This window comes from Streptomyces sp. NPDC046203 (genome assembly GCF_040646255.1).
GTDB lineage: Bacteria > Actinomycetota > Actinomycetes > Streptomycetales > Streptomycetaceae > Streptomyces.
In genome coordinates this window covers 1-57671 of sequence record NZ_JBEYZX010000039.1, presented here as the reverse complement: position 1 = coordinate 57671, position 57671 = coordinate 1, and the positions used below count along the sequence as shown (strand labels likewise).

The window sequence follows — 57671 nt, the reverse complement described above, 5'->3', positions numbered from 1 at the left end:
TCCCCCTTTCCCTCCCACCCCTCATCCCCACCCCACCCAGTGGCCGCACCCGCCCCACTCCCCATCCCTTCAAGCGGGAGGGGTGCGGGGTGGTGCGCGGAGACAGCGACGGGAGCGGGGGCCGGGAAGGGGGTCGTGTTCGAAACGTAAAGCGTGATTTGTGGCGCGGAAGCGGCAACGCTTCACGCACAACTCAGGGTCCCGCGCCGTAAATCATGCAGTGCAGAACGCGACCCCCGGACCGGCCCACGCGCACCCACCACGAACCCCCAGCGCACCACCCCGCAACCCCGAACACGCCCCCACGCCCCGCCACCACCACGCCACGCCCACCCGCGCAGCGCCCCCCCCACGTACCTCGTTCGGGTCACACTTCCCCCGTCCCCGGACACACCACCCAAAACCCCGGCACCCTGTCGTCCATGTGTGCCGTATCCCTCGCCGGTGGCGCCTCCGGCGCAGACGCCCTCCGCGAGCTCCTCCCCCCTCTCCTCGACGCCCTCCACGAAGGCGCCACCACCCGCGGCGGCCCCCTCCCCGCCGGCGGCCCCACCGCCGTCACCCGCCATGTCACCGCGACACTCGGCCCCGCCCTCCCCGAACACGGCACCGGCGCCGAAGAAGCCCTCCGCACCCTCGTCCACACGCTCGCCGCCGGCGCCGCCGACCCCGCCCACCCCCTGTGCGCAGCCCACCTGCACACCCCGCCGCTCGCGCTCGCCGCGGTCGCCGACCTCGCCGCCTCCGCGCTCAACCCCTCCCTGGACTCCTGGGACCAGGCCCCCGCCGCCTCCACCCTCGAAGCCCTCGTCACCCACGCCCTCGCCGCCGAGGCGTACCCCGACGCCCCCCGCCCCGACGCCCTCGTCACCACGGGCGGCACGGAGTCCAACCAGCTCGCGCTCCTCCTGGCCCGCGAGCGCCACCCCGGCCGGCCCCTCCGTACCGTCGTCGGCGCCAACGCCCACCACTCCTTCCTCCGCGCCACCTGGCTGCTCGGCCTGCCCGCGCCGGTCGTGCTCCCCACGCCCCGCGGCACCGTCGACCCGGCGGTCCTCGACCACGCGCTCGACGACCTCGCCGGCCAGCCCGTTCTCGTCGCCGCCACCGCCGGAACGACCGACGCCGGTCTCGTCGACCCGCTCCCCGCGATCGCCGACCGCTGCGCCGCCCACCACACCCGCACCGCCCGCACCACCCACAACACCCCCACCCCCGGCGCCACGCCCGCCGACCTCCACATCGACGCCGCCTACGCGGGCCCCCTCCTCTTCAGCGCCACCCACCGCACCCTCCTCGCCGGCCTCGACCGCGCCCGCACGGTCACCCTCGACCTGCACAAACTCGGCTGGCAGCCCGCCGCCGCCGGACTGCTCGCCGTCCGCGACAGCACCGACCTCGCCGTCCTCGGCCACACCGCCGACTACCTGAACGCCGACGACGACACCGACGCCGGACTCCCCGACCTCCTCGGCCGCTCGCTGCGCACCACCCGCCGGCCCGACGTCCTCAAGACCGCCGTCACCCTGCGCGCCCTCGGCCGCAGCGGCCTCGGCGCGCTCGTCGACGCCTGCATGACGCTCGCCCAGGACCTCGCCGACCAGGTCGAGAAGTCGCCCCGCCTGGAGCTGCACGCCCGACCGACACTCACCACGGTCCTGTTCCGGCCTTACGACGCCGACGACCCCACCGTCGCGTCGATCCGCCGCACCCTCCTCGCCGAGGGCCGCGCGGTGCTCGGCCGGGCCACCGCCGACGGGCGGCTCTGGCTCAAGGCGACACTCCTCAACCCCCACACCACCCTCGACGACCTCGTCCAGCTCATCACCCTCGTGGAAGGCAGCACCCCCCGATGACCGGCACCACCGGCGGCACGACCAGCACCACCGGCACCACCCGCGCGACCAGCCCCACCAGCAACACCCCCCGCACCCCCCGCACCACCCGCCACCCCCACACCCCCGGCGAGGGATACGGCCCGGACCACGCCCAAGGCCACGGACCCGACTACGGACCCGACCGCCCCTACGACCTCGTCGGCGTCGGCATCGGCCCGTTCAACCTCTCCCTCGCCGCCCTCGCCCACGGCACCCCCGGCCCCCTCGCCACCGCCTTCTACGACCAACGGCCCGCCTTCCACTGGCACCCCGGCCAGCTCATCGACGGCGCCACCCTCCAAGTCCCCTTCCTCGCCGACCTCGTCACCCTCGCCGACCCCGCCAGCCCCTGGACCTTCCTCAACTACCTCCGCGCCCGCGACCGCCTCTTCCCCTTCTACTTCGCGGAGAAGTTCCACATCCACCGCGCCGAATACGACGCCTACTGCCGCTGGGTCAGCGAACACCTCCCCGGACTGCACTTCGGCCACCAGGTCGACACCGTCCGCTGGAACCCCGAACGCCGCCTCTTCGAAGTCGACTTCACCCAGCTCGACACCGATGGCGAAGCCACTGCCCTCGGCCGCGCCCACACCCGCAACGTCGTCCTCGGCGTCGGCACCGCCCCCCACGTCCCCGAACCCCTGCGCCCCCTCGCCGACGCGCCCGACGTCCCCGTCATCCACTCCGCCGACTACCTCGCCCACCGCGACACCCTGCTCGCCGCCGGACACGTCACCGTCATCGGCTCCGGCCAGTCCGGCGCCGAGATCTTCCTCGACCTGCTCCGCGCCCGCCCCGCCGGCGCCGAACGCCTCCACTGGCTCGCCCGCACCGAGGCATTCGCACCCATGGAGTACTCCAAGCTCGGCCTGGAACACTTCACCCCCGACTACACCCAGTACTTCCACGCCCTGCCCGAACAGGCCCGCGCCGAACTCCTGCCCCTGCAATGGCAGTTGCACAAGGGCATCGACGCCGAGACCCTCGCCGCCGTACACGACGAGCTCTACCGCCGCACCCTCCACGGCGGCTGGCCCGACGCCGTCCTCACCCCCGGCGTCCAGGTCCGCACCGCCGGCCGCGTCGCCGGCACCCACCTCGAACTCCACCTGGAACACGTCCGGCAGGGCACCCGCTCCCGCCTCACCACCGAAGCCGTCGTCCTCGCCACCGGCTACCGCGAACGCCCCCTCGACCACCTGCTCGCCGGCCTCGAACCCCACCTGCGCCGCGACTCCGCCGGGAGGCCCCGCGTCGACGCCGGCTACCGGCTGGTCCTCGACGGCATCGGCTCCGACACCGACACCGGCACCGCCGCCGGCTCGGGCGCCGTCTACGTACAGAACGCCGAACGCCACACCCACGGCGTCGGCACCCCCGACCTCGGCCTCGCCGCCTGGCGCAGCGCCGCCATCCTCAACTCCGTCACCGGCAAGGAGCCCTACCCGCTGCCCCGCCGCACCGCCTTCACCACCTTCGGCCTGGACGCACGAGAGGCGCCGAGCCTGCCGGCCCAGAGCCGGAAGCTGACGCCTCTCGCGGAAAACGTGTGACGGGTGAGGGCCCGGGAGCCCCAGGATCCCCAGGAGCCCCCAAGCCCCTGGATCCCTGAGGGCCCCTACACCCCCCGAAGCCCCTCACCCCACCGAAAATCAGAACACCGGAACGCCGTTCCGCGTCAGCTTCCAGTCCACCGAGGCGAACACCGCCGGGTCGATCGACCCCTTGGCCTGCACCCACTGGATGATGGTGTTACGGATCTCCTCCGAGTTCGCCCACAGCTGCTGGGCGCCGGCCACGTGCGGGAACGCACCGCCGCCGCTCGCCCGGTAGTTGTTCACCGCGAACACGAACCGCGCCGCCGGGTCCAGCGGCTTGCCCTCGAACGACAGGTTCACGATCCGCTGGCCGACCGGCTTCGCGATGTCGATGTCGTACGTCAGACCCGACACGGCGTCGTAGTTGTAGTCCGGGATGTCGCCCGCGTTCGTCAGCTTCGAGGTGTCGACCGGAGCACCCGCCGCCGTCTGGACGTAGTACCTCGCCGAGTACTCCAGGTAGTCCTTCAGCTGGGCACCCGTCAGCAGGCGGGCCTCCAGGGTGTTCTCGAACGGGTACAGCCCCGCCGCGTCCTTGATGGTGATCTCGCCCGCCGGGATCCGCGCGGTCCGCGAGAAGCACGACGCCTGCGACAGCACCGGCAGATCGGCGTACGCGCCGCCCGCGAGGGCCTCCCGCACCGTCTCCGCCTGGACGACGTTGATCAGGTCGATGATCGGCTCGTCCTTCCACGGCGCGTCGGCCGTGGACATCGCCGCGGCCGAGAGGCCGATCACCTGGTTGACGTACGCGACGACCTTCCGGTGCTCGTCCACCAGCAGCCCGGTGACCGCCGGGTCCTCCGGCACCGTGTTGGAGTTCAGGACCCGGGCGCCGGACTTCTCGACGATCCAGCTGCCCTTCTCCCACACCACCTCGAAGTCGAACAGCGTCAGCCGCTGACCCCACTTCGCCGGCTCGGACAGCACCACGTCCTTGCCGGTCTGCTTGTTCTTCACCCGGTACTCCGGGATCTCCGCGTGCGCGTGACCCACCAGGATCGCGTCGATGCCCGGCACCTGCTCGGCCACCAGCGCGGCCGCGTTCTCCACGTACGGCAGCTGGTCACCCCACGACGACGTGCCGTTCGAGCCCGAGTGCGCCGACACGATCACCACGTCCGCACCCATGGAACGCAGCTTCGGCACCCACACCGCCGCCTGCTCCTCCAGGCCCGGGAAGACCATCTTGCCGGAGACGTTGGCCTTGTCCCACAGGGCGATGCCCGGGTTGGTCAGACCGAGGACGGCGATCTTCACGTCCCGGCCCTGCGGGGTGGGCAGCGTGTGCATGCTGTACGGCGGGAAGGCCGGGCGCAGCGTCTTCGCGTCCAGCGCGTTGGCGCCGAGCAGCGGGAAGTCGCACTGCTCCTGGAACGCGCGCAGCACCGGAATGCCGTAGTTGAACTCGTGGTTGCCGAGGGCGACGGCGTCGTACCCGATCTTGTTCATGGCGACGGCCATCGGGTGGACCGGGCCGCCCTTCTTGGTGATCGGGTCGATCTTCGCGTAGTAGTACGCCAGCTGGGTGCCCTGGATGGTGTCACCCGCGTCGATGAGCAGCGTGTTCTTCCGGCCCTTCTCGGCGCGGACCTGGTTCACCAGGGTGGAGATCTTGGCGAGACCGACGTCGTTGTGGGCCTTGTCGTCGAACTCCTGGTCGGTGAAATAGTCCCAGTTGAACACGTTTCCGTGCAGGTCGGTGGTGCCCATCACCGTGAACGCGTACCGCTTCTGCGGGTGCGGACTGTTGCTGGCGGCGGCACCCGTGGCGGACTGGGCGGCCTCGGCCGGGGCGACGACCGCGCCCGTGAGGGCCACGCCGGCCCCGGCGGCGGCCGAGCGCTCCAGGAACGTCCTGCGGTTCAGCGGCATGTTGTTCTTCTCCTTGGGTGGTTCATTGGCGTCATATCACGCACAACGCGCGTAGATTCTGGCCCACGATTCACGGTCGCAACAGGCCTATCGGGTTACGGACTGGGAAAGTGTTCGGCACGAAACGGACGCCCCTCCCCGCCCCCGCGAAGCCCGCCACCCGCCCCCGACCAGCGGAACCACCCCCGTCCACCCGCTGAGACGAACCCACGAAAGCCCCCGCGACCGCTCATCGGAGCAACCACCCGCACACATTCAAGACTTGTCAACAACCTTTCACGCACAGCTTGTTGAGTCGTCATCCCGGACCCCTTCGCTACCCGTAAGTAAGCCCTAGGGTCGTGCCCATGCGCCGAGCGAAAATCGTCTGCACCCTTGGGCCCGCCACCGCGGCATACGACCAGATCAAGGCACTGCTCGAAGCCGGAATGAACGTGGCCCGCCTCAACCTCAGCCACGGCACCCACGCCGAACACGAGGAGCGCTACCGCAGCGTCCGTAAAGCCGCCGAGGAAACCGGCCGGGGCGTCGCCGTCCTCGCCGACCTTCAAGGCCCGAAGATCCGCCTCGGACGCTTCCGCGAAGGCCCCGTACTCCTTGAACGCGGCGACCACTTCACCATCACCGTCGAATCCGTCGAAGGCGACCGCCACCGCTGCGGCACCACCCACACCGGCCTCCCCGACGACGTCACACCCGGCGAACGCATCCTCGTCGACGACGGCCGCGTCACCCTCGAAGTCACCGCCGTCGACGGACCCCGCGTCCACACCCGCGTCCTCGAAGGCGGCATCGTCTCCGACCACAAGGGCCTCAACCTCCCCGGCGTCGCCGTCTCCGTCCCCGCCCTCTCCGACAAGGACATCGACGACCTCCGCTGGGCCCTGCGCACCGGCGCCGACGTCATCGCCCTCTCCTTCGTCCGCACCGCCCACGACATCGACGACGTCCACCGCGTCATGGACGAAGAAGGCCGCCGCGTCCCCGTCATCGCCAAAATCGAAAAACCACAGGCCGTCGACAACCTCGACGCCATCGTCGCCGCCTTCGACGGCCTCATGGTCGCCCGCGGCGACCTCGGCGTCGAAATGCCCCTCGAACAGGTCCCGATCGTCCAGAAGCACGCCGTCACCCTCGCCAAGCGCAACGCCAAACCCGTCATCGTCGCCACCCAGATGCTCGACTCGATGATCGACAACTCCCGCCCCACCCGCGCCGAAGCCAGCGACGTCGCCAACGCCGTCATCGACGGCACCGACGCCGTCATGCTCTCCGGCGAGACCAGCGTCGGCAAATACCCCGTCGAAACCGTCCGCACCATGAGCCGCATCGTCGAAGCCGCCGAACACGACCTCCTCGCCGACGGCCTCCCGCCCCTCACCGAGGACACCAAACCCCGCACCCAGGGCGGCGCCGTCGCCCGCGCCGCCGCCGAGATCGGCGACTTCCTCGGCGCCCGCTACCTCGTCGCCTGCACCCAGTCCGGCGACACCGTCAAACGCCTCGCCCGCTCCCGCACCCCCATCCCCCTCCTCGCCTTCACCCCCGACCCCGGCACCCACGCCCAGCTCAACCTCACCTGGGGCGTCGAAACCTTCCTCGGCCCGCACGCCGACTCCACCGACGCGATGGTCGCCCAGGTCGACGCCGAACTCCTGCGCCGAGGCCACTGCCGCGAGGGCGACCTCGTCGTCATCACCGCCGGCTCCCCGCCCGGAGTCCCCGGCTCCACCAACATGGTCCGGGTGCACCGGGTGGGGGATCCGGTGACGAACTGAGGGGGAGGGGGCGGGGCAACGGTCCGTGTGGCGGTCGGGGCTCAGTACTTGGGGCCGATGTGGGTGTCCATGAGGGCGACGGACGCCTTGCGGGCGACGGACACGTTGAAGGGATCGTTGCCCCGGGCGAGAATCGTCCATTCGACGCCGACCGCCCGGAGGGTGTCGCAGAACAGCTTCCTGATGTCATCGGACTTGTTGGTGAAGAAGTAGCGGGGGTACTCGTACCGCTTGCGCTCACCGCCGACGAGCCGGGTCGTCCAGTTGGTGATCCGGCAGCCGTCGGAGTGGATCAGCCCCCGGAGGAAGGCCCAGGGGTGCGCGTCGACGATGTCCTGCTGCCACGGTTCGAGGGCGATCCGGCGTTCGTGCTTCTTGCCGGGGCCGTGCTGAGGGAACAGGCAGGGAAGGTGCATCGAATACACCTTGATGTTGTGGCAGCCCTTCCTGCGGACACGGCATGTGGCGTTGCCCGGGAACACGGCGCGGAGGGCGGCCTCGGTCTCGTCCTGGATCCCCGGCCAGGCGTCGTCGAGAGCGATCATGAGGCTCGGTGTGCGGTGGGCCGAGTGCCTGCTGACATGGCCGTCCCCGAGGTAGAGCCCGAGGACGTAGGCGTAGGCCGTCTCGTCCAGGGCCCGGCCGTGGCACCGGGGGCAGAGCGGGGCCTCCCTGCCCGGGCACTCTCCGCGCTTCGCGCGGTCCTCGTGCTTCCAGTAGCTGATGGTGCCGCGCGGGACGTTGAGCTCGCGCGCGACATCGGCGTTCTTCGCACCGCCCCGCAGGAGGGTCAGCGCCCGCTGTCGTACTTCTGTGCCGTGGAAGTGCATACGGCCACGTTCCGTGACGCGATGTGGCCGCATGCAGCAAAAAGCGGAGAATCACGCGAACGTGATTCTCCGCTTTTCTCTCGCTGTGCCGGGTGCGGGATTCGAACCCGCACGCCCTTTCGAGCAGATGCTTTTGAGGCATCAGTGTCTGCCCTTCCACCAACCCGGCGAGAGACATCCGACCGGAGTCTACCCGGTGCCCGGCCTGCTGGGCAGCTAGGTAGGCTTTCCCGTAGTAGTTGCCCCGCAACGAGGAGCCCGCGTGACCGCCCCCGAGTCGCCCCAGCCCGCCGCCGAAGACGACGCCGTCGACGCTTCCCACGTCCCCCCGCTGACGACCCGTGTCGTCATCGCCGAGGACGAGGCCCTCATCCGGCTCGATCTCAAGGAGATGCTGGAGGAAGAGGGCTACATGGTCGTCGGCGAGGCCGGTGACGGGGCCCGGGCCGTCGAGCTGGCGCGCGAGCACCGGCCCGATCTGGTGATCCTGGACGTGAAGATGCCCGTCCTCGACGGCATCTCCGCGGCCGAGAAGATCGCGGGCGAGTCCATCGCCCCGGTCCTCATGCTCACCGCCTTCTCCCAGCGCGAGCTGGTCGAGCGGGCCCGTGACGCCGGGGCCATGGCGTACCTGGTGAAGCCGTTCAACAAGAGCGACGTCGTGCCGGCCATCGAGATGGCCGTGTCCCGGTTCGCCGAGCTGCGGGCCCTGGAGAAGGAGATCGCCGATCTCAGCCAGCGTCTGGAGACCCGCAAGCTGGTCGACCGCGCCAAGTCGGTCCTGCAGACGCAGTACGGGCTGACGGAGCCGGCCGCGTTCCGCTGGATCCAGAAGACGTCGATGGACCGGCGGATGTCGATGCAGCAGGTCGCGGAGGCGGTCATCGAGGACGCCGAGGAGAAGAAGGCCGCGAAGGCCAAGGAGCAGTAGGGGCCGGTACGTACGGGACAGGGCCCGCACCACGCGCTTTCGTGGTGCGGGCCCTGCTGCTTCCCTGGCCGGTGCCGGAGGGGTTACTCCTCGCCGAGGTACGTCTTGCGGACCTCGTCGTCGACGAGGAGGTCCGCGCCGGTGCCGTGCAGTTTGATCGTGCCGACCTCCAGCACGTACCCGTAGTCCGCCAGTGAGAGGGCGGCCTGCGCGTTCTGCTCGATGAGCAGGATCGTCATGCCCTCCGCCTTGAGGGTGGCGATGGTCTCCATGATCTTCTGCATCATGATCGGGGAGAGGCCCATGGAGGGCTCGTCGAGCATGAGCAGCTTGGGCTGCGACATCAGGGCCCGGCCCATGGCGAGCATCTGCTGCTCGCCGCCGGACAGGGTGCCGGCGGCCTGCTTGCGGCGTTCGCCCAGGATGGGGAAGAGGTCGTAGGCGCGCTGGATGTCGCGGGCGATGCCGTCCTTGTCCTTCCGGAGGAAGGCGCCGAGCTGGAGGTTCTCGGCGATGGAGAGCTTGGGGAAGATGTGCCGGCCCTCGGGGGAGTGGGCCATGCCCCGGGCGACCATCTTGTGGGCGGGGATGCCGTTGAGCACCTCGCCGTTGAAGGTCATCTTGCCGCCGGCCGGTTTGATGAGGCCGGAGAGGGTGCGCAGGGTGGTGGTCTTGCCCGCGCCGTTGGTGCCGATGAGGCTGACGACCTGGCCGGCTTCGACGGAGAAGGAGATGCCCTTGACGGCCTCGATCTTGCCGTAGGCGACCCTGAGGTCCTCGACCTCCAGGAGTGCGGTCACTTGGAGTCTCCTTCGGTGGTGCTGTCCGCGTCGGCGGCCGGGGGTGCGGCTTCGGCGGTGTCGGTGCCGGGGGCGGCCGGTTCGGCGGCGTCGGTGGTCCCGGTGGTCTCGGCTTCCGGCCGGGCCTCTGCCTCGGCGGTCTCGGGAGCTTCGGCCGCCGCGGCGGGCTTCGCGGGCTTGGCGTCGGCCTTCGCCGGCGGCTCTACCGCTTCCTCTTCCGCGTTTTCAGCCGCCGTGCCCTCGGCCGCGTGGGCCTCCGCCGCCGCGACCTCCGCCGCCTCCTCGGCGCCGGGGGCGCCCTCGAAGGGGGTGCCGAGGTACGCGGCCACGACGCGCTCGTCGCCCTGGACGACCTCGGCGGTGCCCTCGACCAGCTTCTGGCCCTGGACGAGGACGGCCACCCGGTCGCACAGGTTGAAGATGAACTTCATGTCGTGCTCGATGACCAGGACCGCGATGCCGAGGTCGCGGATCGCGAAGACCAGCTCCTCGGTCGTGCGGGTCTCGTTCTGGTTCATGCCGGCCGTCGGCTCGTCGAGGAGCAGCAGGCCGGGGTCGCTGGCGAGGGCGCGGGCGATCTCCAGCTTGCGCTGTTCGCCGTACGGGAGGTTGCGGGCGAGGTGTTCGGCCTTGGCGGCGAGGCCGACGAACTCCAGGAGTTCCATGGCCCGTTCGCGGGAGGCGGCCTCGGCGCGCTTGAAGCCGGGGCCGCGCAGGAGGGCGGACCAGAGGCCTTCCTTGGTCCGGGTGTGGCGTCCGACGAGGACGTTCTCCAGGACGGTCATGTTGGAGAAGAGCCGGATGTTCTGGAAGGTGCGGGCGATGCCGGCCTGGGTGACGAGGTGCGGCTTGGGCGGCAGGACCGTGCCCTTGTAGCTGACCCGGCCCTCGGTGGGGACGTACAGGCCGGTGAGGCAGTTGAAGAAGGTGGTCTTGCCGGCGCCGTTGGGGCCGATGAGGCCGACGATCTCGCCTTCGCGGACGGTGAGGTCCACGCCCTGGACGGCGGTGAGGCCGCCGAAGCGCATGGTGACGCCGCTCGCGTCGAGGACGGTGGCCCCGGCTTCGGTGGTGGCCGTGCCGGTGGTGGTCGTGGTCGTCGTCATGGCGTTCACGCACCCGCCTTCGCGGTTGTGGCGCCGGACTCGGCGGACTGCCGTTGCTCCGGTACGTCGTGCTGGTCGGCGCTCTCCTGGTGCTCGTGGAACTCCAGCTTGGCGCGCCGGTTGGGGATGAGGCCCTCGGGGCGGAAGCGCATGAGCAGGATGAGCGCGAGGCCGAACGCGAGGAGCTGGTAGTCCGCGAGGAAGGCCAGTTTCGCGGGGATGAGGAAGAGCAGTGCGGCGCCGAGGATCGGGCCGCGGATGGTGCCCATGCCGCCGAGGATGACGGCGGCGAGGAGGAACGCGGAGTTCGGGGCGACCGGGCCGGAGAACATGTACATCTCGGGCAGGACGGTGCCCTGGAAGTGGGCCTGGACGGTGCCGGCGACGCCGGCGAGGGTGGCGCCGAGGGCGAAGGCGATGAGCTTGACGCGGAAGCCGTTGATGCCCATGGCGGTGGCGGCGGTCTCGTCCTCGCGGATGGCGACCCAGGCGCGGCCGATGCGGGAGTCCTGGGCGCGGCTGAAGACCACGACGACGAGGACCATGACGAGCAGCATCAGCAGGTAGTAGTTGGCGTACAGGCTGATTTCCAGGCCCAGGAAGGTGTGGGTCTGGCTGAAGTCGTAGCCGAAGATGTCGAGCGCGGGGATGTTGGGGATGCCGTTGGGGCCGTTGGTGATCTGGGGGCCGTTGTCGCCGTCCATGTTGTTGACGGTGATGCGGAAGATCTCTCCGAAGCCCAGGGTGACGATGGCGAGGTAGTCGCCGTGCAGCCGCAGGGTCGGGGCACCGATGACGACGCCGAAGACGAGGGCGACGACGGCGCCGATGACGACGGCGGCGAAGAAGGGCAGTTGGACGCCGAGGGCGGAGGCGGTGGATCCGGAGACCAGGGCGGCGGTGTAGGCGCCGACGCCGAGGAAGGCGACGTAGCCGAGGTCGAGGAGACCGGCGAGGCCGACGACGATGTTGAGGCCGAGGGCGACGGTCGCGAAGATCAGGATGTTGACCGCGATGACCGTGAAGGTGTCGTTCTCCTGGGTGAAGGGGAAGGCGGCCGCGGCGACGAAGGCGGCGATGACGGCGATCTGCCGGTGCGCGGAGGCGATGGCGGAGACGCGGCTCATCAGGCCGGACTTGTTGAGGGCGGCGGCGACGCAGCCGGCGAGGATCAGGTAGCCGATGAACAGCTCGCCGTACTCGGTGGAGATGCCGTAGGAGACGGCGTACAGGCCGATCGCGAAGGCGGCGACGAGGACGAGGATCTGCGCCCAGGAGGGGAGGTCCTTCGGCTTGGCCGGGGTGCGGGCGTCCTGGGGGAGGGCGAGTGCGGCGAGCGGGATCGCGGAGGCGACGGCGGCGACGAAGCCGCCGGGCTCCAGGTTGACCAGGCCGCCGAGTTCGACCGCGATGGCGAGGACGGCGTACCAGGTGGTGCCGAACGCGCCGAGGGCGAGCAGGCGCAGGGCGTTGGTGGAGCCTGCGGGGGTGAGCCAGCGCAGGCCCTTGATGCCGAGGCCGGAGAGGGCGAAGAGGGTGAGGAGGAGGCCGGCGACGAGGGTGAGGACCTGGAGGCCGCCGGGGTAGCCGGCGACGGTGAGGTCGCCGGGGAATTCGGTGGTGTAGGTCCAGGGGAGGAAGGTGGACGCGAAGGTGGCGAGGCCGCCGGCGGCGACGATCCAGTGGAGGAGGCCGGGGGACTTGGTGCCGGTGGCGCTGGTGGTGCCGGTGGTGGCCTTGGTTGCCGTGGCCGCCGTGGTGTCCTCGGCGGCCTTGGCGGTGTCCGTGGCCTTCGCGGTCCCGGCCTTGTTCTCGGGGGAGTTGTCGTTCTCGTTGTTCTTGTCGGGCTTGGTGGTCATCGCGATCACGCCCTGTCCGCTGTGCGCTGTCCGAGCAGCCCCTGGGGCCGGAACAGGAGCACGAGGATGAGGAGGGAGAAGACCCAGATGTCCTTCCAGGCGCCGCCGCCGAACTGCGCCATGCCGGGTATGTGCTCGACGTAGGCGATGGAGAGCGTTTCGGCGAGGCCGAGGACGAGGCCGCCGATCATGGCACCGTAGATGTTGCCGATGCCGCCGAGGACGGCGGCGGTGAACGCCTTGAGACCGAGCAGGAAGCCCATCTCGAAGCGGATCTGGCCCTTGTCGAGGCCCTCGGCGACCGCGGCGACGGCCGCGAAGGCGGCGCCGATGGCGAAGGCCATCACGATGATGCGGTCGGTGTTGATGCCCATGAGCTTGGCGGTGTCGGGGTCCTGGGAGGTGGCCTGCATGGCGCGGCCGCTGCGGCTCTTCGAGACGAAGAGGCCGAGGGCGATCATGCACACGGGCGCGGCGACGAGGACGAAGAGGTCCGAGCGCGTGATGGCCAGGTTGTCCATGAGCTGGAAGCTCTCGCCCTTGAACTCGGGGAACTTCACCGGCTTGTTGGCGCCGGGGTAGAAGCCCCAGACGAGCTGCTGGAGGACGATCGACAGGCCGATCGCGGTGATCAGGGGCGCGAGGCGGGGTGCGCCGCGCAGGGGGCGGTAGGCGAAGCGCTCGGCTGCGGTGGCGACGGCCACCGAGACCACCATGCCGCCGATCAGCATCACCGGAATGGCGAGGGCGAGGGTGGTGCCGTCGGGGAGGATCGTGTACGCCGTGAGGGCGCCGAAGCCTCCGACCATGAAGATCTCGCCGTGGGCGAAGTTGATGAGCTGGACGATGCCGTAGACCATCGTGTAGCCGATGGCGATGAGACCGTAGAGGGCTCCGAGGGCAAGGCCGTCGGCCAGCTGTTGCGGCAGTTCGTTCACCGCGGGCCTCCGATGAGCTTTGTCGGATATGACACCGCGCGAGGGCGCTGAGTGCGCCCTCGCGCGGTTCGGTTCGGGTGGTTCGGGTGGTGCGGTGGTTCACGTGGTGCGGGTGGTGCATGTGGCGCGGTGTTCCCGGTGGTGCGTGGTGCGTGCGGTTCAAGTGGTGCGGGTGTAGCGGTGGTTCAGGTGGTTCAGGTGGTGCGAGGGGCTGCCGGGTCCGGTCAGTCCTTGAAGGTCTCGGACTTCAGGTCGGTCCAGGCGCCGTTCTTCACCGTGTAGACGGTGAGCTGCTTGTTGGTGGTGTCGCCGAACTCGTCGTACGAGATGGTGCCGGTGACGCCTTCGAAGCTGACCTTGGCCATGGCCTCGGTGACCTTGGCGCGGGCGTCGGCGGGCACCTTGCCGCCGTTCTCGGCGACGACGGCCTTGACGGCCTGGATGATGGACCAGACGGCGTCGTAGGAGTAGCCGCCGTAGGCCGAGTAGGCGTCCTTGTACCCGGCGGCCTTGTAGTCGTCGATGAACTTCTTGGCGTTCGGGAGCTTCTCGATCGGGTAGCCGACCGAGGTGGCGAGGTCGCCGTCGTTGGACTCGCCGGAGGCCTTGATGAACTCGGGGTCGTAGAGCGCGTCGCCGCCCATGGTGGGGATCTTGGCGCCGGCCTTCTTGACCTGGTCGGAGAGCAGGCCGCCCTCGGGGTACTGGCCGCCGAAGTAGACGGAGTCGGCGCCGGAGCCCTTGATCTTGGTGGCGGTGGAGGAGAAGTCGGTCTCCTTCACGGTGACGGAGTCGGTGCCGACGACCTTGCCGCCGAGGCGCTGGAACTCCTGGGAGAAGATCGAGGCGAGGCCCGCGCCGTAGGTCTGCTTGTCGTTGACGACGAAGACCTTCCGCTTGCCGGCGTCCTTGTAGAGGTAGTTCGCGGCGAACTTGCCCTGGATGACGTCGGTGGTGGCGGTGCGGAAGTAGGTGGGGAAGGGGCGCTTCTTCTCGCCCTTGCCCCAGTTGTCGCCCTGGGACAGCGAGGGGCTGGTGTTCGCCGGGGAGACCTGGGTGAGGTTGGCGCGGGCGAAGTCGGCCTGCATCGACTGGGAGACGCCGGAGTTGAGGGGGCCGACGACGCCGAGGACGTCCTTCATGCCGACGAGCTTGGTGGCGTTGGCCTTGCCGGTGGCGGGGACGGCCTGGTCGTCGAGCGCCTCCATCTTGAAGGTGACGCCGGGGACTTCCTTGTTCTTGTTGGCGATGTTGATCGCCAGGTCCGCCGAGTTCTTGATGCCCATGCCGAGGGCGGAGAGCGAACCGGTGGTCGGGGCGTCGACGCCGATGACGACCGTGGTGGTGCCGCCGGCGTCGGTGTCACCGCCGCCGTTCTTGCCCGCGTCGCGCGAGCCGCAGGCGGTGAGGGTGAGCGCTCCCGTGGTGAGAACGCTGGTGAGGAGGATCAATGAACGGTGTCGCACGAAGAATCCTTTCCCTGGCGCGGCCCCTCGAGCCGAGGCGGTGCCGGAGCAGTGGAGCAAGAGAGTGCCGTTTTCCGTTGCCGGGCCGTACGGGGTGGAGCGGCCGTGCAGAGAGGGAGCGCCCGGCGGCGCGGTGACTGGCCGTGACTCTAGGCGCAGGTAGGGAAGGACGGTTAGCGCCGAGGTCAGGATGTGACTGTCTTGTTATGCCGGGGGGTGGAGTCGGTGTGCGGGCCGGGGGCAAAGCCGGGCACAACGGTCGGTCGGCGGATGACCGCATGGTGAGAACGCCCAGGCCCGCTAAGGAGCTTGAGCGGATCATGGTCCTGTCGGCGGGTGCGGGAGGTGCTCCGGATATCGGACGGTCGGCCGTGTGTCAGCGGACGGTCCGGCGGAATTGAGGGGGGTTGTGGGGTGCCCGTTGCGACAACCGGTGTATGTGACACAGAGTTACCTCGGTGGGCTCGGTGATGGCCGGGATCGATCGGTCGGGATCTTCCGCTCGCCGGGCGGATGCCGGTTCTCCGGCCGGTCCGTCGGGCCGTGCGCGGCCGGCCGAGGAGCCGTCCTGTCTCCCGGTCGGTGGCCGTGGCCGTGACCGTGGTCGTGACCGGGGTCGGGCGCCCGGCTTGCCGCTCCTCGGTGCGGGCGATGGCCAGGGCTCTGTCGTGGAAGGCGAGTTCAGCGTTGCTTGCCCCCTCCGTTCCCGGTCGCCTCCGCCCCCGGGGTCGTCCATGAGGGCGTCGCGCACCCCGTACGACACCAGGTTCGCGCGGACATCGCAGAGGCATACCGGCGAACCGACCTGCGACGGTGTCGAGTTGGCGGTCGTGGCGCGGGCAGCGAGTGGGAGGGTCGGTGCGAGGGCGGACAACAGGATGACGGTGAGCGGCCGTTGAGTCGGAAGGTGAGGGTGCGCGGCGGTCATGGCGGTCCCTTGCGCGGTGGGCTGAGCGCCAGTGAAGCGCCTGCCGCGCGGCCCGGACAAGAGGGCGAACAAGGGGTCGGGCAAGTGTGCGGGTGAGGGGTGCGGCGCGGACGGCGGCCGGAACGCGCCGCGGCCCCGGACGGGGGAATCCGTCCGGGGCCGCGGGGGAGAAAGCGTCCGCTGGTGCCCGGGTGACCGTCGTGCTCCTTGTGGCCGGATCGGGTCGGGCCGGGTGCGGAGCGGGTACGGGGCGTGGCGACGGCGCGCGCCCGATGGGCCGGGTGCCGGGTGCCGGGTGCCGGGTGCCGGGCCCCGGGGCGCGGGTCAGGCGTCGGCGCCGCCCGCGCGGCCGGCCTGCGGCAGCAGCGTCGCGTCCTTCTCGCCGACCTCCCTGAGCAGGCAGGTCAGGCGCGCGGAACAGACCCGCTTGCCCTGCTCGTCGGTGATGACGATCTCGTACGTGGCGGTCGACCGGCCCCGGTGCACGGGCGTGGCGACACCGGTCACCTGGCCGTCGCGCACCCCGCGGTGGTGGGTGCAGTTCAGGTCGACGCCCACGGCGATGCGGCTGATCCCGCCATGCAGCATCGCGCCGATCGAGCCCAGGGTCTCGGCCAGGACGGCGGAGGCACCGCCGTGCAGCAGGCCGTACGGCTGGGTGTTGCCCTCCACGGGCAGGGTGCCGACGACCCGGTCCGCCGAGGCTTCCAGGATGCGCACCCCCATCCGGTTGCCGAGGTGCCCGGCCGAGAAGAGCGCCGGCAGGTCCACACCGAGCGAGGCGTACTCGTCGATGACCTCCTGCGGGAACTTCACGTGCTGCTGCTCACCCATGGTCAGGCTCCGTTTCGTCCTCGTACGTACGGCTGAGGCGGCCGGTCCCACCGGACCGGCCGCCTCGGTCACGCTTGTTGATCAGGCGGAAGCGGATTCTTCCAGACGGATGATCACGGACTTGCTCGCGGGGGTGTTGCTGACGTCGGCCGTGGACTCCAGCGGCACCAGCACGTTCGTCTCCGGGTAGTAGGCGGCGGCGCAGCCCCGGGCCGTCGGATAGTGCACGACCCGGAACCCGGGCGCCCGGCGCTCGCTGCCGTCGGTCCACTCGCTCACCAGATCCGCGTACGACCCGTCGGCGAAGCCCAGCGCGGCCGCGTCGTCAGGGTGGACCATGACGACCCGCCGGCCGCCGGTGATGCCGCGGTAGCGGTCGTCGAGGCCGTAGATCGTGGTGTTGTACTGGTCGTGCGAGCGCAGTGTCTGGAGCAGCAGCCGGCCCTCGGGGACGCGCGGGAACTCGACCGGCGCAGCGGTGAAGTTGGCCTTGCCGGTGGCGGTGGGGAAGCGGCGCTCGTCGCGCGGCGCGTGGGGCAGCCGGAACCCGGCCGGGTCGGCGGCCAGTTTGGCGTTGAAGTCCTCGAACCCGGGGACGACGCGCGCGATGCGGTCGCGGATCGTGGCGTAGTCCGCCTCGAATTCCTCCCAGGGTGTGGCCGATCCGGCGCCGAGCACGGCGCGCGCGAGCCGGGCCACGATCGCCGGCTCGGACAGCAGATGGGGACTGGCCGGCGGCAGGTTGCCGCGCGAGGCGTGCACCAGACCCATCGAGTCCTCGACGGTCACCACTTGCCGGCCGGCCTTCTGTACGTCCTTGTCGGTGCGGCCGAGCGTCGGCAGGATCAGCGCGCGCCGGCCCGTCACCGCGTGCGAGCGGTTCAGTTTCGTCGACACGTGCACGGTCAGCCGGGCCTTGCGCATCGCCGCCTCGGTGACCTCGGTGTCCGGGGTCGCGCCGATGAAGTTGCCGCCCATCGCGAAGAACACCTTCGCGTCGCCGTCGCGCAGCGCCTGGATGGAGCGGACCACGTCGTAGCCGTGGTGCCGCGGCGAGACGATCCCGAACTCCTTGTCCAGGGCGTCCAGGAACGCCGTCGAGGGCCGCTCGAAGATGCCCATCGTGCGGTCGCCCTGCACATTGGAGTGCCCGCGCACCGGGCACACCCCGGCGCCCGGCCGGCCGATGTTCCCGCGCAGCAGGAGGAAGTTGACGATCTCGCGGATGGTCGGCACGGAGTGCTTGTGCTGGGTCAGGCCCATCGCCCAGCACACGATCGTCCGCTTCGAGGCGAGGACCATGGCGAGCGCCCGCTCGATCTCCGCCCGGGTGAGCCCGGTCGCGGCGAGCGTCTCGTCCCAGTCGGCGGCGGTCGCGGCCGCCGCGAACGCGTCGTACCCGTGGGTGTGCTCGGCGACGAATTCCTCGTCGACGGCGCCCGGCGTGTTCAGGATCAGCTTGTTCAGCAGCCGGAACAGGGCCTGGTCGCCGCCGATGCGGATCTGCAGGAACAGATCGGTGAGCGCGGTGCCGCGCAGCATGCCCTGCGGCGTCTGCGGGTTCTTGAACCGCTCAAGTCCCGCCTCGGGCAGCGGGTTCACCGAGATGATCCGCGCCCCGGCGGCCTTCGCCTTCTCCAGCGCCGACAGCATCCGGGGGTGGTTCGTGCCGGGGTTCTGACCGGCGATCACGATCAGATCCGCCTGGTACAGGTCCTCCAGGGAGACGCTGCCCTTGCCGACCCCGATGGTCTCGGTGAGCGCGGAACCCGAGGACTCGTGGCACATGTTGGAGCAGTCCGGCAGATTGTTCGTGCCGAACTCGCGGGCGAAGAGCTGGAGAAGGAACGCGGCCTCGTTGCTGGTGCGGCCCGAGGTGTAGAACAGCGCCTCGTCGGGCGAGGCCAGCGCGGTCAGTTCCTCCGCGAGGATCGCGAACGCCCGCTCCCACGACACCGGTTCGTACCGGTCACCTCCCTCGGGGAGGTACATCGGCCGGGCGATCCGGCCCTGCTGGCCCAGCCAGTAGCCGCTGCGCTCGGCCAGGTCCGCCACCGGATGCGCGGCGAAGAACTCGGGGGTCACCCGGCGCAGCGTCGCCTCCTCGGCGACCGCCTTCGCGCCGTTCTCGCAGAACTCCGCGACATGCCGCTTGTCACCCTCGGGCCAGGCGCAGCCGGGACAGTCGAAGCCGTCCTTCTGGTTGACCTTGAGGAGGGTGCGGGCGGTGCGCCGCATGCCCATCTGGGCCTCGGCCATCCGCAGGGTGTGCGCGATCGCAGGCAGACCGGCCGCCGCGTGCTGCGGCGCCGAGACCTCCGGCGCGTCCTGGACCGGGTCGCCGGCGGGCGGCTTGCTGACCATCGCGCTCTCCTTCGAGCCCTTGTGTGGATGTCGCGGCTGTCGCGGATGCCGTGGACGCGCGGGGTTCGCGCGGTGCGGGCGACTCCGGCTCCACCGGCTCCCGCGTCCGCTCGTACGGCCACGACCGCATCCGCTGTATCCGCCGCATCCACATCTGCGTTTGCGTCTACGTCATACGTCTACGCCTCCGATCCTGTCACGGGTCATGGGAAGACGGCCACGCGCGGTCCAGCGGGGTGGCCGGGGACGGTGCGTACCCGGTCCGTACCCGGTCCGTGGCCGGTTTGCCGGGTGGCCCGCGCGTGGGGGCCGCCCCGCCGTCACGGTCCGTACGCCATGGAAGGGGAGACGGCCCGTACGCCGCCGTACGCACCCCGCACGCGGCCGGCCACAGCCGCCCGCCCGCGCCGAGGCCCCCGCGCGCCCACCCCGTACATCGCCCGGCGCCCCCGGCCCGCGTGGACGGGAATGTCCGTGGCGCGTGGCAGGATCGTTCCGTGGCCGAGACAGCAGCGAAGAAGACCGATGTGACCGAAGCGAACCGCCCGCGCCTGCTCCTCATGGACGGGCACTCCCTGGCGTACCGGGCGTTCTTCGCGCTGCCCGCGGAGAATTTCACCACCGCGACGGGGCAGCCGACGAACGCGATCTACGGGTTCGCGTCCATGCTCGCGAACACGCTCCGTGACGAGGCGCCCACGCACTTCGCGGTCGCGTTCGACGTGTCGCGCAAGACCTGGCGTTCCCAGGAGTTCCCCGAGTACAAGGCGAACCGCTCCAGCACCCCCGACGAGTTCCGGGGCCAGGTCGAGCTGATCGGCGAGCTGCTGGACGCCATGCACGCGCCGCGCTTCGCCGTCGACGGGTTCGAGGCGGACGACGTCATCGCCACCCTCGCCACCCAGGCCGAGGCCGCCGGCTTCGAGGTCCTCATCGTCACCGGCGACCGCGACTCCTTCCAGCTGGTCACCGAGCACACCACGGTGCTGTACCCCACGAAGGGCGTCTCCGAGCTGACCCGGTTCACCCCGGAGAAGGTCCAGGAGAAGTACGGGCTCTCGCCCTCGCAGTACCCGGACTTCGCGGCCCTGCGCGGCGACCCGTCCGACAACCTGCCCGGCATCCCGAAGGTCGGCGAGAAGACCGCCGCGAAGTGGATCAACCAGTTCGGCTCCTTCGCCGAGCTGGTCGAGCGCGCCGACGAGGTCAAGGGCGTGGCCGGCCAGAACTTCCGCGACCACCTGGAGTCGGTGAAGCTCAACCGGCGGCTGACCGAGATGGTCCGTGACGTCGAGCTGCCGAAGACGGTCGAGGACCTCGCCCGCGAGCCGTACGACCGCAAGGCGATCGCCCTGCTCCTGGACACCCTGGAGATCCGCAACCCCTCGCTGCGCGACCGGCTCTTCGCCGTCGACCCCGGCGCGGCCGAGGAGGCCGCCGCCGCGCCGGAGCCCGGTGTCGAGCTGGACTTCTCGGTCCTCGGCTCCGGCGAGCTCGCGCCGTGGCTGGAGACGCACGGCGCCGCGCCGCTCGGCGTGGCCACCGTCGACAGCTGGGCGCTCGGCACCGGCAACGTGGCGGAGGTCGCCCTCGCCGCAGCCGACGGCGCCGCCGCCTGGTTCGACCCGGCCGAGCTGGACGAGGCCGACGAGCGGGCCTGGGCCGGCTGGCTCTCGGACGCCGAGCGCCCCAAGGTCCTGCACAACGCCAAGGGCGCCATGCGGGTCTTCCCCGAGCACGGCTGGAGCGTCGACGGCGTCACCATGGACACGGCGCTCGCCGCGTACCTGGTCAAGCCGGGCCGCCGCACCTTCGCCCTGGACGCGCTCTCGCTGGAGTACCTGGGCCGTGAACTCGCCCCGGCGGCCGCCGCCGACGGCCAGCTCGCCTTCGGCGCCGAGGACACCGCCGAGGCCGAGGCCCTGATGACCCAGGCCCGGGCGATCCTCGACCTGGCCGACGCCTTCGACGACAAGCTCGCCGAGGTCGGCGCGAAGGAACTGCTCCACGACGTCGAGCTGCCCACGTCCGTCCTGCTCGCCCGGCTGGAGCGGCACGGCATCGCCGCCGACCGCGACCACCTGGAGGCCCTGGAGCAGCAGTTCGCGGGCGCCGTGCAGCAGGCCGTGAAGGAGGCGCACGCCTCCGTCGGGCACGAGTTCAACCTGGGCTCGCCCAAGCAGCTCCAGGAAGTCTTCTTCGGCGAGCTGAACCTGCCCAAGACGAAGAAGACCAAGACCGGCTACACCACGGACGCCGACGCGCTCGCCTGGCTCGCCGGCCAGACCGAGCACGAGCTGCCGGTCATCATGCTGCGGCACCGTGAGCAGGCCCGGCTGCGGTCCACCGTCGAGGGCCTGATCAAGACGGTCGCCGCCGACGGCCGGATCCACACCACCTTCAGCCAGACCGTCGCCGCGACCGGCCGGCTGTCGTCCACCGACCCCAATCTGCAGAACGTGCCGGTGCGCACGGACGAGGGCCGCGCCATCCGGCACGGCTTCGTCGTCGGCGAGGGCTTCGAGACCCTCATGACCGCCGACTACAGCCAGATCGAACTGCGGGTCATGGCCCACCTGTCCGAGGACGAGGGCCTGATCGAGGCGTTCACCTCCGGCGAGGACCTGCACAACACGGTCGCCTCGCAGGTCTTCGGCGTCGACCGGTCCGCCGTCGACCCGGAGATGCGCCGCAAGATCAAGGCCATGTCGTACGGGCTGGCGTACGGCCTGTCCGCCTTCGGCCTGTCCCAGCAGCTGGCCATCGACCCCGGCGAGGCCCGCGGTCTGATGGACACCTACTTCGAGCGCTTCGGCGGGGTACGGGACTATCTGCGCCGGGTCGTCGACGAGGCCCGCGCCACCGGCTACACCGAGACGATGCTCGGCCGCCGCCGCTACCTCCCGGACCTCAACAGCGACAACCGGCAGCGCCGCGAGGCCGCCGAGCGCATGGCGCTCAACGCCCCGATCCAGGGCACCGCGGCCGACATCGTCAAGATCGCCATGCTGAACGTCGACCGGGCCCTGACGGAAGCGGGTCTCACGTCCCGCATGCTCCTCCAGGTCCACGACGAAATCGTCCTGGAGATCGCCCCCGGCGAGCGCGAGCGCGTCGAGGAGCTGGTCCGCACCACGATGAGCGAGGCGGTGGACCTCCGGGCCCCGCTGGACGTGTCGGTGGGCGTGGGCCGGGACTGGGACTCGGCCGCGCACTGAGCGGGCGCGAATGAGGAGGGGGCGGGACCCGGCCGGGTCCCGCCCCCTCCTTCTGTGCCGGTACGCCGGTACGTACGTCTGTACGCCCCGCGCCGTCAGCGCCTCGGGCGGACCGGCTCCGGGCGGGCCGGTTCCGGGACGTGCGGCGAGCCGGGGACGGCGACGCCGCCGGCCGGTGCGGTCCGGGGCGCCGTCGTACGCGAAGGGGCGAGCGCCCGCAGCCGCATCGCGGCGGCGTACAGCACCAGCCCGGCGACGAGCCCCGCGCCCACTCCGAAACAGAGGGTCGGGACGATGTCGAGCGGCGTGTGGGCCCAGCCCCAGTAGGCGTACCAGCGCAGCACCCGATGGGCCGCCACGGCCAGTACGCACACCGTGATCAGCGCGACGGCGAGCAGCCGGCCCCGGTCGCCGAGGGCGTCCGCGGCGGCCGGCCGGGGCGTGTCCACCGCCGCGGTCCGCAGTTCCCGGACCGCCCACCACACCAGCACCACCGCGGCGAGCGCCGAACTCCCGTACTGCAGGAAGAGATAGCCGGGCAGCCCGGCCGTCACGGTCTCGCCGAGCACCGGGACGATACGGGTGCCCCACCGGTCGTGGTGGGTGAAGGCGTCCCACCCGACGTGCGTGGCCGACCCGATGACCGCGGACACGGCGGTCCAGCACACCAGCGCCACCGGCCGCCGCTCCCGCCACGGCCGGCCCCGCACCGCGCCGTACACCCGGCCCCGCCACCGTCCGGGCAGCAGCGCCACCAGCGGTTCGCGCAGCATCAGCCACAGCGCCACCAGGACGCCCGTGATGAGCACGTCGACGGTCACGATCCCGAGCGGCGAGTGCGTGACGCTCCCGAACTCCATCGCGCCCGGGACGGCGCTGGCGGCGAAGTACGTCGTGTCGGGCGCGAAGGAACCGGCGACCAGCGCCGACGCCACGAGCGGCCCGCGCGCCGTGCCGCCGCGGCGGATGCCCGGCAGTACGGCCGCGGCATGGCTGAGTGTGAATGGCACGCGTGTCCCCCTCGTCCGGCGTGGCCCCAGTATTCAGGACGTTCCGGGGGCGGTCCCGGGGCGGCCCGAGTGGTGACGAAACCGTGAAACAGGGGCATGACCCGGTGTTCCGCCGCCCGGAGTTGACATATGGTCGGCGAGTCGGACCCGCGCCTATGGCGCGGATGGGGTATTCGGGGAGGGACCACACGTATGGCAGGGCAATTGGGCCACCGGCTGCGCAGGGGAGCCGCCAGTGGTGCGATCGTGGCGGCGGCCGTCGCCGCACTCGCCGCCTCGCAGGCTCCGGGGAACGACATCCCCCCGTCGACGGACACCACCGGCGGCGAGGTACCGATCGGCGCGGACGGCACGACGGCACCCCCGGCGGGTTCGGCCTCCGGCGACTCGCCGTACTTCACCGCCCTGCCGCCGCTGAACTCGCCGAACAAGCCGGGCGCCACCGTGCCCATCACGCCGATCGTCACCGGCCCCGCCGAGGCGGGCATACCCGCGACCGTCCTCGCCGCCTACAAGCGCGCCGAGGAATCGATTCGCTCCACCGACCCCGGCTGCAACCTGCCCTGGCAGCTGCTCGCCGGCATAGGCAAGGTCGAGTCCGGGCACGCGAACGGCGGCCGGGTCGACGCCGTCGGCACCTCGTCCCCGGCGATCCTCGGTCCCGTGCTGAGCGGCGGCGCGTTCGCGAACATCCCCGACACCGACGGCGGCGCCTACGACGGCGACGCCACGCACGACCGGGCGGTCGGCCCGATGCAGTTCATCCCGTCCACCTGGGCCACCTGGGGCCAGGACGCCAACGGCGACGGGCGCAAGGACCCCAACAACATCTACGACGCCGCCCAGGCCGCGGGGCTCTACCTGTGCGCCCACGACCGCAACCTCGCGGTCAAGGCCGACCTGGACCAGGCCGTCCTCAGCTACAACCACTCCCGCGAGTACCTGAACACGGTGCTCTCCTGGGCCGAGTACTACAAGCGCGGCACGCACCAGGTGCCCGACGGCACCGGTGTGCTCCCCGTCGGCCGCAGCGACGGCCGGGTCCGTACGCCCGTCACCACGACTCCGGGCACGAAGACGCCGTCGGCGTCGAAGCCGCCCGTCACGAAGCCGACGACGCCGGCCAAGCCGGGCACCACCCCGAAGCCGCCCACCAAGCCGACCGAGCCCACCACGCCCACTCCGCCGGCCACCGACCCGGCGACCGCGGCCGCGACGATCGAGAACGCCACCGCCGGTCCCCTCTCCGCCACCGCGGGCAGTGTCTTCACCAACCGCCCGGCGGTCCGGATCCTCGACAAGGCGGGCAAGCCGGTCGAGGGCGCCCGGGTCCGCTTCCGGATCGGCGCCGACACCGACATCCGCTTCACCCTCGGCACCCTGCGCGAGATCGTCCTCGTCACCGGCGCCGAAGGCTGGGCCGCCACGCCGGAGCTCAGGGCCGGCGAGAAGACCGGGGACTTCGGCGTCGTCGCCGACGTGGTCGGCAGCGCCGCGAAGGCGGTCTCCTTCAAGGTCACCGTCACCGAACGGCAGGCCGACACCCTCACCCGGGTCGACGCCAAGGACCTCTCGGCCACCACCGGCGGGCAGTTCGCCGACGAGGTACGGGTCAAGGCCACCGACGGCGGCAAGGCCGCCGCCAAGGTCGCCGTCACCGCCACCTTCGTCACCTCGGCGGACGCCGACGCGAAGCCCGCCACCGAAGGCCCCTCCTTCAAGGCCGCCGACGGCACCGCGATCCGCACGCTCACCGGCCTGAAGACGGACGCCGACGGTGTCGTCACGCTGCCCGAGATCTTCGCGGGCGACAAGACCGGCACCTTCGTCCTGCGGCTGACCGCGCCCGGTGGCGGCACGGCGACCGTCGAACTGAAGGTCACCGCCCCGGACCCCGAGCAGACCCCGGACCCGACGCCGACGCCCACACCGTCGCCCACGACGCCCGGCCCGGCGCCGTCCGCGACGAAGTCGGCCGCGCCCTCGGCCAAGCCCACGGCGGCCGCCACGGCCAAGCCGTCGGCGACCGCGTCCGCGAAGCCGTCGGCCACCGCCTCGGCCGCCCCGTCGCCGTCGGCATCCGCCGGCGCGTCGGCCACGCCGTCCGCCTCGCCGTCGGCCACGAGCGAGCCGAAGGCCACGACCGGCTCCTGACCGACCCCTCCCGTGCGCGCCGCACCGGCGCGGACAGGAGGAGCGCTTCCCGCCGCCCCCGCGTCCCGACCACCGGACGCGGGGGCGGCGTTCGCGTATGGCCCCCCCGGGACCGGGTACGACGGGTTCTCATCTCACGGCCGCGTTGCTACGGTGCCCCGACCTGACGCCGTATCAGATCGAGCACCGGGAGGCCGGCCATGCGCGCCCTCGCCGCCACCGCCATCGGACTCGCGCCGGTCCTGCTGTTCATGCTGCTCGTCTCCTTCGTGGATCTGCCGCCCGACGGGCCCACCTCGCCCCGCCCCCTGCTGACCGCCGTCCCCGGCCCCCGGAAGTAGGGGGACCGCCCGTGCGCCGCCGTGCCGCCCTGGTCCTGCTCTCCCTCGCGGTCTTCTGCGCCGCGATGGCCCCCGCCCTGCACTGGTACGCCTTCCCGCGCCTCGCCAGGATCCCGCCGAACCAGTACCAGGTGACGGTCCTGGAGGCGAAGCCCGCCACCCTGCTCGACTACACGACCCTCAAGGCCAGGACGGTCGACAAGATCACGATCGTCCAGACCCTCAAGGGCGACGTCGAGGCGGCCAAGAGTGTCGAGCGCGCCACCGGCCGGGACGTCGTCGTCTGGGACTCCCTCTCCTATGTCGCCGGGCCCGACGGCGCGATGGTCTCCAAGATCCCCGAGCGGTACGTCTTCGACGCCCACACCCAGGAACCCGTCCACGCGGCCGGCGAGACGGTCGACGGCGACCCGGTCCGGCGCGAGGGCATCGAGTTCAAGTGGCCCTTCCTCACCGAGAAGCGCGACTACCAGTACTTCGACGCCCAGACCCGCACCGCCGCCCCCATCCACTACAAGGGCACCCGGGTCTTCCGCGGCCTGGAGGTCTACTACTTCGAGCAGACCGTGCCCTGGACCGAGGTCCCGATGCCCAAGGCCATGCCGGTCAAGGGCATCACTCCCGAGGTCCTCGCGCAGACCGGCCTCACCCGCTGGTACACCACCCGGCGCATGTTCTGGGTCGACCCCGTCACCGGCGCCCCCGTGAACGGCGAGGAGATCCACCGCGAGGAACTCCGAGGCGCCCGTGCCCTGTTCGGCCAGGACACGGTCACCGTCTTCGCGGGCCATGTGAAGATGCGCGAGGACAGCGTCACCGAGGTCGTCGACCTGGTCCGGGCCAACCGGCTGAAGGTCCTGTTGCTCGTCTCCTACCTCCCCTGGAGCCTCGCCGGTCTCGCCCTCCTTCTGCTCGCCCTCTCCCTTCGGCTCGAAGCCCGCTCCCGTACGCGGCGCCGCGGGGTCACCGCGGACTGACGAGGTCGGTGCGCGGGTCGATCGCCCAGTGGTTGCTCCGCAGCACCCGGCCGGCGAACGGGACCTCCTGTTCGCCGACGAGACGGAAGCCGAGCGACCGGCAGATGCCGTTCGAGGCGCCGTTGCCTATCGCGGGGAACGCGTGCACGACCCCCCAGCGGCCCTCGTCCCGGGCCCGCTCCAGCAGGGCCCGCGTCGCCCGCTTGGCCAGACCCCGGCCCTGGAACCCCGGCAGGACCATCCAGCCGATCTCCGACAGGGGCCCCTCTTCGGTGTCGTGCGACCAGACGACCACCGTCCCGGCCACCACCTCGGGAGCGCCCTCGTCGGGAACGATCATCTTGATCCAGGAGACGTCCGCCGCCGCGTCCCGGGCGTCCCTGCGCACCTTGTCGGCCTGGAGCTCACGCGGCACCGGGCCGCCGAGATCGGCCATCATGACCGGGTCGCACCGCATCCGGATGTACGCGTCGACGTCGTCCGGTGTGACATCACGCAACTGCATGGAGTCCTCCTGCTGTCGATTGCTCTCGGTTGCCGTCGGTCGTGCTCGGCCGCAAGGCCGCATGACCCGGGCCGCCGCCGCGCCGCGGGCCCGATCTCGCCCACAGCGGATCGTGGGCCGCCCCACTCGCGCGGGGCCGGAGTCCGGACAGGGGCCGCCCCACTCGCGCGGGGCCGGAGTCCGGACAGGGGCCGCCCCACTCGCACGGGGCCGATGTCCGGGCCGGCAACGGACTCCGGCGCCCCCGGGGTCGTCCCACCCGCGCGGGACGCCGGGCGAGCAGCCCCTCTCGACGACAGGCCCCCTCGACGACCGACCGACCGACCGGCCGTCCTGTCCGCGCCGCACGCCGGCCGTCCCGCCCGGGCCGCACGCCGGCCGTCCCGTCCGCTCCGGACGCCGGGCGCCCCGGTCACCGCTCCCGTCCCTGCCGCGCGCTGGTGTGCCGGGTCGGCACCGCCGCCGAGGGGTCCTCCGGCCACGGGTGCTTCGGATAGCGCCCGCGCAGCTCCGCCCGCACCGCCCGGTACCCCTCCCGCCAGAACGAGGCCAGGTCCGAGGTCACCGCCGCCGGCCGCCCGGCGGGGGAGAGCAGATGCACCAGGACCGGCACCCCCGAGACCCTCGGCGTCTCGGCGAGCCCGAACATCTCCTGGAGCTTCACCGCGAGCACCGGCCGCTCCCCGCCGTAGTCCACCCGGATCCGCGAACCGCTCGGCACCTCGATCCGCTCCGGCGCCAGCTCGTCCAGCCGCCCCGCCTCGCCCGTCGCCCACGGCAGCAGCCGCCGCAGCCCCTCACCGGCGTCGATCCGCCCCAGATCCGCCCGCCGCCGGGCCCGGGACAGCTCTGGCTCCAGCCACTCCCCGGCCCGGTCGAGCAGCGCCTCCTCCGTCACCTCCGGCCACGGCTCGCCCCGCTCCCGGTGCAGAAACGCCAGCCGGTGCCGCAGCTCCCCGGCGTCCCGGCTCCAGCGCAACAGCCCCGTGCCCTCCCGGCGCAGCCCGTCCAACAGGGCCTCCCGCACCAGCCCCGGGTCCGCCTCCGCGCGCAGCGGCCGTACGGTCAGCTCCACCGCCCCCAGCCGCTCCACCGACCGGGCCACCACCTCGCCGTCCTCCCAGTGGACCTCCTCGGCCGCCCGCAGCAGATGCCCCGCCGCGCGCCGTGCCGTCTCCTCGTCCACCACCGCGGCGAGCCGCACCCGGGCCGTGGCGTTCTGCGCCGTCCGGTCCGCGACCGCGACCGCCAGCCACCCGGGGGTGCCCAGCCGGGAACCCTCCGCGAGCCGCGCCCCGGTCCCCGACACCATCAGATAGCCGCCCCGCTCCCTGGCCCTCGCCACCCGTTCGGGGAACGCGAGCGCCGTCACCAGGCCCGCCACCGCGTCCTCACCCCGGCCCGCCGGGCCCGCCGCCCCCGCCGGCCCGGCGCCCGTACCCTCGCCGCCGGTGCCGACCGCCCGCTCCAGCCGGCGCACCTCCGCCTTCCAGCGGGCCGCGTATCCGTCGCCGCCCCGGCGCGCCTCGTGCCAGGCCGCCGCCAGATCGTCCCCGTACTCCCGGGGCGGCTCCTCGCTCAGCAGCGCCACCACCTCGGCCGCCCGCCGGGCACCCGCCCCGGCGGCGCCGTCGAGCAGCGCCCGCGCCAGCCTCGGGTGCAGGCCGAGCCCGGACATCCGCACCCCGCGCTCGGTGGCCCGCCCGTCCCCGTCCACCGCGCCGACCGCTTCGAGCACCGTGCGCGCGGCGGCCATCGCCCCCGCCGGCGGTGTGTCGAGCAGCGCGAGCCCCGCCGCCGAAGGGTCGCCCCAGCAGGCCGCGCGCAGCGCGAAGCCCGTCAGATCCGCGATCCTGATCTCGGGGGAGGGAAAGCGCGTGCGGCTGCCGTCCTCCGCCTCCGCCCAGCAGCGGTAGACCACCCCGTGCGCCTCGCGCCCCGAGCGGCCCGCCCGCTGGGTCGCCGCCGCGATCGACACCGGCACCGTGGCCAGCGAACCGAGGCCCCGCGCGTGATCCATCCGGGGCTCCCGGGCGAGCCCCGAGTCCACCACGATCCGCACCCCCGGAACGGTCAGGCTCGACTCGGCCACCGAGGTCGCGAGCACCACCCGGCGCCGCCCGTCCGGACCGGACCCGCGCAGCACCGCGTCCTGCACCGAGGCGGGAGCCCGCCCGTGCAGCTGCAGCACCTCGGCGTCCAGGTCCGCGAGCAGCCCCGCCGTCCGCGCGATCTCCCCCGTACCGGGCAGGAAGCACAGGACGTCGCCGTCGTGGGCGTCCATCGCCTGCCGGACCGTCGCCGCCACATGCCGCAGCAGCGCCGGATCCACCCGGGTGCCGTGCGCCGGCCGGATCCCGGCCGGCGGCGCGGCGAACCGCACCGCGTACCCGTATCCCTCGCCCTTCGCCCATACGACCGGCGCGGGCCCGGTCCCGTCCAGAACGGTGAGCAGCTCCGACCACGCCTCGGCGTCACCGGTGGCCGACGCCGCGATCAGTTTCAGCTCGGGCCGCAGCGTCGCCCGTACGTCCACCAGGAACGCCATCGCCGTGTCCGCGTCCAGATGCCGCTCGTGGCACTCGTCGAGCAGCACCGCGTCCACCCCGGCCAGCTCCGGGTCGCGCTGGAGCCGCTGGAGCAGGATGCCGGTCGTCACCACCTCGACCCGGGTCGCGGGCCCGGTCCGCCGCTCCCCGCGCACGGAGAAACCGACGGACGCGCCGACCTCCTCGCCCAGCAGCCACGCCATCCGCCGGGCCGCGGCCCGCACCGCCATCCGGCGCGGCTCCGCCACCAGCACCCGCCGGACCGGGCCGTCCCCTCCTATGAGACCCGCGAGGGCCAGCGGGACCAGGGTGGTCTTGCCCGTCCCCGGCGGGGCGTGCAGCACGGCCGTGCCGCGCTCCTCGAGCGCGCCGAGCAGCTCGGGGACGGCATGGCGGACGGGAAGACGGTCGAGCGCGTCGTATCGGATCACGCGTTCAGTCTCGTACGGCCGGCCGGACCCCGGCGTTCGTTGTCCACAGGCCCCGCCCATTAGTCGTACTGATGGGCGGGGCCTGTGGACCGGCGGGTCGGCGTACGGACCGCGGAAGGTAAAGGGCCTTGGGGCCCCTCAGTCGTCGGCGCGCTCGCAGACGAAGATCGCCGTGCCGGGGATCAGATTCCCCCGCAGCGGGGACCAGCCGCCCCACTCCTGGCTGTTCCAGGCCGGCCACTCCGGCTCCACCAGGTCGACCAGCCGGAAACCGCCGGCCACCACGTCCCGTACCCGGTCGCCGAGCGTCCGGTGGTGCTCGACGTAGACCGCGCGCCCCCGCTCGTCCTGCTCCACGTACGGCGTCCGGTCGAAATACGAGGCCGCCACCGACAGGCCCTCCGGCCCCGGCTCGTCCGGGAACGCCCAGCGGATCGGGTGGGTCACCGAGAACACCCACCGGCCGCCCGGCCGCAGCACCCGGCGCACCTCGCGGAAGACCCGCACGGGGTCGGCGACGAACGGCACCGCGCCGTACGCCGAGCACGCGAGGTCGAAGGAGCCGTCCCGGAACGGCAGCGCCCCGGCGTCCGCCTCCACCAGCGGCAGGCCCCCGCCGATCCGCAGCGCGTGCTGGAGCTGCCGGTGCGAGAGGTCGAGGGCCACCGGCCGGGCCCCTTGCGCGGCCAGCCAGCGCGAGCACTGCGCCGCGCCCGCCCCGATCTCCAGGACGTCGAGTCCCTTGAGCGACCCGGCCGGGCCGAGCAGACCCGCGTCCGCCTCGTCGAGTCCCTCGGGGCCCCATACGAACCGGTCGTCCCCGAGGAACGCCCCGTGGTCGGTCTGGTACTCGTCGGCGTTGCGGTCCCACCAGCCCCGGCTGGCCCGGCTGCTCTCCGCGTCCCCCGCGTCGCGCCGGGTGGCCTCCGCCTCTTCCTCGGGGCCGTCTTCCTGTCCGTACTCTTGGTTCATCTCGTCCGTCGATGTAGTTTGCGGTCGAAGCCGTGGCGCGTGAAGCGACACGGCCGCCCCGGCCAGGACGGCCTGGGCTGGCGTGAGTTGTGCCGGAAATGCGGCGACCCGCCCCGGGTGAGCGCTTCGCGCATTGACCCTTTCCGGCCGTCCCCGTATGCTAAAGGTTGCGCTGCGGGCCTGCGCGCTTCAGACAGAGCAGGCCGCGCTCGCATCTGTTGCATGTCCCCTCGGTTTTCGAGGTACCTCCCGGCGACGGGATCGGTGCTTCTTTGGCTGGCCGGCTTCTTCAGCTGCGATACGGGCTCTCGGCGTAGCAGTACCTACGACTTCAATGTCCGCACCGGAGCCCTTTCCCACATGACGAGCAGCACCGAGACCACCGCCACCACCCCGCAGGTTGCGGTCAACGACATCGGTAACGAGGAAGCCTTCCTCGCCGCGATCGACGAGACGATCAAGTACTTCAACGACGGCGACATCGTCGACGGCGTCATCGTGAAGGTCGACCGGGACGAGGTCCTGCTCGACATCGGTTACAAGACCGAAGGTGTCATCCCGAGCCGCGAGCTCTCGATCAAGCACGACGTCGACCCGAACGAGGTCGTCAAGGTCGGCGACGAGATCGAGGCCCTGGTTCTCCAGAAGGAGGACAAGGAAGGCCGCCTGATCCTCTCGAAGAAGCGTGCCCAGTACGAGCGCGCCTGGGGCACCATCGAGAAGATCAAGGAAGAGGACGGCATCGTCACCGGTACCGTCATCGAGGTCGTCAAGGGTGGTCTCATCCTCGACATCGGCCTCCGCGGCTTCCTCCCGGCCTCCCTGGTCGAGATGCGCCGTGTCCGCGACCTCCAGCCCTACGTGGGCAAGGAGCTCGAGGCGAAGATCATCGAGCTGGACAAGAACCGCAACAACGTGGTCCTGTCCCGCCGTGCCTGGCTCGAGCAGACCCAGTCCGAGGTTCGCCAGACCTTCCTCACGACCCTCCAGAAGGGTCAGGTCCGCTCCGGCGTCGTGTCCTCGATCGTCAACTTCGGTGCCTTCGTGGACCTGGGTGGCGTCGACGGTCTCGTTCACGTCTCCGAGCTGTCCTGGAAGCACATCGACCACCCGTCCGAGGTTGTCGAGGTCGGCCAGGAAGTCACCGTCGAGGTTCTCGACGTCGACATGGACCGCGAGCGTGTCTCCCTGTCGCTGAAGGCGACGCAGGAGGACCCGTGGCAGCAGTTCGCCCGTACCCACCAGATCGGCCAGGTCGTTCCGGGTAAGGTCACCAAGCTGGTTCCGTTCGGTGCGTTCGTCCGCGTGGACGAGGGCATCGAGGGTCTGGTCCACATCTCCGAGCTGGCCGAGCGCCACGTGGAGATCCCGGAGCAGGTCGTCCAGGTCAACGACGAGATCTTCGTCAAGGTCATCGACATCGACCTCGAGCGTCGTCGCATCAGCCTCTCGCTGAAGCAGGCCAACGAGTCCTTCGGTGCCGACCCGGCCTCGGTCGAGTTCGACCCGACCCTGTACGGCATGGCCGCGTCCTACGACGACCAGGGCAACTACATCTACCCCGAGGGCTTCGACCCCGAGACCAACGACTGGCTCGAGGGCTACGAGACCCAGCGCGAGGCCTGGGAGACCCAGTACGCCGAGGCGCAGCAGCGCTTCGAGCAGCACCAGGCTCAGGTCATCAAGTCCCGCGAGGCCGACGAGGCCGCCGCTGCCGAGGGTGGCGCCGCCGCTCCGGCCGGTGCCCCGGCGGGCGTGTCGGGTGGCTCCTACTCCTCGGAGTCGGACGACAACGCCGGCGCCCTGGCGTCGGACGAGGCTCTCGCCGCCCTGCGCGAGAAGCTGGCCGGCGGCCAGAGCTGAATCAGCTCGTTCGCTGACCCGCTCCTGTAGCCGGTACGAGGCCCGTCTCCCCTTCGGGGGAGGCGGGCCTCGCCCGTTTTTCCGGGGCCGATTCCGAGGGCGTTCTCCGGGGCCGTCTCCTAGGGCCGTTTCCGGGGGCCGATTTCCGGGACCGGCTCCCGGACATAACGAAGGGCGGGAATGACGGTGCGTCGGACGATGTTGTGGCTGAAGAACGCGAGGAGGAGCGGAAATCGTGCTTGATCCCCAGGATTTGTACGAATGGGACCAGAAGGGTCTCGCCGTGGTCGATGTCGCCCTGGCACAGGAGTCGGCCGGACTGGTGATGCTCTACCACTTCGACGGCTACATCGACGCGGGCGAGACCGGTGAGCAGATCGTCGACCGGCTGCTCGACACCCTGCCGCACCAGGTGGTGGCCCGCTTCGACCACGACCGGCTGGTGGACTACCGGGCCCGGCGCCCGCTGCTGACCTTCCGCCGCGACCGCTGGACCGCGTACGACACCCCGGCCCTGGAGGTGCGCCTGGTCCAGGACGCCACCGGCGCGCCGTTCCTGCTGCTCTCCGGCCCCGAGCCGGACGTCGAGTGGGAGCGCTTCGCCGCGGCCGTACGCCAGATCGTCGAGCGCCTCGGGGTCCGCCTCGCCGTCAACTTCCACGGCATCCCGATGGGCGTCCCGCACACCCGCCCCGTCGGCCTCACGCCGCACGGCAACCGCACCGACCTCATGCCCGGCCACCGTAGCCCCTTCGACGAGGCGCAGGTGCCCGGAAGCGCCGAGTCCCTCGTGGAGTTCCGGCTCGGCGAGGCCGGTTTCGACACCCTCGGCGTCGCCGCCCACGTCCCGCACTACGTGGCCCGCTCCGCGTACCCGGACGCCGCCCTGACCGCCCTGGAGGCCGTCACGGCCGCCACCGGCCTGGTCCTGCCCGGCGTGGCGCACGCCCTGCGCACCGAGGCCCGGCGCACCCAGACCGAGATCGAGCGGCAGATCGGCGAGGGCGACGAGGAGCTGACCGCACTCGTCCAGGGGCTTGAGCACCAGTACGACGCGATGGCCGGTGCCGAGACCCGCGGCAGCCTGGTCGCCGAGCCCGCCGATCTGCCCTCCGCCGACGAGCTGGGCCGCGAGTTCGAGCGTTTCCTGGCCGAACGGGAGGGCGACGCGTAGCCGCCCGGCGGCGCGATCTAAGCTGCCGCTCATGCTGAAGGCAGGATTGACCGGTGGCATCGGCGCCGGCAAGAGCGAAGTGTCCCGGCTGCTCGTCTCGTACGGAGCGGTCCTCGTCGACGCCGACCGGATCGCCCGGGAGGTCGTGGAGCCCGGAACCCCCGGGCTCGCCGCGATCGTCGCGGAGTTCGGCCCGGAGATCCTCACGCCCGAGGGCACGCTGGACCGGCCGAAGCTCGGCGGCATCGTCTTCGCCGACACCGGGCGGCTGGCCGCGCTCAACGCCATCGTCCACCCCCTCGTCGGCGCCCGCTCCGCCGAGCTGGAGCGGCAGGCCGGACCCGGCGACGTCGTCGTCCACGATGTGCCGCTGCTCACCGAGAACGGCCTCGCCCCCCTCTACGACCTGGTGATCGTCGTGGACGCGGCGCCCGAGACCCAGCTGGACCGGCTCGTCCGGCTGCGCGGCATGACCGAGGCCGAGGCCCGCGCCCGGATGTCCGCCCAGGCCACCCGCGCCCAGCGGCGTGCCGTCGCCGACTTCCTCATCGACAACGACGGCCCCCTGGAGCGGCTGGAGCCGCAGGTGCGGGAGGTGTGGGAGGAGCTGGCGCGACGGGCCGCCGAAGCCGCCGGGCACCCGGCCGGGCACCCCGCCGGGGCCGGAGCCGGGTCCGTCGAGCCGGCCGCGTCCGGCCGCACGGACGCGTCGTCGTCCGCCCGGGAGGACACGGACCCGCCCGGGACCCCCTGAAACCCCGCCCATGGGGTAGCCATGACGTCCCGGCGGGAATACCCCTCCGGGGAACGGGGTCCGGCGCGGTACAAGGCCGCCCTGCCCGCTGTCGAAACGCCGGAGCGAGGGAAGGGGGCCGCTGCCGTGGCCGAGAGGGACCCGCAGACCCACGTCATCGACTACCGCGCCGCCGAGCGGCTGCTCGCCGCCAGGGACCCGCGGGGCGCCGTGAAACTGCTCGACTCGGTGATCGCCGCCCATCCCGAGAACACCGCGGCCCGGCTGCTGCGGGCCCGCGCCTTCTTCGCCGCCGCGCAGCTGCGTCCGGCCGAGCTGGAATTCGAGCTGGTCCTGGAGCGGGAGCCGGACAACGCCTTCGCCCACTTCGCGCTCGGCCGCACCTACCAGCGCTCCGGCCGCCCCGACCAGGCGATCCGCCACTTCCGCCTCGCCGCCGCCCTCGACCCCAAGCCCGAGTACCTGGAGGCGGCCCGCTTCGGACCGGCGACGGGGCAGGCGGGGCAGGCGGGGCAGGCGGCCGAGGCCGACCCGGGAGAGACGGGAGAGACGGGAGAGAGCGGCGACACCGGCGGAACCGGGGAGAGCGGAGCGAGCGGGACGGCGGGGGAGTAGGGCGATGGCCCGCCCGGGGGAGGGCCCCTCAGCGTCCCCGGCCGCCGTGATCCGGCTCGTACGGGGGGATGTCCCGGCCCGGCTGCCAGTGCGGCCCCTGCCGGAGGCGGCGGATCACCAGGGTCGCGTCCACGGCGGTCACCAGGAACAGCGCACCGCACGCCGCCGCCCACCCCACCGCTCCGAGCAGCGCGAACACGGTCGTACCGAAGGCGGCCCACAGCATCCCCCACAGGCTCAGCCAGAGCCGCAGCCGCAGCGAACTGCGCGCGGTCGCCGGTTCACTCCCCGTACGCATCACGTCGTATCTCCCGGGTGGAGGGACCCCCGAGGGCCCTTCCAGGATCCACCCGTGGCGCACGATCCGGCAAAGGCGTCCGCCGACCGGCGGGCCGACGACGAGAGGACGCGAGAGACATGAGCGAAGACGGGACCAACGGGCGCGTCCGGCCCGGACACACGGGCACCGGGCCCGGCGCGATCACCCCGGACGGCTGTGCCGTCGACCTGTACCGGCGGCTGGGCCCCGGCACCGAACCGGAGGTCATCGGGTCCGCCGTGCCGGCCGGTGCGACCCTGCTCGAACTGGGCAGCGGAGCCGGCCGGGTGACCGCGCCGCTGGCCGAGCGGGGGTTCGCCGTGACGGCCGTGGACGAGTCCGCCGAGATGCTGGAGGCGGTCGGCGAGCGCGCCCCGGGCGTCGAGACCGTGCTCAGCTCCATCGAGGACCTGGATCTGCCCCGCAGGTTCGACGCGGTCGTGCTCGGCTCGTTCCTGGTGCACACAGCCGACGCGGAGACCCGGCGGGCGCTCCTCGCGACCTGCCGCCGCCATGTCAAGGACGACGGACGGGTCCTGATCCAGCGCGAGGGCGCCGACTGGCACGTGGATCTCCCGCGCGAGCGCCACGACCCGGCCGGGTACACCGTACGGATCATGTCGGCGGAGCCGGTGGAGGAGGGCGTGAACTCGGTTCGCGCCGAGTACGTCTTCCCGGACGCCCGCTGGACCCAGACCTTCCTGTCGCGGCCGCTGACCCACGAGGCCCTGGCGGGGCATCTGGAGGCGGCCGGGCTGGCCTTCGAGAGCTATCTGACCGAGGACGGCACCTGGCTGGCCGCCCGTCCGCGCTGAGCGGCGGGGCGGCGGGGCTGCGGGGCTGCGGGGAGCGGGCCCCGGTCCGTGCCGGGGTCAGGTCAGTGCACGACGCTGTAACTGCGCCAGGGCAGGGTGCCCGGCGCGATCTGGTCGGAGGTCCGGGTCGCCACGTAGATGTTCGGGCCCCGGCAGTCACGGGTCCGGAACAGCCGCATGTCCACGAGCGTCGCGTTCTGGACCCGGGTCGCGCCCCCGGGTGACAGCAGGTGGCAGCCGCGCACCACGGGGCTGGTCACCGTCACCTCGATGTCGTGCGCGGTCTCGTACGAGACCGTGCCGACCATGCTGCGGCCGAGGCCCGAGCAGCCCGAGACGGCGAACGAGAGCAGGACGGCCCCGGTGGCGATCGTGAGACGCCGGTGAACGGACATGGCGGACATCCTCGTCTGTGAGGTCAGGGTCGGGTCAGGGTCGAGGGAGCGGGTCGGGTCGGGTCGGGCCGGGCCGGGACGGCCGGACCGAGGGCGGCTGGAGCAGGGGCGGCCGGGTCGCGCCTGGTCCGGGCGTACGGGTGCCGGGGCATACGGGTGCCGGGCGCGCCGCGTCCGGTGCCCGTTGCCGCCACCCTCCCCCGCCCCGATCGGCGTGTCACCCGCTGCTGGGCCGCCCGGGGGACGGGTGGGGGAACCGGTTGTCAGACCCCACCCGTAAGGTCGGAATCGGAACCGGAAGCAGATGAGGCCGGGAGCCGGCCGTCCGGCCGGAACCCGTCGCGGACCAGGAGGTGAGTCGCCGTGTCCCCCACCACACGTGCCTGGAGCATCCCCGGGAACGTCGCGGCCGTCTTCCTGCCCGCCGTCCTGCCCCGCGAGGGCCGGATCGCCCTGTGGACCCCCGACGGCGGCCCGCTGCCGGGCGCCCCGGGCGGCGCACCGGCGCTGCCCGCCGTCGCCGAGTCCGCCGAGCTGACCGTGGTACGGCGGCACGGCACCAGCGCGCGCGGCCGTACCGTGCCCGCCCTGCTGCTGCCCGTCGCCGACGCCCTGCCCGCGCTGGCCGCCGCCTGTCACCAGCCGGCCGCGCATCCCGCCACCGCCTGCTGGGGCGCCGCCACCCTGCACGCGCTGCACCTGATCGCCCGGGGACGGCTGCTGCCCGGTCTCACCGCGGACGACCACGACGCCTGGCGGGCCGGTCCGCTCGACGCCGACGACATCGCCCACCTGCGGGCGATCGCCGCCGCCATGCCGTACGAGGCCCACGCCACGCCCGTGTCCGGCCGGGGCCCGCTCCGGCTGCCCGAGCCCGAGGCGCTGGTACGGGCCTTCCTGGACGCGGTCGCCGACACCCTGCCCCGTACGCCCGCCGCGCCGCACGCGGCGGGTGCCCCGTTCGCCGCGCGGGAGCCGCAGCGGCTGCCCCGCGCGCGGGGCTGGGCCGCCGAGGCCGCCGCCGGCATGGACGCGGGCGTACGGATCTCGCTCCGTCTCGATCTGTCCGCCTTCGAACTCTTCGACGCCTCCGACCCGGCCGAGACACCCGAGCCCTCCGACCCGGCCGAGACACCCGAGCCCTTCGACCCGGCCGAGCCCTTCGACCCGGCCGAGTCCTCCGATCAGGCCGATCCCGCCGAGCCCTCCGACCCGGCCGGGGAACCCGGGGGCCGGCACGTCGCCGCCGCGCTTCTCCAGATCCACAGCCTCGCCGACCCGACCCTCGTCGTCGACGCCTCCGCCCTGTGGGCGGGGGAGGGCGACGAGCGGTTCGGGCCCCGCGCCCGGGTCGACGCCGTGCTCGCCCTGCGCCGGGCCGCCCGCGTCTGGCCGCCTCTCGCCGGCCTCCTCGAACGGGACGTGCCCGATGTGCTGGCCCTGCGCGAGGAGGAGCTGTACGAGCTGCTCGGCCCGGCCGCCGCCCGGCTCGCCGACGCCGGGGTCGCCCTCCACTGGCCCCGTGACCTCGCCCGTTCCCTGACGGCCTCCGCCGTGGTCCGTCCCGCCCGGGGCGCGCCCGGTTCCGCGACCGACGGCACCTCCTTCTTCGACAGCACCGAACTGCTCCGTTTCGACTGGCAGCTCGCCCTCGACGGCGACCCGCTCACCGCGCGCGAGATGGACGCCCTCGCTGAGTCGCACCGCCCCGTCGTCCGGCTGCGCGACCAGTGGGTGGTCGTCGACCCCGATCTCGTCCGCAAGGCCCGCAAGCGGGAACTGGGTCTGCTGGAGCCTGTGGACGCGCTCGCCGCCGCGCTGACCGGATCCGCCGAGGTCGACGGCGAGTCCGTGCCGGCCGTACCCGTGGGTGCCCTCGCCACCCTGCGCGACCGGCTGCTCTCCGGCCCCGGGACCGCCACCGCGCCGCCCGGTCTCGACGCCACCCTGCGCGACTACCAGCTGCGCGGCCTCGCCTGGCTCGACCTCATGACCTCCCTCGGCCTCGGCGGCTGCCTCGCCGACGACATGGGCCTCGGCAAGACCGTCACCCTCATCGCCCTGCACCTGCGCCGCGCCCGCCCCGACCCCACCCTCGTGGTCTGTCCGGCCTCGCTCCTCGGCAACTGGGAGCGGGAGATCCGGCGCTTCGCCCCCGGCGTGCCCGTACAGCGCTTCCACGGCACCGGCCGCACCCTCGACGAGGCGGCCGGCGGCGGTTTCGTCCTCACCACCTACGGCACCCTGCGCACCAGCGCGCCGCTCCTCGCCGAGCGGAACTGGGGCATGGTCGTCGCCGACGAGGCCCAGCACGTCAAGAACCCCTTCTCGGCGACCGCCAAGGCGCTGCGCACCCTGCGGACCCCCGCCCGGGTCGCGCTCACCGGCACCCCCGTGGAGAACAACCTCTCCGAACTGTGGGCGCTCCTCGACTGGACCACCCCCGGTCTCCTCGGCCCCCTCAAGGCCTTCCGCGCCCGGCACGCCCGCGCCGTCGAGAACAGCGAGGAGGTGGAGAACGAGGAGGCGGTCGAGCGGCTGGCCCGGCTCGTCCGGCCGTTCCTGCTGCGCCGCCGCAAGTCCGACCCGGGCATCGTCCCCGAACTGCCGCCGAAGACCGAGTCCGACCACCCCGTCCCGCTCACCCGCGAACAGGCATCCCTCTACGAGGCGGTGGTCCGCGAGACGATGGCGCGGATCGAGGCCGCCGAGGGCATGGCCCGGCGCGGACTGGTCATGAAGCTGCTGACCTCGCTCAAGCAGATCTGCAACCACCCCGCCCAGTACCTCGGGGAACCGGCCGCCGACGGCGCCCGGCTGTCCGGCCGCTCCGGCAAGCTCGCCCTGCTCGACGAACTCCTCGACACGATCCTGGCCGAGGACGGCTCGGTCCTCGTCTTCACGCAGTACGTGTCCATGGCCCGGCTGCTCGCCGGCCATCTGGCCCGGCGCGGCATCGCCGCCCAGCTGCTGCACGGCGGTACGCCCGTCGCCGAGCGCGAGCGGATGGTCGACCGTTTCCAGGACGGCGAGGTCCCCGTGTTCCTGCTGTCGCTGAAGGCGGCGGGCACCGGCCTCAACCTGACCCGGGCCGGTCATGTCGTCCACTTCGACCGCTGGTGGAACCCGGCCGTCGAGGAGCAGGCCACGGACCGCGCGTACCGGATCGGGCAGACCCGGCCGGTGCAGGTGCACCGGATGATCACCGAGGGCACGGTGGAGGAGCGGATCGACGAGATGCTGCGCGCCAAGCGGGCCCTCGCCGACGCCGTCCTCGGCTCCGGCGAGGCCGCCCTCACCGAACTCACCGACCGGGAACTGGCCGATCTGGTGTCCCTGAGGAGGTCCGCGTGAGTCCCCTGAGCCCCGTGGATCCCATGGGCCCCTTCCCGCCCCGCCGCGGCCGCACCGCCCGTACCGGGTTCGCCTCCCGTACCGGATCCGCCTCCCGTGCCGGCGCGGGCCAGGGCGCCGCCGTCCACGCCGGCGCTCCGTCCCGCCATGACGACCGCCGCCGCACCTTCCCGCAGCTCGCCCCGCACGGTGCCCCCGACGGGGACTTCGCCGCCACCTGGTGGGGCAACGCCTGGGTGGACGCCCTGGAGGACACCGCCCTCGACCCGGCGCGGCTCGCCCGCGGCAAGGCATATGCCCGAAGCGGCCATGTCGACGCGATCACCGTGACCCCCGGCCGCGTCGTCGCCTACGTCCACGGCAGCCGCCCCCGCCCGTACCGCGCCGAGATCCGGCTCCGCACCCTCGGCGACGACGACTGGGAACGCTTCCTCGACGAGGCCGCCGCCCGCCCCGAGTACATCGCCGCCCTCCTGGACAAGGACGTCCCGCACGCCCTGGAGGCGGTCACCGGCCTCCTCCCGGCCTCCGGCGACCTCGTCCCCGACTGCTCCTGCCCCGACGACGGCTACCCCTGCAAGCACGCCGCCGCCCTCTGCTACCAGGCCGCCCGGCTCCTCGACGAGGATCCCTTCGTCCTCTTCCTGATGCGCGGCCGGGGCGAACAGGAACTCCTCGCCTCCCTGGCCCGCCGCAACGCGGCCCGCTCCGCCGTCGAACAGGCCGAGCGGGCGGCGCGCGACGGACAGGCCGGACGGACCGGTACGACCGGACGGACCGGCCGCCCCGACGGCCCGGACACCGCCCCCGTCCTGCCCACCGTGCTCGCCCGCACCGCCCTCGCCCCCGTCGGCGGCCCCATCGCGCCGCTCCTCCCGCCGCCGCTGCCCGCCCCCGAGACCCCGGGCCGCCCCGCCGTCTTCCCGGCCGACCCCGAGGCGCCCGACCCGCTCGCCCTCGACCTCCTCGCCACCGAGGCCGCCGCCCGCGCCCACACCCTCCTGGTCACCGGCCGCGACCCCGTCGCCGGTCTCACCCCCTGGCAGGACGCGGTACGGCTGGCCGCCGCGCACCCCGGCTCCGGCCTCACCGCGTCCACCCGCGCCCTCTACCGGGACCTCGCCCAGGCCCAGGGCCGTACCCCCACCGATCTCGCCCGCGCCGTCGCCGCCTGGCGCCAGGGCGGGGCCGCCGGTCTCGCCGTACTGGAAGAGCCCTGGGACCCGCCCGCCGGGCCGTTCGACCGGGCCAGGCCCGCCTTGATCGCCGCCGACCTGCCCGCCTTCCGCCCCGCGCGCAACCGGCTGTCCGACCGGTCCCTCCAGCTCCGCCTCGGCCGCGACGGCCTCTGGTACGGCTACGAGTCGGACGCCGGCCGCGAGGACTGGTGGCCGCGCGGCACGCCCGACGCCGACCCGGTGGGCGTGATCACCGCCCTCCTGGGAAGGTGACCGATAGGCTGGGCGGCACGCGCGACGCTTTGAAGGGGGCCTGGTGGAAGCCGAGTTGGTACAACTGGCAACGGCGGGGGCGACCGTGCTCGTCCAGCAGATGGTCGGCGACGGCTGGGAGCGGGCCCGGACCCGGATCGCCCGGTTCTTCGCCGCCCGTTCCGGAGCCGACGAGCAGGCGGTCGGTGCCGAACTGGACGCCGCCCGCGACGAACTGGTCCGCGCCGAGCAGGGCGGTGACGGCGAGATCGCCGACGAGGCCAGGGCCGAGGCCCGCGTCGAATGGCGCGCCCGGATGCGCCGCAGCCTGCTCGCCGACCCCGAATCGGCCGCCGACCTGCGCGCGATCCTCGACGAACTGACGGGGGAGCCGGACACCCCGCCGCAGCCCGCCCTCGTCGTGCACAACACCATCAGCGGCGGCAGCAACCACGGCCTGTTCATCCAGACCGGCACCATCGGCGAGGTGCGGCAGACCGGCGGCCCCCGCCCATGAGCCCCGAGCCCGTGGTGCGCAACGAGATCGGCGGCACCGTCCACGGTCCCGTCGTCCAGGCGGGGCGGATCGACACCCTGACCATGGCCGCCGTGGTCCCCGCGATCCTCCCCGGCAGCCCGGCGCCCCGGCTGCTGCCGCCGCCGGCCCGCCACTTCACCGACCGGCGCGCCGAACTCGACCGGCTCACCGCCCTGCTGGAACACGAGGACGACGACCCGGCACCCCGCGTGGTCCTCCTCACCGGCACCGGCGGCATCGGCAAGTCCGCCACCGCGCTCCACTTCGCCGGCCGCCTGCGGGAGCGGTACGACGGCGGCCAGCTCCACGCCGACCTGCGCGGCGACGCCACCGCCACCGCCGTGGCGCCCTCGACCGTCCTGGTCCGCTTCCTGCGCGCGCTCGGCGTCGCCCCGCCGTACGTACCGGCCGACGAACAGGAACAGGCCGACTGGTTCCGCACCCTCACCGCCGACCGCCGCCTCCTCACCGTCCTGGACAACGCGCACTCGGCCGCCCAGGTCCTCCCGCTGCTGCCCACCGGCCCCGGCTCGCTGACCCTCGTCACCAGCCGCCGCCGGCTCGACGGCCTGACGCGCGCCGTCGGCGCCCACCGCATCGCCCTCACCCCGCTCGGCCCCGAGGACTCCGCCCTGCTCCTCACCCGGCTCTCCGGCCGCGCCGCCGACGCCTCCGCCCGGGCCTCGGCAGCGGCGGTCGCCCGCCGCTGCGGCGGCCTCCCGCTCGCCCTCTGCGTGGCCGGCGAACGCCTCGCCGTCCGCACCCACCTCACCTGGCAGCAGCTGGAGGACGACATGGCCACGCCCCCGGCACCCGGTCACGGCGGACCCGGCGGCGCCGAACGGCACCCCGACCCGGTCGCCGCGACCGCCGACGCCTCCTACGCCGACCTCACCCCCGACGCCGCCCGCCTCTACCGCCTCGGCGGACTGCGGCCCTGGTCCGGACTCACCGCCCCGGCCGCCGCCGCGCTCCTCGACGTCCCGGCCGAGCGCGCCGCCGCCCTCCTCGACGAACTGGACTCCCTGCACCTCGTCGAGGAGTACGCACCGGGCCGCTACCGCCACCACGACCTGCTGCGCGCCCACGCGGAGCGCCGCGCCCTGGACACCGACGGCCCCGGCCGGGCCGCGGCCGCCGTCGGCCGGCTGCTGCGCCACCATCTCGCGACGGCCGCCGCCGCGGACGCCGCGATCATGCCCGGCCGCTGGCACGTCGGCCCCGTCTACGACCGGCTGCCGGCCGGCCCGCCCTCCCCGGACGCCGCGATCGACTGGCAGCTCGCCGAGCGCGAGAACCTGGTGGAGGCCGTACGCACCGCCGACACCTATGGACTCGACGACCTCACCTGGCAGCTGTGCGAAGCGCTGTGGAGCCTGTTCCTCCGGCAGGGCTTCCACCAGGACTGGATCGCCACCCACCGGCTCGGCACCGAGGCCGTCGCCCGCTGCGCCGCCCCGCCCGGGGCCGAGGGCCGGATGCGCGCCCAGCTCGGGTTCGCCTTCCTCGGCCTCGGCCGCCACGACGAGGCCGAAGAAGCCTTCACGGCCGCCGCCGAGGCCGACCGGGCCGCCGGATTCCGTACGGGCGAGGCCACGGCGGTCGAGTCCCTCGGTCTCGTACGGCTCGCCCAGGGCCGGCCCGCCGAGGCCGCCGACGCCTTCCGCGCCGCCCGGCGACTCACCGACGACCCGCGCGCCCAGGCCCTGCTCGCCCACCACCTCGGCCGCGCCCTGTCCGGCCAGGGCCGGCACGCCGAGGCCGACACCACCCTGGAGGAGGCCGCGCGGCTCATGGCCGGGCTGTCCCCCGCCGACCCGTACAACGAGGCGAGAGTCCTGACCAGCCGGGGCGAGGCGGCCCTCGCCGAGGGCGACCCCGGCCGCGCCGCCCCGCTCCTCGCCGAGGCGGCCGCCCGCATGGCCCTCGGCAAGGCCCCGGTCCAGGAGGCCGCCCTCGCCGCCCTGCGGGCCCGGGCCGCCACCGACCCGGCGGAGCGGGCGCGTTTCCTGACCGAGGCCGTCGAACGCTACGAAGCCCTCGGCGCCCCGCAGGCCGCGGCCCTGCGCGCCGAACGGGACGCCCTGTGAAAGGTGTGGCGAGAGGGCTCCCTCCTCACGGTGGCCTGGTTCCAGGCCGACCCGGTGGTTCCCTCGGGTGAGGACGCGGATTCCGCGCTGCGGGGCATCCTCTGGGAGGAGCCGGCCCGGGACGACGAGTTCTCGTGCCGTCTTCTCGAACGTCTGTCGGCGTCCCGGTGAAGGCTGAAGCCTCTGGCCCCGCACATGGTTCTCTGACTAAAGTCAGAGAATGGACATGGCGCAGATCGACCAGGTGCGGCAGTTCAACCGCACCGTCACCGAACGGGTGGGCGTGCTCCACGACCGCTACCTGGGCCGCGACCGGCCCATCGGTGAAGCCCGGCTGCTCTGGGAGATCGGTGAGGAGGGTCGGGACGTGCGGCAACTGCGCGAGCACCTCGCGCTCGACTCCGGGTACGTCAGCCGGCTGCTGCGCTCCCTGGAAGCCGACGGCCTGGTGACGGTGGAGCCGCAGCCCCGGGACAGGCGGGTGCGCACCGTCCGGCTCACCGATGCGGGCCGCGCCGAGCGCGCGGTGCTCGACGGCCGCAGCGACGAGCTGGCCGGCTCTCTCCTGGAGCCGCTCAACACGGCCCAGCGCGCCCGGCTGACCGCCGCCATGGCCGAGGTCGAACGGTTGCTGACCGCAGCGACGGTCACACTGGACGCGGTCGACCCGGACCACCCCGACGCCCAGCACTGCCTGCGGTCGTACTTCGCCGAGATCCAGGCACGCTTCGAGACCGGCTTCGACCCCGCGCGGAGCCTGCTGCCCGACGCGGGCGAACTCCGGCCACCGCGCGGCCTGTTCCTGGTCGCCCGGCTGCACGGAGAGCCCGTCGGCTGTGCCGGCCTGAAGCTGCCTTCCGGTGCCCCGGCCGAGATCAAACGCATGTGGGTCGCGCCCCGCACCCGGGGCCTCGGTCTCGGCCGCCGGTTCCTGACCGAGCTGGAGACTCAAGCCGCCCGGCAAGGCTGCGAGGTACTCCGCCTGGACACCAACAAGGCGCTCACCGCGGCGATCGGTCTCTACCACTCCAGCGGCTTCCAGGAGGTCGCCGCCTTCAACGACGAGCCGTATGCCCACCACTGGTTCGAGAAGCGGATCGGCACACCACCGTTCGCATGAGGGCTCAGGCAGACTGGCGGCTTGTCAGGCGGCTCCGGTCGGGTGATCTCTAACTCTCCTTCATCACCGCCACCCGATGGCGGATCGAGCCCGTCGTCACCGTGATCGTGCCCGTGTCGGCGAGGGCCGCGAGCGGGCGGCCGCTCGTGTACCAGGCGTAGGCGGCCGAGGCGTGGACGGACGGGTCGCAGGGGTCGGGGAAGCCGTCCGGGCGGGGGAGCGAGGACAGCAGGAGGCCCGCTCCCTCCCGGTCCCGGACCAGACACCGGCCCGGGCCGTCCGGTACGGCGGCGAGCGCGGCGTACGGGTACCGGGCGAGCAGTTCGGCGGCGCGCGGGCCCGGCGGTTCACCGGGCCGGGGGCGGCAGGTGACCACGTCCGCGAGCGGGAGCCGCCCGCTGTCGGTGGTGTCGTCGCAGGCCACGGTGTGGGCGTCCGGCTCGGAGTCGGAGTCGGAGTCGGCACCGGCACCGGCGCCGGGGAGGTCGTCCGGCTCGACGGAAGGGTCGGCGAAGCGGGCGACGGCGATCTCGGGCGGTTCGCCGGGGGAGTACCGGACCGTGGTGAGGACCCGGACCGGTACGGACGGACGCCGCACGGCGAGGTTCTCCGGGACGGGCAGGGGCGGCGTCGGCGCCGCGCCCGCCGGGACGGGGAGGCCGAGCAGGGAGTGGAACAGCTTCCGCAGCAGCGTCGCCGACGCGCCGGGGTCCGAACTCGCCTGCGCGGCGAACCGGTCGTACCGGCCTGGCATATGACCGTCGATCACCGCGTCGATCTGCTCGCGCAGCGGCACCCCGGGGCACAGCCGCGGGGCGGCCCGGCCGAGCGCGGCGACCGGTGACGCCGGGTCGAGCGCGTCGTGCGGGAAGGTGCCGAGCAGGACGGGCAGATGGAGCGCGGCGGCGTAGTAGGTGACGGAGCCGTGGTCGCCGATGACGCAGTCGGCCGCCGCGATCGCCTGCCGCCAGTGCTCCAGCGGGTCGACCAGGAGGACGCCGGATGCCTCGGCCCGGCGCAGCCAGGAACGGACCTGGCCGGGCCCGTGCCCATACCAGATGTTGGGGTGCAGGACGGCGCACAGCCGGTACTCGTCCAGCGGCAGCGTCTCGGTCAGCTCCCTGAGGAGCCCGGCGAAGCCGGCCGATCCGGCCAGTGAGGCCCGGCCCCAGGTGGAGTTCAGGACGACGAGCCGGCGCCCGTCGCCCGCGCCGAACGCCCGGCGCAGCGCGGGGCGCCGGCGGCGCAGGTCGAGCAGCCGGTCGAAGCACGGGTCACCGGCGAGGACGGCGGTGTCGGCGGCCTCCGGGCAGGACAGGCGCAGCCGGTCGAGCTGTTCGGGATGGGACAGGACGGTCGCGGAGGCGAGGGGTTCGCCCTGGTGGAGAAGCCATTCGGGGGCCATGCCGAAGACGGGCGCGCTGCTTTTCCCGGCCCCGGCCTCGGTCCCAGCCTCGGCCCCAAGGCCCTTTGGCATCCGGTGTCCGGTGTCCGGTGTCCGGTGTCCGGTGTCCGGTGTCCGGTGTCCGGTGTCCGGTGTCCGGTGTCCGGTGTCCGGTGTAGCAAGCCTCTTATTGTATCCAATGCCGTGCGAGAGGACGGCCAATTTGCCTTGAAATGCCTGGAGTTCGCCGCCGTAGCTGGCGGTGACGGCGAGGTCGACGGTTCCGGCCGAGGCCAGTTCCTTCGCCTGCTCCCAGGGCACGACCGGGAGTCCGGCGGCTTCGAGCAGTTCGTCGACGCCCGCCAGGAAGGGCGAGGAACCGGTGCAGGTGGCCAACTGCTGGATGTCCGGGGCGTCGTCGAAGAGCGGCAGTACGTCGAGCAGACGGGTCGCCGAGGTGACGTTGTGGACGACGAAGAGCACCGTGCGCCGGGGCTCCCGGGTCCGCCAGCGTGCCGCGTCCGGTCCGACCGGCACCCGCAGGCGCTCCCGTATCACCGTCACCTCGTCCCTCTCGGGCCTCTTCGGGTCCCCTCGAATCGTGTGGACTCGCGGGCCCCATCGGCCACTTCCCCGTTCACGGTATCCCACTCGCGGCGGCGGACACCGGGCGTAAGCCTGCCGCCTCACACTCCCCCATGGGAGTGAAACAAACCGGTCATCGGATCCGTGAACCGCCGGAAAGCGTTGTTTCCGGTGCGGGCGAGTGCCCGTGAAGAGATTCGGAAGGCAGGAAGCCATGAGGCAGATTCGCCGAAGTGGTCTGGCCACTCTGTTGGTCACCGGTGGCGCGCTCGCGCTCTCGGCGGGCGCCGCGTTCGCGGACGCCGGCGCGCAGGGCGCCGCTGTCGGTTCGCCCGGGGTCGCCTCCGGCAACACCATCCAGGTGCCGGTGAACCTCCAGGTGAACGCCTGCGGGGACACGGTCGACGTCGTCGGAGCGCTCAACCCGGCGTTCGGCACCACGTGCGTCAACGGGGCGGCCACTCCGGCGGCGCCCGGCGGGCGCGGCGCCGGTGTCGCGGGCCGCAGCGCCGCCGACCACGAGGCCGTCGGCCAGGGCCAGGTCCAGGTCCAGGGTCAGGACCGGCAGCAGGCCGGCCAGAGCCAGGAGCAGGTCGGCCAGGACCATGTCCAGGACCATGTCCAGGTCCAGAACCAGGGCCAGGAGCAGGCGGGCCCGGGCCGGGGCCGCACCCACAAGGATCTGCCCGGCACCCCGCGCACCGGTTCCTCCTCCGACCACGGCTCGCGGGAGGGCAACGGCTACGGCGGCTCCGGATACGGCGAGTCCGGCTACGGCGGCGAGGAGGCGAACGGCGGCCCGTCCAGGTGCGGTTCGGGCAATGGCGGCGGCGCGTCCGCCGAGGCCGTCGCCCAGGGCTCCCCGGGTGTCCTGTCCGGCAACGGGATCCAGGTGCCGGTCGACGTCCCCGTCAACGTCAGCGGCGACTCGATCAATGTCGTCGGCATCGGCAACCCCGCCTTCGGCACCACCTCGGTCAACCGGTCCGAGGAGGAGTGCGACGAGCCGCCGGTCATCCACCCGCCTGTCGTCCACCCCCCTGTCGTCCACCCTCCGGTCACTCACCCGCCCGTGACCACCCCGCCGGGCGTCGAGCCGCAGACCCCGCACCCCGCTGTCGAGCCCGCACCGGCCCCGCAGGCCGGACCGCCCGCGCTCGCCCACACCGGCGCGGGCCCCGTCGGCTTCGCGGCCCCCACGAGCATCGCGCTGCTGCTCGGCGGCGCGATGATGTACCGCAGGTCCCGCCGCGCCGCCGCCGACCGGACCTGATCCCGCCGCGCGTTCGTACGGGCCCGCGCCCGTGGGAACGCCCGGCCCCGTCGCACGACGGCCGTACCGCACCCGAGTCGTACGGCCGTACGGGTGCGGTACGCACCTCGGCCGCCTCAGCCGGCGCGCCAGCTCCGCAGCACCGTCTCGATGGCGGGCGCGACGCTCGCCCGAGCCCGGCCTCGGGGCAGCCCGGTCATCAGCAGTGCGTCGTAGTCGGTGTCGACATGGCGTACGGCGGCCCGCACCGCGGCGAGCACGGCGTCCCGGTCCAGGGCCCGCCCGGCGGCCTTGCGCCCCACCCGGCCACTGCCCTTCGCCGCCGCGTGCGCCGCGATGGCATCGGCCCGTTCGGCCGGACAGCCCGGATACAGCCGCAGGATCTCCGCCGCCAAGGCGGCCGTGATCTCCGTGTCCCGCCGGGCCCGGCGCCGCGCCCGCGCCTCGGTGTCCGCGAGGCATGCCGCCTCCGCCCGGGCCAGCGCCTCCTCCTCCACGAGCAGGCCCTGACGCTCGTACCGGGTGCGGCGCCGATTGTGCCGGACCACCACCGCCCACAGCGTGCTGCCCTCGCGGGCCCGCCGGGTGAGCGCGGTGTCGCCCCGGCGCAGAAAGACGAGATGGCCGAGGTCGGCGCAGTCCAGGCAGATGACCTGGTTGAACTCCACGATCATCCGCTCCACCGGGCCCTGATGGCATTCCGCGCAGCGGCGGCGCCGGAGCGGTTCGACGACGACGGGCGCGACGAGATCCATGCCTGTGTCCTACCCGCGCCGTGCCGCCGGCATCCCGCGTCCCCGCCCGCGCCCCACCGCGCACGCCCCGCGCACCGAACGGCGCGCGGGACGACGTACGGGACGACGTACGCGGGACGACGCGCGACCCGGCTTGCCGTCCGGCGTACGCGGGGCGCGGCCCCGGCCGGGCTACTGGCGGTACCCGCCGAGGAAGCGGCCGATGCGGCTGATCGCGGCGTCCAGGTCGTCCGCGTACGGCAGGGTGAGGATGCGGAAGTGGTCGGGACGCGGCCAGTTGAAGCCGGTGCCCTGGACGACCTGGATCTTCTCGCGCAGCAGCAGGTCGAGGACGAACTTCTCGTCGTCGTGGATCCGGTGGACGGCCGGGTCGAGGCGCGGGAAGGCGTAGAGCGCTCCCTTCGGCTTGACGCAGGAGACGCCGGGGATCTCGTTGAGCTTCTCCCAGGCGCGGTCGCGCTGTTCGCGCAGCCGGCCGCCCGGTGCGGTCAGCTCGTCGATCGACTGGCGTCCGCCGAGCGCGGCCTGGATGGCGTACTGGGCCGGGGCGTTGGGGCACAGCCGCATGGAGGCCAGCATGGTCAGGCCCTCCAGATAGTTCCGGGCGTGTTCCCGGGGACCGGTGACGACGAGCCAGCCGGAGCGGAAGCCGGCCACCCGGTAGGTCTTGGACAGGCCGCCGAAGGTGAGGACGACGAGGTCGGGGGCGAGCGAGGCGAGCGGGTGGTGGACGGCGTCGTCGTACACGATCCGGTCGTAGATCTCGTCGGCGAGGACCATCAGATGGTGGCGGCGGGCGAGGTCGAGGATGCCCTCCAGGACCTCCTTCGGATACACCGCGCCCGTGGGGTTGTTGGGGTTGATGACGACGATCGCGCGGGTCCGGGCGGTGATCTTCGACGCCATGTCGTCGAGGTCGGGGTACCAGTCGGACGACTCGTCGCACAGGTAGTGCACGGCCTTGCCGCCTGCCAGCGTCGTGACGGCCGTCCACAGGGGGAAGTCGGGGGCCGGGATCAGGACTTCGTCGCCGTCCTCCAGGAGGGCCTGGACGGCCATCGAGACGAGTTCGGAGACGCCGTTGCCGAGGTAGACGTCGTCGAGGCGGATGTTCGAGAGGCCCATCGACTCGTAGTGCTGGGCGACGGCGCGGCGGGCGGACAGGATGCCCCGGGAGTCGGTGTAGCCGTGCGCCTTGGGCAGCATCCGGATCATGTCCTGGACGATCTCCTCGGGTGCCTCGAAGCCGAAGAGCGCGGGGTTGCCGGTGTTGAGCCGCAGGACGCTGTGGCCCGCCTCCTCCAAGGCGTCCGCGTGCTCGATGACCGGGCCGCGGATCTCGTAGCAGACCTCGCTGAGCTTGCTCGACTGCCGGAACTCCATGTGCCGACCTCCCCAGAAGTGTTGATGCTTGGTTTTACCAAGTCGACGCTTGGAAAGTCCAACAACGCGTCTACACTGCGTCGCATGCCACGCCGCCGAAGCTATGACCAGTACTGCGCCGCAGCCCGCGCCCTCGACGCCGTCGGCGACCGGTGGACGCTGCTGATCGTCCGCGAACTCCTCGCCGGGCCGCGCCGCTACACCGACCTGCACGCCGATCTGCCCGGGGTGAGCACCGACATCCTCGCCGGGCGGCTCAAGGACATGGAGAGCGGCGACCTGGTGACGCGCCGCCGGCTGCCGCCGCCCGCCTCGGCCTTCGTGTACGAGCTGACCGCGCGCGGCCGTTCGCTGTTGCCCGTACTGCGCGCCCTCGCCGCCTGGGGCGCGCCCGCCCTCGACGCGCCCCGGCCGACCGACGCCGTCCGCGCGCACTGGTTCGCGATCCCGCTGCTCGGCGTGCTGGAGGGGCTGGGGGCGAAGGTGGTCCAGGTGGCCCTGGACGAAGGCGAGTTCCACGCGCGCGTACGGGACGGCGCCGCGACGGAGTACGGGGACGGGCCGGCGGCCGACGCGGAGGTGCTGCTGCGGACGGACACGGAGACCTGCCGGGCCCTCGCCGCCGGCGAGACGACCCTGGCGGAGGCGGTCGAGTCCGGTCGTGCCGTGCTTCAGGAATCCGCCCGGGCCGGCGGGTCCATCTGATCGAACGTGTGCCCGCTCCTTCCCTCTTCCGGGTAGCGTGACGGCTCCGACGGTCGCGAACCGGACGGCCGCGCAGACGAGTTCGGAGGAGAACCATGGGTCTGGGCACGGGCGACGCGGCCGGCGCGGGATCGGGGAACGGCAAGGGCGGGCGGCTGCGCAAGGTACTCGTCGTGGCGGCCGCCGTCGCCGCGGTGGCGGTCGTCCCGTCCGCGGCGGGCGCCACCCCCGGCAGCGGTGTCGGCGCCACCGAGCTCGCCCACGGCACCTCGCACGGCACCCTCCCGGTCAAGCCGCCGAAGGGCGACACCGACGTCGTCTTCCGGACCATCACCGTCGCCCCGGGCGGCACCACCGGCTGGCACCACCACGACGGCCAGCTGATCGCCGTCGTCCAGTCCGGCGCCCTCACCCGGACCCTGGCCGACTGCTCGGTGGAGGTGTCGAGAGCGGGCGACTCCTTCATCGAGCCCGCCGGCGCGCACCGGGTCCACACCGGGCGCAATCTCGGCACCGTGCCCGTCGTGCTCTATGTGACCTATCTGCTGCCCAAGGGCGCACCGCTGTCGGTGGACGAGCCCGCGCCCGCGTGCGCGTCGGGCAAAGCCGGCTGAAGGGCGGTGTCTTGGCCGGTGGTGCCCCGGCTGTCGGCACCCGCCTCGGCGGGGAGGGCGGACTCGGTGGGCTGGGCGGACCGGGGTGAAAGGGCGGACTGGGCGGCCAGGGCGGCGGCGAGCCGGTTCCGGGCCTCCGTCTGCGCCGCGATCCGGGCGTCGAGCACCGCGAGACGTTCCCGGGCGATGGCCAGACCCTGGGCGGACGGGGTACGGGCGGGCATCCGCCCGTCCAGGCAGGACGCGAACGCCGCGACATCCTCCAGCGTCAGTCCCACGCCCAGCAGATGCCGGATGTTGGAGACCCGGACCACCGCGCCCTCGTCGTACACCCGGTAGCCGTTGGCCGCGCGTTCCGACGCGATCAGCCCCGCCTGCTCGTAATGGCGCAGTGCCCGCGCCGTCGTCCCCGTCCGGCGGGCCAGTTCACCGATGCGCAAGGCCCCCACCTCCCCGCGCCTTCCTACCACGCCCGCCCCGGCATGACGTCAGGCCTTCACGCCACCAGGGCGCCCCCGTCGACCGACAGCACCACGCCCGTGACGAACCCGGCGTCCGGCGAGGCCAGCATGGTGATCGCCCACGCCACCTCCTCCGGGCGGCCGATCCGCCGCATCGGGGTGTTCCCGATCTGCCAGGCGCGGATCGCCTCCTGCCGCTCGGGCGTCAGCCCCCGGTGCTCGCCGATCGGGGTGTCCACCGCCCCGGGCGCCACCGCCGTCACTCGCACCCCGCGCGCCGCGAACTCCACCGCCCAGCAGCGGGTCAGCGTCTCCAGGGCGCTCTTCGTCGCCGGATACACCGAGGAGTTCGGCCAGCCGCGCTGCCCGATCGCCGTCGTGACATTGACGACCGTGCCGCCGGAGGCCGTCAGCGCCGTCAGCGCGGCCTGGGTGAGCAGGATCGGAGCGGTGAGATTGGTCGCTAGGAGCGCGTCGATCGTCTGCCGGGTCGTCGATTCGAGCGGGCCGCCGTCCGCGATGGCGGCGTTGTTGACCAGGACGTCGAGCCGTCCGTAGGTGTCCACGGCGGTGGCCACGATGTGCTCGGGTGCCCCCGGGGCGGTGATGTCGGCGACCAGGGGGCGGATTCCCGGGAAGCCGCTCGCCGTCTCCTCCAGGGGGCCGGGCCTGCGGCCCACGGCGACGACGGTCGCCCCCTGCCGGGCGAAGGCCCGCGCGGTGGCGCGGCCGATGCCGGTGCCGGCCCCGGTGACCACGACGACCCGTCCGGCCGCCTCGGTCCGCTCGGTCTGCTTGGTCTGCTTGGTCTGCTCAGTCTGCTCGGTCCGCCCCGTGCCGTCGCTCCGCTGCTGTGTTTCCGTGTTCATGCGCCGATGGTCGAACCCTGCCGTCAGTGACAAGGTCAAGTCCCGGGCACCATGCGGCAGGATGGAAAGGACCGGAGACCGGAGGACCGGAGACCGGAGAACCGGGCAGGAGGGGCGGCGCGGGACGGATGCGACTCGAAGCGATCACCTGGGAGCGCCTGGCCGACGCCGTCGCCGACCGCGTCGACCGGGCCGGGCCCGGGGACGGCGGCGACTGGCTCAAGGTGGGCGTCGACGGCCCGCCGGCCGCGCCCGGGGCGGAGTTCGCCGAACGGATCGGCGAGGCGCTGCGGCTGCGCGGGCGATCCGTACTGGTCGTCGGCACCGGAGGCTTTCTGCGGCCGGCGTCGCTCCGTTTCGAACACGGCAAACGGGATCCGGACGCCTACTACACCGACTGGTTCGACACCGGCGCGCTGTGGCGGGAGGTGTTCGGCCCGCTGGAGCCGGGCGGCGGCGGCCGGGTGCTGCCCGACCTCTGGAACCCGGCCACGGACCGCGCCACCCGTAGCCCCGCCGTACCGCTGGCACCCGGCGGAGTCCTGGTCCTGCACGGCCCGTTCCTGCTCGGCCACTGGTTCCCCTTCGACCTGAAGGTCCATCTGAGCCTGTCGCCGGGCGCGCTCGCCCGCCGCACCGAGCAGCCGTGGACGCTGCCCGCCTTCGCGCGGTACGAGCGGGAGGTCGACCCCGCCGGTGTCGCCGACGCCGTCGTCCGCGCCGACGATCCCCGCCGCCCGGCCTGGACCGGCTTCCGGGAGGCGTGAGCCGCGAGGAAGGGGGGCGTGAGCCGGCTTTCACGACCTCCCGCCTACGGGACCTCCCGCCTACGGCCGGCCGCCCACCCGTGTCACCGCCCGCGCACCCGCCCGGCAGCCCGCCGCGGCGGCGTCGGCCGGGTCCGCGCCCGCGAGCCGCGCGGCCAGGAACGCGCCGGTGAAGGCGTCGCCCGCGCCCGTGGAGTCCACCGGACGCGCGGGCGGCGCCGGCATTCGGGCCGTCACCCGTCCCCGCGCCGCGAGCACCGCGCCCCCGGACCCCAGGGTGACCGCGACCAGCGGGACACGACGGCTGAGCGCCGCGGCCGCCTCGCCCGGGTCCGTACATCCGGTCAGCAGCCGGGCCTCGTCAGCGTTGGGCAGCAGACACTCGACGCCGTCGACCGCCGCGAGGAACGCCTCCGTGCCCAGTTCGGCGAGGAACCCGGCGGAGGCGGGGTCCACGCTCACCGGCAGGCCGGCCGCCTGGGCGTCCCGCAGCACCCGTCCCGCCGTCACCCGACTCGTCTCGGCGAAGAACAGATAACCCGACAGGTGGACACGGGCGACCCCGGCGAGCAGCTCCGCCGACCAGTCCTCCGGCGCCAGCCGCAGCGCCGCCCCGCTGTCCGTCAGGAACGTGCGCTCCGCGTCCGCGCCGACCAGCGCGATCACCGACGCCGTCGGCGCCCCGGGATCCCGTACGAGCCGCGGCCGTACACCCGCCTCACGCAGCACCCGGTCGTGCCAGTCCACCGCGTCCTCGCCGACCCGGGCCAGGAGCCGTACGTCCCGGCAGCCCGAACACGCCGCCCAGCAGGCCACGTTCGCCCCCGCGCCACCGGGCAGCGTCCGGATCGAGGCCGCCGTGTCCGTCGCGGGCGCGAGCGGCGTACGGTGCCGGGCGACGATGTCCGTGACGACGTCCCCGACGACCAGGAGCGCGCCGGGCCCGGCCCCCGTACGGTCGGTCCCGCTCGTCGTACCGCCTGGCTCTGGCCCTGGCCCGCTCACCGCACCGCCGCCCCCGTTCGCCGTACCGCCGGTTCCGCCTGCCGCGTCACCGGGTCCGCCCGCCGCACCCGCCGCACCCGCCGTACCGCCGGGCCCGGTCACCGCGCGGCGCGGTCGGCCGCCGCGATCCGCGCCGCGAGCGCGACATTGCCCCGGACCGCCGCCAGGTTGGCCTCCAGGGACGCCCCCTCGGTGCGGGTCGTCAGGAACGCGAGGAGGAACGGTGTCACCGCCTGCCCCGTCACCCCCTTGTCCCGGGCCTCCGCGAGCCCTTCGGCCAGCACCCGGTCGTGCAGCGCCGGATCGAGCTGCCGGTCGGTCTCCACCGGACGGCCGACGACCAGCGCGGACCTCGGCCCGCCCAGCTCGTCCCGCGCCCGCATCACCCGCGCCACCTCCTCGGGGGAGTGGACCGTCCAGTCCACGGGCTCGCCGGAGGAGGACAGATAGAAGCCCGGGAAGCGGTCCGTGCCGTAGCCGACGACGGTCACCCCCAGCGTCTCCAGGCGCTGGAGCGTCGCGGGCACGTCGAGGATCGACTTCACGCCCGCGCACACCACCGTGATCCCGACCTGGGCGAGCAGCCGCAGGTCCGCGGACTCGTCCTGGGTGAGCGTCCACTCCCGGTGTACGCCGCCGAGTCCGCCGGTCGCGAAGACCCGCAGGCCCGCGGAGTCGGCGAGCCGGGCGGTGGCCGAGACCGTCGTCGCGCCCGTCGCCCCGGCCGCGAGCGCCGGGGCCAGATCGCGGTGGCCGAGCTTGCGTACCCCCGGATCCTCGGCGATCCGGGTCAGGGCCGCCTCGTCCAGGCCGATCCGGGCGGTGCCGTCGAGCACCGCGACGGTGGCGGGCACGGCTCCGCCGTCCCGTACCAACTGCTCCAGTTCACGGGCCACGGCCAGATTGCGCGGGCGCGGCAGGCCATGGGCGATGATCGTCGACTCGAGCGCGACGACGGGACGCCCCTCGTACAGCGCCTCCCGCACCTCTTCGGACACATGAGTGGACATGCTGGAAATCTGACGCGCCCGCCCGGCCCGCAAACCTCGGCGACGGACATCAGCCACAGCCCGGCAGCCGGGGCAGCCGGTCCGCGTCGACCACCTGGATCACCGTCCGCGCGCCCGTCTTCTTCGCATCGCCGGGGCTGTACGCGAGGGCCAGGGCGCCGCCGGAGGCCGCCGCGTACCCGTACGCGGGAGTGATCTCCGTGTACGCGCCCACGGCGGGGTCCAGCGCGTACGAGGTCTCGGGGGTGCGCCAGACGATCAGCCGTCCGGCGATCCGCAGCTGGTCCATGCCCTCGGCGGCGGGCCGGCCGGTCACGACCGCCGACGGCCGCGCCTTACCCGTACGCCACACCATCAGCCGGGGATCGCTCTCGCCCGCCACCCACGCCCAGGTGGTCCCGTCGGAGACCGGGGTACGGATGTCGCGCAGCGCGGCGATCGGCGCGGGCAGCCGCGCGGGGTGCCCGTCGGCCAGGGAGGCGGCGGCGAGCCGGGTCCCGCCACCGACCGCTTCGCGCCACACCAGCAGACCGCCCGCCGTGAACGGCGTGTCGACCACTCCCGTGTGCCATACGCGCGCGTGCCCGCCGCCCGCCGGAGCGGCGAGGACGGCGGCCTTCCCGGCGTCACCGCCCTGGGCCCACACCACCATGCCGTCGTGGACGACGGGACGGGGCAGCGGGCCCGGCCGGTCGGCGTGGGCCAGCCGGCGCGTCCGCCCGGTGGCCGCGTCCCACACGTACAGACTCCACGGGCTGTCCAGCGTGCGCCCCTCCAGGACGGCGAACGCGGCCCACCGCCGTCCGTCGAAGTCGGCGGCGAGCAGCTGGTGTTCGACCGGGTCGGTGAAGCGCAGCAGCGTCCGGGGGGTCTTCTCGCCGGCCCGGACGAGGACGGCGGAACGGTCGTGCCCGCCGCTGAGCTGGAGCGCCGTCCAGCCGGGGCCCACGTCGGCGAGTGCCGGCCGCAGTCCGTCCGCCGGGCGGTACGCGCCCGCCGTGAACGCGCCGCGCCACGTGTCCGGGAGCGGCACCCGGCATGCGGCCGGC

General features: G+C 73.1%; 43 protein-coding genes, 1 tRNA gene and 3 pseudogenes. 23 read left to right on the top strand and 24 right to left on the bottom strand.

Features of this window, described 5'->3' with window-relative positions:
- Positions 1-422 precede the first annotated feature (422 nt).
- Positions 423-1856 carry a pyridoxal-dependent decarboxylase gene (locus tag ABZ990_RS24045; protein ID WP_361235137.1) on the top strand — a complete coding sequence of 478 codons (1434 nt, stop codon included), beginning with the start codon at positions 423-425 and terminating at the stop codon, positions 1854-1856.
- Positions 1853-3433 (top strand): SidA/IucD/PvdA family monooxygenase, encoded by a 1581-nt coding sequence (locus tag ABZ990_RS24040; RefSeq protein WP_361235134.1) that lies wholly within the window; start codon positions 1853-1855, stop codon positions 3431-3433. The genes ABZ990_RS24045 and ABZ990_RS24040 overlap by 4 nt, the downstream gene beginning before the upstream one ends.
- A gap of 99 nt (positions 3434-3532) precedes the next feature.
- Here the strand turns inward: ABZ990_RS24040 and ABZ990_RS24035 are convergent, their stop codons facing one another.
- Positions 3533-5353, bottom strand: coding sequence for a 5'-nucleotidase C-terminal domain-containing protein (locus tag ABZ990_RS24035; protein WP_361235131.1), 1821 nt, complete (start codon positions 5351-5353; stop codon positions 3533-3535).
- Between the two features lie 347 nt (positions 5354-5700).
- Here ABZ990_RS24035 and pyk point away from each other — a divergent pair, with 347 nt between their 5' ends.
- Positions 5701-7131, top strand: coding sequence for a pyruvate kinase (gene pyk, locus ABZ990_RS24030; RefSeq protein ID WP_361235128.1), 1431 nt, complete (start codon positions 5701-5703; stop codon positions 7129-7131).
- 41 nt (positions 7132-7172) lie between these two features.
- On the opposite strand, the gene ABZ990_RS24025 is transcribed toward pyk, so the two are convergent.
- Together ABZ990_RS24025 and ABZ990_RS24020 are read right to left on the bottom strand one after the other, a co-directional pair.
- Complete coding sequence (locus tag ABZ990_RS24025) at positions 7173-7961, bottom strand: helix-turn-helix domain-containing protein (protein WP_361235125.1); 789 nt, start codon at positions 7959-7961, stop codon at positions 7173-7175.
- Positions 7962-8047: 86 nt separating this feature from the next.
- Positions 8048-8130 (bottom strand) — tRNA-Leu (locus tag ABZ990_RS24020).
- 93 nt (positions 8131-8223) lie between these two features.
- On the opposite strand from ABZ990_RS24020, the gene ABZ990_RS24015 reads away from it, so the two are divergent.
- The gene (locus ABZ990_RS24015) at positions 8224-8892 is read left to right on the top strand and encodes a response regulator (RefSeq protein WP_361235122.1); all 669 of its coding nucleotides are present in this window, start codon (positions 8224-8226) and stop codon (positions 8890-8892) included.
- A gap of 83 nt (positions 8893-8975) precedes the next feature.
- Here the strand turns inward: ABZ990_RS24015 and ABZ990_RS24010 are convergent, their stop codons facing one another.
- The 7 genes from ABZ990_RS24010 to ABZ990_RS23980 form a co-directional block, all read right to left on the bottom strand.
- Entirely contained in the window at positions 8976-9692 is a 717-nt protein-coding gene (locus tag ABZ990_RS24010) for an ABC transporter ATP-binding protein (RefSeq protein WP_361235119.1), read from the bottom strand.
- Positions 9689-10798 carry an ABC transporter ATP-binding protein gene (locus ABZ990_RS24005; RefSeq protein ID WP_361235116.1) on the bottom strand — a complete coding sequence of 370 codons (1110 nt, stop codon included), beginning with the start codon at positions 10796-10798 and terminating at the stop codon, positions 9689-9691. The genes ABZ990_RS24010 and ABZ990_RS24005 overlap by 4 nt, the downstream gene beginning before the upstream one ends.
- Before the next feature lie 5 nt (positions 10799-10803).
- Positions 10804-12657 (bottom strand): branched-chain amino acid ABC transporter permease, encoded by a 1854-nt coding sequence (locus ABZ990_RS24000; protein ID WP_361235113.1) that lies wholly within the window; start codon positions 12655-12657, stop codon positions 10804-10806.
- 5 nt (positions 12658-12662) lie between these two features.
- Complete coding sequence (locus ABZ990_RS23995) at positions 12663-13595, bottom strand: branched-chain amino acid ABC transporter permease (RefSeq protein ID WP_361235110.1); 933 nt, start codon at positions 13593-13595, stop codon at positions 12663-12665.
- A gap of 224 nt (positions 13596-13819) precedes the next feature.
- A complete protein-coding gene (locus ABZ990_RS23990; protein ID WP_361235107.1) occupies positions 13820-15061 on the bottom strand; it encodes a branched-chain amino acid ABC transporter substrate-binding protein in 1242 nt (413 codons plus the stop codon).
- Between the two features lie 1252 nt (positions 15062-16313).
- Positions 16314-16823, bottom strand: coding sequence for a hotdog fold thioesterase (locus tag ABZ990_RS23985; protein WP_361235104.1), 510 nt, complete (start codon positions 16821-16823; stop codon positions 16314-16316).
- Between the two features lie 81 nt (positions 16824-16904).
- Positions 16905-19187 carry an FdhF/YdeP family oxidoreductase gene (locus ABZ990_RS23980; RefSeq protein WP_361235100.1) on the bottom strand — a complete coding sequence of 761 codons (2283 nt, stop codon included), beginning with the start codon at positions 19185-19187 and terminating at the stop codon, positions 16905-16907.
- A 497-nt stretch (positions 19188-19684) separates the two neighbouring features.
- Here ABZ990_RS23980 and polA point away from each other — a divergent pair, with 497 nt between their 5' ends.
- Complete coding sequence (gene polA, locus ABZ990_RS23975; RefSeq protein WP_361235098.1) at positions 19685-22405, top strand: DNA polymerase I; 2721 nt, start codon at positions 19685-19687, stop codon at positions 22403-22405.
- Positions 22406-22500: 95 nt separating this feature from the next.
- Here polA and ABZ990_RS23970 read toward each other — a convergent pair whose 3' ends face one another.
- The gene (locus ABZ990_RS23970) at positions 22501-23415 is read right to left on the bottom strand and encodes a DUF4184 family protein (protein WP_361235095.1); all 915 of its coding nucleotides are present in this window, start codon (positions 23413-23415) and stop codon (positions 22501-22503) included.
- A 192-nt stretch (positions 23416-23607) separates the two neighbouring features.
- Here ABZ990_RS23970 and ABZ990_RS23965 point away from each other — a divergent pair, with 192 nt between their 5' ends.
- The 3 genes from ABZ990_RS23965 to ABZ990_RS23955 all read left to right on the top strand — a co-directional run bounded on the left by ABZ990_RS23965 (position 23608) and on the right by ABZ990_RS23955 (position 26887).
- Positions 23608-25569 carry a lytic transglycosylase domain-containing protein gene (locus tag ABZ990_RS23965; protein ID WP_361235092.1) on the top strand — a complete coding sequence of 654 codons (1962 nt, stop codon included), beginning with the start codon at positions 23608-23610 and terminating at the stop codon, positions 25567-25569.
- 200 nt (positions 25570-25769) lie between these two features.
- Positions 25770-25910, top strand: a complete 141-nt coding sequence (locus tag ABZ990_RS23960; protein WP_361235089.1) for an SPW_0924 family protein — start codon at positions 25770-25772, stop codon at positions 25908-25910.
- An 11-nt stretch (positions 25911-25921) separates the two neighbouring features.
- Positions 25922-26887 (top strand): DUF3068 domain-containing protein, encoded by a 966-nt coding sequence (locus ABZ990_RS23955; RefSeq protein ID WP_361235086.1) that lies wholly within the window; start codon positions 25922-25924, stop codon positions 26885-26887.
- On the opposite strand, the gene ABZ990_RS23950 is transcribed toward ABZ990_RS23955, so the two are convergent.
- The 3 genes from ABZ990_RS23950 to ABZ990_RS23940 all read right to left on the bottom strand — a co-directional run bounded on the left by ABZ990_RS23950 (position 26874) and on the right by ABZ990_RS23940 (position 31344).
- A complete protein-coding gene (locus ABZ990_RS23950; RefSeq protein ID WP_361235084.1) occupies positions 26874-27392 on the bottom strand; it encodes a GNAT family N-acetyltransferase in 519 nt (172 codons plus the stop codon). The genes ABZ990_RS23955 and ABZ990_RS23950 overlap by 14 nt on opposite strands.
- Before the next feature lie 412 nt (positions 27393-27804).
- On the bottom strand, positions 27805-30372 hold the full coding sequence (gene hrpB / locus ABZ990_RS23945) for an ATP-dependent helicase HrpB (RefSeq protein ID WP_361235081.1): 2568 nt from the start codon (positions 30370-30372) through the stop codon (positions 27805-27807).
- 138 nt (positions 30373-30510) lie between these two features.
- Complete coding sequence (locus tag ABZ990_RS23940; RefSeq protein ID WP_361235079.1) at positions 30511-31344, bottom strand: methyltransferase domain-containing protein; 834 nt, start codon at positions 31342-31344, stop codon at positions 30511-30513.
- Positions 31345-31704: 360 nt separating this feature from the next.
- On the opposite strand from ABZ990_RS23940, the gene rpsA reads away from it, so the two are divergent.
- The 4 genes and pseudogenes from rpsA to ABZ990_RS23920 form a co-directional block, all read left to right on the top strand.
- Positions 31705-33207 (top strand): 30S ribosomal protein S1, encoded by a 1503-nt coding sequence (gene rpsA / locus ABZ990_RS23935; protein ID WP_361235076.1) that lies wholly within the window; start codon positions 31705-31707, stop codon positions 33205-33207.
- Between the two features lie 235 nt (positions 33208-33442).
- Entirely contained in the window at positions 33443-34381 is a 939-nt protein-coding gene (locus ABZ990_RS23930; RefSeq protein ID WP_361235073.1) for a PAC2 family protein, read from the top strand.
- 31 nt (positions 34382-34412) lie between these two features.
- A pseudogene (gene coaE / locus ABZ990_RS23925) lies at positions 34413-35006 on the top strand (dephospho-CoA kinase); the annotation flags it as partial.
- Positions 35007-35261: 255 nt separating this feature from the next.
- A pseudogene (locus tag ABZ990_RS23920) lies at positions 35262-35615 on the top strand (tetratricopeptide repeat protein); the annotation flags it as partial.
- Between the two features lie 163 nt (positions 35616-35778).
- On the opposite strand, the gene ABZ990_RS23915 reads toward ABZ990_RS23920, so the two are convergent.
- A complete protein-coding gene (locus ABZ990_RS23915; protein ID WP_361235070.1) occupies positions 35779-36048 on the bottom strand; it encodes a DUF6343 family protein in 270 nt (89 codons plus the stop codon).
- Positions 36049-36167: 119 nt separating this feature from the next.
- Between ABZ990_RS23915 and ABZ990_RS23910 the strand changes: the two genes are divergently transcribed.
- The gene (locus tag ABZ990_RS23910) at positions 36168-36884 is read left to right on the top strand and encodes a class I SAM-dependent methyltransferase (protein WP_361235067.1); all 717 of its coding nucleotides are present in this window, start codon (positions 36168-36170) and stop codon (positions 36882-36884) included.
- Positions 36885-36946: 62 nt separating this feature from the next.
- Here ABZ990_RS23910 and ABZ990_RS23905 read toward each other — a convergent pair whose 3' ends face one another.
- Positions 36947-37279 carry a hypothetical protein gene (locus ABZ990_RS23905; protein WP_361235064.1) on the bottom strand — a complete coding sequence of 111 codons (333 nt, stop codon included), beginning with the start codon at positions 37277-37279 and terminating at the stop codon, positions 36947-36949.
- 390 nt (positions 37280-37669) lie between these two features.
- Here ABZ990_RS23905 and ABZ990_RS23900 point away from each other — a divergent pair, with 390 nt between their 5' ends.
- From ABZ990_RS23900 to ABZ990_RS23875, 6 genes are read left to right on the top strand one after another with little or no spacing between them, the layout of a single operon-like run.
- Positions 37670-40633: a DEAD/DEAH box helicase gene (locus ABZ990_RS23900; RefSeq protein WP_361235151.1), complete on the top strand. Its 2964-nt coding sequence runs from the start codon at positions 37670-37672 to the stop codon at positions 40631-40633.
- Complete coding sequence (locus ABZ990_RS23895; protein ID WP_361235061.1) at positions 40630-42084, top strand: SWIM zinc finger family protein; 1455 nt, start codon at positions 40630-40632, stop codon at positions 42082-42084. The genes ABZ990_RS23900 and ABZ990_RS23895 overlap by 4 nt, the downstream gene beginning before the upstream one ends.
- A gap of 43 nt (positions 42085-42127) precedes the next feature.
- Complete coding sequence (locus ABZ990_RS23890) at positions 42128-42580, top strand: hypothetical protein (protein WP_361235058.1); 453 nt, start codon at positions 42128-42130, stop codon at positions 42578-42580.
- On the top strand, positions 42577-44691 hold the full coding sequence (locus ABZ990_RS23885) for a tetratricopeptide repeat protein (protein WP_361235055.1): 2115 nt from the start codon (positions 42577-42579) through the stop codon (positions 44689-44691). Before ABZ990_RS23890 ends, ABZ990_RS23885 begins: the two co-directional genes overlap by 4 nt.
- A 30-nt stretch (positions 44692-44721) precedes the next feature.
- Entirely contained in the window at positions 44722-44862 is a 141-nt protein-coding gene (locus ABZ990_RS23880; RefSeq protein WP_361235160.1) for a hypothetical protein, read from the top strand.
- 49 nt (positions 44863-44911) lie between these two features.
- Complete coding sequence (locus ABZ990_RS23875; RefSeq protein WP_361235052.1) at positions 44912-45811, top strand: helix-turn-helix domain-containing GNAT family N-acetyltransferase; 900 nt, start codon at positions 44912-44914, stop codon at positions 45809-45811.
- 49 nt (positions 45812-45860) lie between these two features.
- Here the strand turns inward: ABZ990_RS23875 and ABZ990_RS23870 are convergent, their stop codons facing one another.
- Positions 45861-47759, bottom strand: a complete 1899-nt coding sequence (locus tag ABZ990_RS23870) for a hypothetical protein (RefSeq protein ID WP_361235049.1) — start codon at positions 47757-47759, stop codon at positions 45861-45863.
- Between the two features lie 235 nt (positions 47760-47994).
- On the opposite strand from ABZ990_RS23870, the gene ABZ990_RS23865 reads away from it, so the two are divergent.
- The gene (locus ABZ990_RS23865) at positions 47995-49053 is read left to right on the top strand and encodes a chaplin (RefSeq protein ID WP_361235046.1); all 1059 of its coding nucleotides are present in this window, start codon (positions 47995-47997) and stop codon (positions 49051-49053) included.
- Between the two features lie 116 nt (positions 49054-49169).
- Here the strand turns inward: ABZ990_RS23865 and ABZ990_RS23860 are convergent, their stop codons facing one another.
- Together ABZ990_RS23860 and ABZ990_RS23855 are read right to left on the bottom strand one after the other, a co-directional pair.
- Positions 49170-49808, bottom strand: a complete 639-nt coding sequence (locus ABZ990_RS23860; protein WP_361235043.1) for a DUF2293 domain-containing protein — start codon at positions 49806-49808, stop codon at positions 49170-49172.
- Positions 49809-49979: 171 nt separating this feature from the next.
- Entirely contained in the window at positions 49980-51191 is a 1212-nt protein-coding gene (locus ABZ990_RS23855; RefSeq protein WP_361235040.1) for a pyridoxal phosphate-dependent aminotransferase, read from the bottom strand.
- 84 nt (positions 51192-51275) lie between these two features.
- Here ABZ990_RS23855 and ABZ990_RS23850 point away from each other — a divergent pair, with 84 nt between their 5' ends.
- Together ABZ990_RS23850 and ABZ990_RS23845 are read left to right on the top strand one after the other, a co-directional pair.
- Positions 51276-51896, top strand: a complete 621-nt coding sequence (locus ABZ990_RS23850; RefSeq protein WP_361235037.1) for a helix-turn-helix domain-containing protein — start codon at positions 51276-51278, stop codon at positions 51894-51896.
- A 95-nt stretch (positions 51897-51991) separates the two neighbouring features.
- A complete protein-coding gene (locus tag ABZ990_RS23845; RefSeq protein WP_361235034.1) occupies positions 51992-52510 on the top strand; it encodes a cupin domain-containing protein in 519 nt (172 codons plus the stop codon).
- Between the two features lie 101 nt (positions 52511-52611).
- On the opposite strand, the pseudogene ABZ990_RS23840 reads toward ABZ990_RS23845, so the two are convergent.
- A pseudogene (locus ABZ990_RS23840) lies at positions 52612-52950 on the bottom strand (MerR family transcriptional regulator); the annotation flags it as partial.
- A gap of 56 nt (positions 52951-53006) precedes the next feature.
- A complete protein-coding gene (locus ABZ990_RS23835; RefSeq protein ID WP_361235031.1) occupies positions 53007-53840 on the bottom strand; it encodes an SDR family oxidoreductase in 834 nt (277 codons plus the stop codon).
- A gap of 128 nt (positions 53841-53968) precedes the next feature.
- Here ABZ990_RS23835 and ABZ990_RS23830 point away from each other — a divergent pair, with 128 nt between their 5' ends.
- Positions 53969-54607, top strand: coding sequence for a uridine kinase (locus ABZ990_RS23830; RefSeq protein WP_361235028.1), 639 nt, complete (start codon positions 53969-53971; stop codon positions 54605-54607).
- 60 nt (positions 54608-54667) lie between these two features.
- Here the strand turns inward: ABZ990_RS23830 and ABZ990_RS23825 are convergent, their stop codons facing one another.
- The 3 genes from ABZ990_RS23825 to ABZ990_RS23815 all read right to left on the bottom strand — a co-directional run.
- On the bottom strand, positions 54668-55537 hold the full coding sequence (locus ABZ990_RS23825) for a PfkB family carbohydrate kinase (protein ID WP_361235149.1): 870 nt from the start codon (positions 55535-55537) through the stop codon (positions 54668-54670).
- A gap of 173 nt (positions 55538-55710) precedes the next feature.
- On the bottom strand, positions 55711-56622 hold the full coding sequence (locus ABZ990_RS23820) for a pseudouridine-5'-phosphate glycosidase (RefSeq protein WP_361235025.1): 912 nt from the start codon (positions 56620-56622) through the stop codon (positions 55711-55713).
- A gap of 49 nt (positions 56623-56671) precedes the next feature.
- A partial coding sequence (locus tag ABZ990_RS23815; RefSeq protein WP_361235022.1) for a hypothetical protein occupies positions 56672-57671 on the bottom strand: 1000 nt, incomplete at its 5' end.

What these genes read in the sequence shown, in the direction of transcription:
- ABZ990_RS23845 (WP_361235034.1), top strand. Translation starts at nt 51,992, where the DNA reads ATGGGTCTGGGCACGGGCGACGCGGCCGGCGCGGGATCGGGGAACGGC.
- ABZ990_RS23885 (WP_361235055.1), top strand. Translation starts at nt 42,577, where the DNA reads ATGAGCCCCGAGCCCGTGGTGCGCAACGAGATCGGCGGCACCGTCCAC.
- ABZ990_RS24040 (WP_361235134.1), top strand. Translation starts at nt 1,853, where the DNA reads ATGACCGGCACCACCGGCGGCACGACCAGCACCACCGGCACCACCCGC.
- ABZ990_RS23905 (WP_361235064.1), bottom strand. Translation starts at nt 37,279, where the DNA reads ATGTCCGTTCACCGGCGTCTCACGATCGCCACCGGGGCCGTCCTGCTC.
- ABZ990_RS23950 (WP_361235084.1), bottom strand. Translation starts at nt 27,392, where the DNA reads ATGCAGTTGCGTGATGTCACACCGGACGACGTCGACGCGTACATCCGG.
- ABZ990_RS23960 (WP_361235089.1), top strand. Translation starts at nt 25,770, where the DNA reads ATGCGCGCCCTCGCCGCCACCGCCATCGGACTCGCGCCGGTCCTGCTG.
- ABZ990_RS24000 (WP_361235113.1), bottom strand. Translation starts at nt 12,657, where the DNA reads ATGACCACCAAGCCCGACAAGAACAACGAGAACGACAACTCCCCCGAG.
- ABZ990_RS23855 (WP_361235040.1), bottom strand. Translation starts at nt 51,191, where the DNA reads ATGGAGTTCCGGCAGTCGAGCAAGCTCAGCGAGGTCTGCTACGAGATC.
- ABZ990_RS23850 (WP_361235037.1), top strand. Translation starts at nt 51,276, where the DNA reads ATGCCACGCCGCCGAAGCTATGACCAGTACTGCGCCGCAGCCCGCGCC.
- ABZ990_RS23835 (WP_361235031.1), bottom strand. Translation starts at nt 53,840, where the DNA reads ATGAACACGGAAACACAGCAGCGGAGCGACGGCACGGGGCGGACCGAG.
- ABZ990_RS24025 (WP_361235125.1), bottom strand. Translation starts at nt 7,961, where the DNA reads ATGCACTTCCACGGCACAGAAGTACGACAGCGGGCGCTGACCCTCCTG.
- ABZ990_RS23915 (WP_361235070.1), bottom strand. Translation starts at nt 36,048, where the DNA reads ATGCGTACGGGGAGTGAACCGGCGACCGCGCGCAGTTCGCTGCGGCTG.
- ABZ990_RS23940 (WP_361235079.1), bottom strand. Translation starts at nt 31,344, where the DNA reads ATGAACCAAGAGTACGGACAGGAAGACGGCCCCGAGGAAGAGGCGGAG.
- pyk (WP_361235128.1), top strand. Translation starts at nt 5,701, where the DNA reads ATGCGCCGAGCGAAAATCGTCTGCACCCTTGGGCCCGCCACCGCGGCA.
- ABZ990_RS23830 (WP_361235028.1), top strand. Translation starts at nt 53,969, where the DNA reads ATGCGACTCGAAGCGATCACCTGGGAGCGCCTGGCCGACGCCGTCGCC.
- ABZ990_RS23980 (WP_361235100.1), bottom strand. Translation starts at nt 19,187, where the DNA reads ATGGTCAGCAAGCCGCCCGCCGGCGACCCGGTCCAGGACGCGCCGGAG.
- ABZ990_RS23820 (WP_361235025.1), bottom strand. Translation starts at nt 56,622, where the DNA reads ATGTCCACTCATGTGTCCGAAGAGGTGCGGGAGGCGCTGTACGAGGGG.
- rpsA (WP_361235076.1), top strand. Translation starts at nt 31,705, where the DNA reads ATGACGAGCAGCACCGAGACCACCGCCACCACCCCGCAGGTTGCGGTC.
- ABZ990_RS23875 (WP_361235052.1), top strand. Translation starts at nt 44,912, where the DNA reads ATGGACATGGCGCAGATCGACCAGGTGCGGCAGTTCAACCGCACCGTC.
- ABZ990_RS24035 (WP_361235131.1), bottom strand. Translation starts at nt 5,353, where the DNA reads ATGCCGCTGAACCGCAGGACGTTCCTGGAGCGCTCGGCCGCCGCCGGG.
- ABZ990_RS24045 (WP_361235137.1), top strand. Translation starts at nt 423, where the DNA reads ATGTGTGCCGTATCCCTCGCCGGTGGCGCCTCCGGCGCAGACGCCCTC.
- ABZ990_RS23910 (WP_361235067.1), top strand. Translation starts at nt 36,168, where the DNA reads ATGAGCGAAGACGGGACCAACGGGCGCGTCCGGCCCGGACACACGGGC.
- ABZ990_RS23860 (WP_361235043.1), bottom strand. Translation starts at nt 49,808, where the DNA reads ATGGATCTCGTCGCGCCCGTCGTCGTCGAACCGCTCCGGCGCCGCCGC.
- ABZ990_RS23985 (WP_361235104.1), bottom strand. Translation starts at nt 16,823, where the DNA reads ATGGGTGAGCAGCAGCACGTGAAGTTCCCGCAGGAGGTCATCGACGAG.
- ABZ990_RS23965 (WP_361235092.1), top strand. Translation starts at nt 23,608, where the DNA reads ATGGCAGGGCAATTGGGCCACCGGCTGCGCAGGGGAGCCGCCAGTGGT.
- ABZ990_RS24005 (WP_361235116.1), bottom strand. Translation starts at nt 10,798, where the DNA reads ATGACGACGACCACGACCACCACCGGCACGGCCACCACCGAAGCCGGG.
- ABZ990_RS23865 (WP_361235046.1), top strand. Translation starts at nt 47,995, where the DNA reads ATGAGGCAGATTCGCCGAAGTGGTCTGGCCACTCTGTTGGTCACCGGT.